The following is a 57,671-nucleotide window of genomic DNA, read 5'->3' as shown; positions in this document are numbered from 1 at the left end:
CTCCGCGCCGGTGTGCACGTCCAGGCCGCTGCCGTCCGCGAAGCAGGCCCGGTACGCCGGGTGCAGGGGGACCAGCTCGACCCGCTCGTACAGACTGTCCCCGACGGCGGCGAACGCCTCGTCGGCGAGGTCGGGCATGGTCAGCACGGTGGGCCCGGTGTCGACCCGGTAGCCCCCGAGGTCGAGGCGTCCGGCCCGCCCGCCGGGCAGCTCCTCGCGCTCCACGACGGTCACCCGGCGTCCGGCGCCCAGCAGGTGCAACGCCGCCGACAGTCCGGCGAGTCCGGCGCCGACGACCACCACGTGATCCGTGCGCCCGGGCAGCGTGCGGGTCACCGGCCGCTCCCCGCGCCGCGGGGATGGGGGGCGTACGGGCCCTGCCAGGACCGCGGCCGTACGGCGGCTTCCCCGCCCGGCCGTGCCCCGGCCGTGGCGAGCAGCAGGGCGCGCAACGGCGCCGCGCCCTCCGGATCGAGCAGGGCGCGGTCGAAGTGCCGCAGCCCCTGCGCGGCCAGCCGGTCGACCTTGATCTCCACGGTGGCGCGCGCACCCGTCGCGACGAGCACCTCCCGAACCTCGTCCAGGCCGGCCCCGGTGAGGGCCCCGTCACCGAGCCGCCGGTCCAGGACGGCGAGCGCGGCGCCGTCACCGGCGGCCTCCGCCCGCGCGCGGGCGACCGCGACCAGATAGGTGGGCTTGCCCTCCCGGATGTCACCGCCGCACGCCTTGCCGGTCTCCAGCGGGTCGCCGAAGACGTCGTCCAGGTCGTCGCGCAGCTGGAACGCCATGCCGGCACAGCGCCCGGCGTCGCACAGCCGGCGCAGCGTCCCGTCGTCCGCACCCGCCACGGCGGCTCCCAGGGCGAGGGGCCGCTCGACCGAGTACAAGGCACTCTTCAGCAGGGCGGCGCGCAGCACGCGGGCCAGAGACCGTGACGCGGTGATCTGGCCGTGCAGGTCCAGGTACTGGCCGGCCACCATCTCCGTGCGCATGTCGCTCCACAGCCGCCGCACCACCACCCCCGTCCACGCCGCCAGCGGGATCTCCGCCACCAGGTCGTCGGCCCAGGCCAGCGCCAGGTCCCCGGCGAGAACCGCCGCCGACTGCCCGAACCGCCGGGCCCGCTCGGGCCCCACCCGGTCCTCGTGCCCGGCCATGAGGTCCGTGTGCAGCGTGGGCCGGCCCCGTCGCAGCGCGGCCCGGTCCATCACGTCGTCGTGGACGAGCGCGCACGTCTGGAGCAGCTCCAGGGCGCCGCCGATCCGCAGGGCCCTGCCCGCCGTGGCGGCGTCCCGGCCGGCGCAGGCCCGCGCGGCCCACCACACCAGCTGAGCGCGTGTGCGTTTACCACCCTCCAGAGTGAAGCGCGTCACCCGTTCGGCCACGTCCTGCGCGAACAGCGGATCCGCCAGCCGTGCGCGGCGCAGGCGCTCCGCCAGTGCCTGGTCGAGCACCCGGTCGACGGCGCCGGGCACGTCGGCGTCGGTCCGGCGCACCTCGTCGGGCCCGGCCGGAAGCGGTCCGGCCGCCGCCGAGCACGCCTCGGTTCCGTCCCGCCCCGCGCCGTCGCCGGCCACCGGCCCGTGGGCGGGCGCCGCCACGGCCGTCGTCGCGACCGGCCGCGGCGGCGAGGCCGCACGGTGCTCCTTCGCGTGGGTAGGACGCATCCCGGTTCCCTCCGTCGTGTCTGTGTCCGTCGTCTCCGTAGGGACTGCTTCCGCGTGGGCGGTGGGAACGGATGCGCGAATCCCCCAGGTGGTCGCGCGGCCGTCGGTGCTCCGCCCACTCCACCGTGCTGTGTCCGGCGTCCGTCCGCTCGCCGCCGGAGGTGCCTTGCGTCCGCCCGGGTACACCATCCGGAACACCGGACGGGGACATCCCCGTCAGCCGGGCACCTCGCCCCCGGCGGTCCGTCACCGGCGCGGGACCCGCTGCCGCGAGGGATGTCCGGACGGATCGGACCGGAAGAACACCGCACCGGGCAGACGCCGTGCCGGAAGCGCACCTGGCCGTGGTGAGCCCGGATGCGACCGGGCTGTCGCCGCCCACCGGCTCACCGGACCGTTCCCGGCTCGGCTGCGGCCGGCACGGCGGACCCGGGGCCACGGGGCCCGGCGTGCGAGGCCGGAGGGGGAGCGGGTGCCCGCGGTGTGTCAGTAGAGTGGTGGCAGCAAGCGAGGGAGGGGTAGTGAGAGCGCCGCGCACTCTGACGACCCTGGACGAGGTCGACACGGGTGATCACGTCTGTCAGGTACTGGACCCCGCTGACGACGTCGTCGACCGCAGCCGGGCCTTCGTCGCGGACGGAGAGCTGTACGGCGACAAGGTGGTGATCGTCGGTCCCATGCTCCAGGCCGACAGCGAGTTCGCGCGGCTCGTGCTCGATCCCGCCCGGCTGGGCGGTTCCCTCCTGGCCGCGGTCCGCCGCGAGGCGGCCACCGCCGACCGGCAGGGGTTCCGTTCGCTCCGGGTGCTGCGTCACGTCGCTCCCGGGTGCCGCGCGGCGCGGACCGACGAACTGCTGCGCAGCGAACTCGCCCTGGAGGAGTTCGCCGCCGACACCGGAGCCCTGGTGGTCTGCGCCTACCACGCCGCCGACTGGGACCTTCCCGCTCTCCAGCGACTCGGGTGCGTGCATCCCCACCGGCTGGGCAGTCCTCCGGTATCTCCGGCGTTCCAGGTGTTCCGGGCGGGGAAGGAAGGCTGGGCGGTGACCGGGATCGTCGACGGCGACGGCGCGGACGCCTTCCGTGCCGTCCTGTGCGCCCTCCTGGCCCAGAGGGACACGGTGCGCCTGTTCTGCCACGCCCTGGAGTTCTTCGACGCCTCCGGGATGACTGCCCTGGCCGACGCCGCCAGGCACCTTCCGGACCGCAAGATCATCCTGGAAGGCGCCAACGACACCGTGCGGCTGACCTGGGAGCTGTCCGGCTTCGCCTTCCCCGACATCCCGGTGGTGATGGCGCCGTGACGACCTTCTCCGCGCCCGCCACCGCCGCGGCCGGTTCCGGTTACCGGCACGAGCTGTACCCGTACTCCGGCAGGGACGAGTTCGTCGAGGGCACGGCACGTTTCATCCGGGACGCGCTCGACGGGGGCGAGGCCGTCGTCGTGGCCGTCCCGCAGGACAAGGCTTCCCTGCTGCGCGCCGAGATCGAGGACGACGCCGTGCGCTACGTCGACACCAGCCGGGTGGCGCACCATCCGGGCAGGCTGATCGCCGCCTGGCAGGAGTGGCTCCAGGAACACGTCTCGGAAGGGCGGCCCGTCCGGGGGATCGGCGAATCGCCCTGGGACGCGGTCCGGGGCCAGGCCGAGGCCCAGGAGCTGCGCTACCACGAGTGGCTTCTCAACAAGGCGTTCGCCCAGGGCCCGGCCTGGTGGCTGCTGTGCCCCTACGACATCGCGCAGGACGACGGCGGGCTGGCGCAGATGGCCCGCTGCCATCCCGAGCTGCGCGAGAACGGCCGGACCGTTCAGTCCGAGACGTACGACCCGCAGGCGCCGTACCGCTTCACCCCGCTCACCGGCGCCTGTGATCCGTACGACGAGTTCTCCTACACCCAGGGCGAGCTGTCTTCCGTGCGCGAGAAGATCACCGCCTGCGCCGAAGAGCACGGCCTGACGGGCCGGCGCCTGCGCGAACTGCACCTCGCCGCCACGGAGGTCGCGACCAACAGCATCCGCCACGGCGGCGGACACGGCGTACTGCGCACATGGAGCGAGGACCGTCGGCTCGTGTGCGAGTTCCGCGACGCCGGCTACATCGACGACCCCCTGGCCGGACGGAGGAGGCCGGACCCCCGGCAGGCGGGCGGACGCGGCCTGTGGCTGGTCCAGCAGCTCTGCGACCTCGTGGAGATCAGGTCCACACCGCACGAGGGCACCACGATACGTCTCGACACCGCGCTGCCCGAGTGATCCGGGGATCCCGCCCGACTCCCGAAGGCGTCCCTGTACTCTGCACGGACAGTCGAGTCGTCGCCGCCAGCAGGCACGCCGGCCCGAACGACGGGTAGGCGTACGACAGTGCCCACACAGGGCGGTACCAGGCGAATGGCCAAGTTGGGAGCACGTCACCCATGCTCACCGTGCGGATGCGGGGCGAGGACACGACAGTCGCACAGTTGCCGGAGGAGATCGACTACGACACCGCGTCACTCATCGGTGCCCAGTGCGAGGACCTGGTCCGGCAGGGCTGCACCACCCTGGTCCTGGACGGGTCCCGCGTCGAATACCTCGACTCGTCGGGCGTCAGCATGTTCCTGGCGCTGTGGCGCATGCTCGACGCCCGCACCGGCACCCTGCGCCTCGCGGCCTTCAACGCCCACCACCAGCAGGTGTGGAAGTTCCTCGGCCTGGACACGTTGCTCCCGCTCTTCCCCACCGCGGACGCCGCCCTCGCGGCCCCCGCCCGGCAGGACCACATGGACCGGAGCCAGGACGTGGGCTGACGACGGCAGCGCCAGCCCTTCAAGGGAGCCCAACTGCTTCTTCGTTGCCATAGGCGGCGGTGTTCAGGGTGACGCTCTGCATGAAGAAGATGTGGCGCGGCCGGGGCTGGCGCCGCCGGTCAGGGTGATGTTGCGCATGAACTCCGCCGGGCCGATCGGACCCGGCTCGTACTGGAAGACGCCCAGGCGGCTGACGCTGCCGCCGCCCAGGACCGCGCCTAGCGCGGTGTCGACGGCCTGGCGGGTGCCCACGGCCTCGGTGACCTTCTCCACGCCGCCGGTCAGCTCGCGGATGCGGACGGTACTCTCCTCGCCGCGCTCGGCGACCACGTCCGTGGCGCCGGACTCGCGGCCCAGTCCGGTGCGCGCTTCGTGGCGGCCGGCGAGCACGATCCGCCCGGCGCCCAGCCGCTTGGCGGCGATCACCGCGCACAGGCCGACCGCCGACGCCGGCGGTGACGGCACCGTGGTGGCCGGTGGTCATCACATCAGACAGCGCCGGCAGCGACGGCAGCAGCGCAGAGCCGGCGGCCACCGGCAGCTTCATCAAGGCGCCGTCCGCGTAGGGACGCGAACGGCTTCGCGCTGGCCGCGGTCGACACCGTCGAAGCCGTACCGGCCGCTTTTGCAGAGCGCTACAACCGCGGTCTGGCCTTCAGCAAGAAGCCCGGCGGCGTCGCCGACAGCCCGACGACCCGTGCCGGCCCGGAGGGTCAGGCCGTGGCCTCCACGAGCCGCTTCATGCCAGGCTGGTCGGTCACACAGCCCACCAGACCGAGCGCCCGGGCCAGCGCCAAGTCCCGCTCGTCGTTGACCGTCCAGGCCATCACGTCGATGCCGGCCGCACCGCACTTGTCCACGATGGCCTGGTTCAGCTGGCGCAGGTCCACGCTCACCAGACTGGAACCGACCTCCTGAGCGCGGCCGACGAAGGTGTCACGGTGCGCGCTGGCGCCCGCCACCAACACGGTACGGGCCTGCGGCAGCAGGTTGTGGATCTCGATCAGCGCGGCGTCGTGGAAGGACAGCACCGAGACACGGTCCAGCAGGTCACGGTCGGCGAGCACCTTGGCCAGCGACCGGGCAGCGGCCACGTCCTTGATCTCCGCCTGGATCGGCAGCGTCGGCCCGACGGCGTCCAGCACCTCCCCGAACGTCGGGATCCGCTCGCCGAGACCGGCATCGAGCTCCTTGAGCCTGCTCAGCTCCTGGTCGGCGATCCGACCCGAGCCGTCCGTCGTACGGTCCAGGGTTTCGTCGTGCATGACGACCAACTCGCCGTCCCTGCTCAGATGCAGGTCCAGTTCGATGCCGTCCAGTCCCTCGCGCTCGGCCCGCAGAAAGGAACGCAAGGTGTTCTCCGGCTCGGCGGCCATGACACCGCGGTGGCCGATGGTGAAGAAAGACACTCTGTTGCCGTCCTTCGATGGGGAGACCCGGGCAGCCGCGCGAGCGCCGTACCCGACTGCCCGCCAGCACGCCCAAGCCTAACGGCCCCCACCCGGCCGGACGTTCCCACCCACCCGGAAGCCGGTGTCTCCGGTGGTCTGCCGGAACTCCGCAAAGCGGAACGATCCTGGACAGGACAGTCGGGAACGTCCGGCATGGGGTCCTGAGTGGCTGCTGCCGGACGCCGGGTCTAGCGTGGGCACCGTGCCCCAGGCTCCCTGCGGACCGTAGAAGTGGGATCCCCGGGAAGGGAGGTCGGCATGCCTCCCTCCGTACCACCGGACCACGACGATCGCCGGCCAACAGGTGTTCTCCGCAGGCGCGAGGCCGGTCTGCCCGGACACCCGGCTGCACGACCAGACCTTCCTGGAGCGCTTCCGCACCAGCAAGCCGGACCCCGAACGAGGAGGGTGAGCGGTGGCGACCTTGGTCGCGGTCAACGTGGGGATGCCCGCGGACGTGCCCTGGCACGGCAGGACCGTGTACACCGGCGTGTACAAGCAGACCGTGTCCGGACCGCGGATGGTGCGGCGGCTGAACATCGACGGAGACGGCCAGGGCGACCTCGGCGGACACGGTGGGGAGATGCGGGCCGTGCTGGTCTACCAGCTCGAGTCCTACCGCTTCTGGTCGCGGGAACTCGGCCGCGACGACCTGACGCCCGGAAGCTTCGGCGAGAACTTCACCGTGGACGGGCTCCCCGACAACGAGGTGTGCATCGGCGACCGGTACCGCATCGGCGGGGCCCTGTTCGAGGTCTCACAGCCCAGGGTGACGTGTTACCGGGTCGGCCTGCGCCTGGGAGAGCCGCAGATGGCGGCGCTGCTGGTGGCCCGTCACCGGCCCGGTTTCTACCTGCGTGTCATAGAGGAGGGGGAGGTGGAGGCCGGGCAGGAGATCGTCAGGGTCTCCACCGGCCCGGAAGCGATGACCGTCGAGGAGATCGACTCGGTCCTCTACCTCCCCGGACACACGCGCGAGCAGGTGGAGCGGGCCCTGCGGATCCCCGCCCTCAGCCCGGGCTGGCAGGGGTCGATGCGCACGCTTCTTGAGCAGGCGGAACGGGGGCGCGGCTCGTCGTCGGGCAGCGCCGGCCTCACGGCGGCATCCAGCGCCCCGCCCCCTGCGTGGGCCGGCTTCCGCCCCCTCACGATCACGGACGTCCGGCCCGAGAGCGAGAGCGTCATCAGCCTGACCCTGGCCGCAGCCGAGGGCACCGCCCTGCCGGCCGCCCTGCCAGGACAGTTCCTGACCGTGCGGATACGGCCCGAGGAGGACGGGCCACCGCTGATTCGCAGCTACTCGCTGTCCGGCCGTCCCGGCACCGGCACGTACCGGATCAGCGTGAAGGTGGAGCCACACGGCGTGGCGAGCAACTACCTGCGCGCACACGCCCGCGCTGGTGGCAGCCTGGACGTCGCCGCGCCCCGCGGCACGTTCTGCCTGTCCGACGGCGACCGTCCGGTGGTTCTCGTGTCCGCCGGGGTAGGGGTGACGCCCGTGCTGGCCATGCTGCATTCGCTGGTGAGCGCCCGCTCCCGGCGGCAGGTGTGGTGGCTGCACGGCGCCCGCAACGGCACGGAGCACCCCTTCGCCCAGGAGGCCCGCGGCTTGCTGGAGAGCCTGGACCACGCGCGGTCGGTCGTCTACTACAGCAGGCCGAACGCCGAGGACCGGCAGGGCGAGGACTACGCGCAGGCGGGACGCCTGACCAGCGAGCGGGTTCTCGGCCTCGGTCTGCCCACCGATGCCGACGCCTACATCTGCGGGCCGGTGACCTTCATGGACGATGTCACCGCCGCCCTGGTCGAGGCCGGCCTGCAAGCGTCGCGCGTGCACACCGAGAACTTCGGCTCCGGGCCCTCGATCACTCCGGGCATCAAGGGCGCGCCGCCGGCCGGGGCGCCGCACCAGCCCGCGGGGCCGGCCGGCACCGGCCCCTCCGTCTCGTTCACACGCAGTGGGCTGACCGTCGCGTGGGACGACACCCGCGATTCCCTGCTCGAACTCGCCGAAGCCTGCGACGTCCCGGTCCAGTGGTCGTGCCGCACCGGTGTGTGCCACACATGCGAACTCGCCCTGATGTCGGGGAGCGTCGACTACTCACCCGATCCCGTCGAACCGCCGGGCGACGGGAACATCCTCATCTGCTGCTCCAAACCCGCTCAGGACGTCGTCCTGGACCTTTAATCAGCCCTGCCCGTCGCCGTCCGCCGCGGCCGCGGCGCGGTCGGCCCGTCCACCGGCGCCCAGGCTGCCCGTGGCACGCAGCGGCCGTCCGGCGTCCCAGCGGGGCAGATGGTGCCGGGCCAGCCGCAGTACCACGGGCGGCAGGGCACAGCGCACGGGCTGGACGAGGCGCAGCCACGCCGGGACGTAGACGGCGGTGCTGCGGCGCTCGACGGCGCGCGCCAGCCGGGCGGCGACCGCGTCCGCCGGTCGGATGTCCCGGACGCCGGGGGGCATGTGCACGCGCAGTTCGCGCAGGGCCGCGAAGCCCTCGGCTTCGCGGATCATGTCGGTGTCCGCCCAGGCGGGATAGGCGACACCCACCGCGATCCCCTCATGGGCCACCTCCGCCTGGAGGGAGTGGGCGAAGGCCTCCACACCCGCTTTGGAGGCGCAGTAGGCGCTCATCATCGGGGTGGCCCCGAGTGACGCGAGCGACGCGACCTGGAGGAAGTAGCCCGCCGTCGCCGTCAGGTCGGGCAGGAAAGCCCGCGCCGTCTGGGCACTGCCCGTCACGTTCACGTCGATGACACGGCGCCATGAGGCGGGGTCCGACGTCGCGAAGGGGCCTCCCTCGGCGATTCCCGCGTTCGCCACGACCGCCGACGGCCGGCCGAGGTGTGCGCGGACCTCGCCCGCCGCATCGTCCAGAGCCGCGCTGTCGGTGACGTCGACCTCGACCGCCAGCGCCGGTACGGGCAGGGAGGCCGCCAACGCATCCAGTTCGGGCCCCTCATGGCCGAGAAGTGCCAGGCGCGCCCCGCGCCGGGCCACTTCGCGCGCCAGGGCCGCTCCCAGTCCGCGTGCGGCTCCGGTGATCACGACGGTCCGGCCCTGGAGCGGGCTTGCCCTCATGTGCTGTCCCTCCGCCGGCGGTCCCGGCTCGCGCCCGGCCGGCCGGACCGGTCCGCCGGCGGCGCCTCCTGGGCCGGCGCGCCGCCCGAAGGGTTCGCCCCCGCCCGGGAGACCGGGCGCACCGGGGCTCCTTCCGGCGACTTGAGCCAACGGGTGGAGATGTGCACACCGTCGGCCGGCCGGCCTCCCGACATCGCGGCGGCGGCCAGGCAGAAGCGGACCCACATGTTGAGCTGGATCTCCTTCGCCAGGCGCAGGTGCGAGTACAGAAGGTGCACCAGGCGGCTGCCGGGGCACGCCCAGAGCTCGATCTCGAACACCAGCAGACCGTCCTCCTCTCGCGCGCGGAAATGCACCTGACCTGCCTCCATGTGACCGCGCAGGGTCACCAGGTGCAGGCTTTCGCCGTCACGGTGGACGACCTTGACCGGTCCGTTCCAGGGCCCCGGCATCTCCACCAGCAGCTCGTCCCCGACGTCCAGACCGTGGTCACGGAGGTCACCGGTGTGGATGTCGACCACCTCGGAAGGCACGAATCCCTTGAAATCGCGGCAGACCCATTCGATGAGCCGGCCCGGGCCGACGTCGGTATCGGCGATGCGCACGCGGAAGAGGCGGTGGAACAGGGGGCCGTAACCGTCCTCGGCCCGTTGCACCCGGCTGTCGACCGCCGCGGGCGGCAGCTCCGGCGGGAGGTCCGTCTCGTCACCGCGGCACTCGCCGCCCCGGTGCAAAGGCGTCGTCTCCCACAGGTAGCGCCACGAGACCAGCCCTGTGCCCAGAAGCCACCGCGCGAGCACGGTCAGCGTCCGAGAACGGCGTGGAGGCGTCATCCCGGCCCCTTCGACTCCGTATGAAACATCGGCAAAAGGTCTATACCCTGATAAAAGCGTACTTTCGCGAAAAATGCTGATACAAGGAAGCGACCCGGAGGTTCCCATGGTGGTCCGGCTCCTGCGCCGCGCAGGTGTGCGGAGTAGTCATCTGCACCTGGTCTCGCTCGCCTCCGTAGGCCTCTGCGTGACGTTGTGGGTGCGCGCGAAGGCCGTCGACCAGGAGCAACGGGGCAACGCCGAGCGGCGCGCGCTCTTCGTGGGTCTGTGGCCGCCGACGCTGTGGCTGATCGGCGACTCGCTCGAAGGTTCCGAATGAGTTCCTTGGGCAACCGGGTCTTCGGACGGCCCGACGCCGTGCAGGTGTGGCGGAACCTCGCGGACGCGCGCGTCAACTACGCGGTCGACGAGGTACGCCGGCCGTCGTGGAACATCGACGTCCACCGCACCGCGCTGCCGGCGGAGCGACCGGGCCCGCCGGAACCGGGAGGCTCCTGGGAACGGGCCTGCCGTCTGGTCCGCGACTACGAGTTCTCGCCGCCGGAGATCGTGCGCGCGCTCTACGACCCCGCCGCCCCCTTGCTCGGCCGCGACATGCTGCTGGAGGCACGGTTCCACGGCATGCACTTCTACTGCGGTGTGCGCGTCACCGCAGTGGTGGACGAGGTGCGCGACGGGACCGGCCGCGTCTGGGGATGGGCCTACGAGACCTTGGAGGGCCACCTGGAACGCGGCCGGGCCACCTATGAGGTGGTGAAACGGCAGGACACCGGCGAGGTGCTGTTCGTCGTCTCATGCCATTCGCAGGGCGCCCCCACCCTGGACCGGATCACCCACCTCGGGTGGCGCCTGTTCGGCCGCCGCACCCAGCTGCGGTTCTACCGCAGGTGTGCCGCACGGCTGCGCCTGTTCGTCGAGGCCGAACTGGACGGGCGTCAGCCGCTGCCCGGCCGGTCCCCGGCAGTCGGGCGTCTGGTGTGGGCGCCCTCCGACACGAGGACGCACCACAGGGACGCGCTGGCGATCCACCGGGTCGCCCCCGGCTGAGGCACATCGCCGGATCGGCCGAGTCCGGCCGGGGTACCCGGACCGCGTGTCAAAAACCTTGCGGAGAGCGGGCGTTGCCCTGGCGATGTATGTGCTGTTGGCCGTGATGATCCGGTTCAGCGGGGGTGGTGCCGGCTGGGGTCCGGCGTTGCTCGGTGCCCTCGTGGCGACGCCGCTCGGGCTGTGGACGATCTGGCTGCGTCGCCGCATCAGGGAACGGGCGCAGGAGTGGGGGAGGCGCAGGTTCCGGCCTTGGCCCGAGGAACGGCACCGCTGAGTCGCCCAGCGCCGCAGAGGCTGAGCACGCCGGTGCGACGTGCGTCCGTCCGCGTCAGGAGAGGCAGTCACCCGAGCCGATGAACTCGGGGGTACCCATGTTCCCGCTGTAGACGGCGACGGACCAGCGGATGTACTGCCAGGACCGGTTCCTGCTGTACTCGTCCCTCAGTTTCCCGCAGGTGGTCCTCCGGGCGACATCCTGGAAGTTGTCTCTCTGGGCGCGGCCGATCAGCGCTCCGTAGGTGTCCTGGATCCATACGTACGCCGCCTTCTCGGCCGGGTCGAACCCGAGGCTGATGTCGTCGTCCGCGGCGGAGGGGTCCACGCCGTTGCCCTCGGCGACCCGGGCCTTCCACGCGGCGGTGATGGCCTTGTCCGTGGCGTCGGCGACCCGGATCTCGTCGTTGTCGGCACTGGGTATCTGCGCGGTCGCCATGCCGGACTCGTCCCCCCGCCACTGCCCCGCGACCTCGCTGTAGCACCCGTCGGTGGCCCGGCCGAAACCGAGGACGTCCGCCTCGGTGTCACCGTCGGAGTCCTTCCAGAAGACGGAGTAACGGCCGTAGGGCCACGTGGCGGGGCTGCTCTGGAGGCGGCGGGCGAGAGTGGTGCAGGATGCCGTCTCACCTGCCCTGCGGAACACCTCCTGGTCGTCCTCCGGCAGTTGGGAGACCGGCCCGCCGGTCACCATCACGGTCTGCGCACGCCGGTTGAACGTGACCGTGGCGGTGAGGTGGTTCAGGCCCTTGGTGGCGAGCATCGACCTCACGTCGTCCTCGATCGCCCGGGCGGTGTCCTTCTCCTCCTGGGTGCTCGCGGTGGTGCTCGCCCTCCACTCGTCGTCCGACGGCTGCTCCTCGTCACCGGCCCGCGTGAACGCCGGGTCGGCGACGCCGGCCAGCGGATCGGTCGGTACGCGGATCCCGCGCGCATCGTCGGCGGTGTGCGTCGCCGCAGCCGGACCTGGGGTTCCGGCGGGCCCGGTGGCGTCGTCGGTGTGCCGGGCCGGGGACGCGGTCGGCCGTTGCGCGACGGCGTCCCGCGCCCCGCCCCGGTCACCGTCGTCAGGGAAGGCGGCCGGGAAGGCCAGGGCGCCCCCGGCGAGAGCGCCGATCACGGCGGCGGCCACGAGCACGGTCGTGACGGTCCGTCTGCGCGAAGGAGGGGAGGGGGCGTGCCAGGCGGGGTCGTCGACGGTGGGTATCTCCCACACGGCCGTGACCAGTTCACCGGCCCGGGTGGGTGCCGGTCCGTCGTCGCCCGCGAGGACCTGGGTGGCCTGGGAGGCGAGCAACCGCGAGCACTCCTGGGCGGCCGAGGCGGCGGATATCCGGTCGGCTGGTTCCTTCGAGAGGGCGCTCTCCACGACTTCGCGCAGTTCCTCGGGCACACCGTCCAGGTCGGGGTCCCCGGACATCACACGGAACGCGACCACGTCCGGCGCGCCGGTACCGAACGGGAGCCGGCCGGTCGCGGCGTAGGCGACGAGCGCACCCCAGGCGAACATGTCGCCCTCCGGCCCGGCGGCGCCGGTGCGGTAGTACTCGGGGCTGATCCAGCCGGGCGTGCCGGTCATGACGCCCGTCCGGGTCACGCTCGTGCCGTCGGCGGCGCGGGCGATGCCGAAGTCCAGGACGCGGGGGCCGGCCGGAGTGAGGATGATGTTCTGCGGCTTCACATCGCGGTGGACCACGCCGGCTTCGTGGACGGCCGCCAGTGCTTGGGCCGTGCCCGTCGCGAAGGCGTACAAGGTGCCGCCGGTCAGGGGACCGTGGCCGGCCAGGTACTGGTTGAGGGTGGGGCCCGGAGCGTAGGCGGTCGCCAGCCAGGGCGCGTCGGCCTCGGGGTCGGCGGCGAGCAACGGCACGAGACACGGCCCCTGCACCCGCGCGGACATCTGCACCTCGCGGCGGAACCGGGCCCGGAACTCGGGGTCTTCGGCCTGCGCAGGGTGGATCACCTTGACGGCGACCCTGAGCCCGTCGGCGGTGAGACCGGCGTGGACGGTCCCCATGCCGCCGGAGCCGAGGCGGCCGATGATCCGGTAAGGACCGACACGGGAAGGATCACCCGGGCGGGCGGGCTGCACCCGCCCCCCGGAACCAGCAGCGCTCACGACGGGTCCTAGCCTGGGAAACGGATAGTGAAGAAGATGTGAAGGAGGTGTATATCATGATCACGCGGTTACGTGAAACGGCCCCCGGGCCGTGCCGACGAGACAGCTCGGCCACGACGCCGCCGAACTCGCCGCGCCCGCCGATCAGTTCACGGCCCACCGCCTGGTTCTGGGATGCTCGCCGGAGCCGTGCTGGACCTGGCCCGGTACGGACTGTTCCATCACGCCCGCAGAGACGGGCTGTTGGCAGCGGCCGCCCAGCTCGGAATACCGCCTGTCCGAGGCGCCGGCCGGCTACGACCGTACGGCCCCGGCCCGGCCGGTGCGCTACCTCCCACCCGTGTTCCCGGTAGGCACGGGCCGGGGCGGTCATCGCCCTGCCGTCGAGCCCGCGGCGCTCTCCGCCGAGCGCGGGCGGTAGTCGCTGTCGGGGCGGAGGCGGCCCACTCGGGCGAGCTGACGTCAGGCGGGCGCTATGCGCTCCAGTACCTTCGCGGCGGCGGCGATGTCGCAGCCGTCCAGGCGCGAGAACACATGGCGGCGCACGCTCGCGAGGTTGGTGGGCCACGCCTGCCTCAGCTGTGCCCAGCCCGCGCTGGTGAGGACGGCGAGCCAGGCCCGCCCGTCGTCCGGCGACTTCTCCCGGATGACCAGCGACTGCGACTCCAGCCGGTTGACCACTCGGGTCATGCCGCTCAGCGACAGCCCGCACCTGCCGGCGAGCTCGCTCATCCGCATCTGGTGGTCCGGCACCTCGGAGAGGTGCACCAGGACCATGTACTCGGTACCCGAGATCGGCTGCTCTTCCAGCATGTCCGCGTCGACCACCCGGGGCAGGAACGTGATCACTCTGCCCAGAGCCCGTAGGAAGGCCTCCTCGTCCGGGTCCAAGGGCTTGAGGGGCGTCGCGTCTGCCATGGCCACAGTGTAGATCGCCCGCGATCGCCGTCTCCGCGGTCGGTGACCCCTGAACATCCCCCCGGCGGCAACGTGTACCTCTTGCCAGACTCCCGCCACCCACCCCCTTGTGGCGGGACGGGGCGGCCGCCCCACGTGGTGCGCACTACGGGCGGCCGCCCTTCAGCGCGTCAGGATGCCGTGCAGGAGCAGGTCGATCAGGGCCGGGGCCAGGCCGGGCTGTTGTTCGGTGTCGGCCATGACGCTGATGCCGCCGAGGGCCATGAGGACGTCCTGCGCTTCGACCTGTGACCGGGTGACGTTCCGGCTCGCCCCGGCGGCGAGGAGGTGACGGACCGCCTCGGTGAGGTGGGCGCGGGTGGTCAGCCGCTCGCCCTCGTCGGTCAGCACCACGCGGAGCACGTCGGCCATGCCGTGCTTGGCGGCCATGAAGTCGATGAAGCGTTCCATCCAGGCCCGGAGTGCCTCCGCCGGGGGCAGCGAAGCGGTGAGTTCGGGTGCCGCTGCGCACAACGCCTGTACTTCGTGCCGGTACGTCGCCTCGATCAGCAGTTCCTTGGACGGGAACCGGCGGTAGAGCGTGCCGACACCGGCGCCGGCCGCGCGGGCGATGTCCTTGACCGAGGCGCCCGTGCCTTCCCGGGCGAACGCCTCTGCCGCGGCGCTGAGCAGCCGGTCCTCGTTCCGTCGCGCATCGGCGCGCAGCGGCCTGTCCTGCCGTCCGGTGCCGTCCGTGCCCTTGCCGGTCAACCTGTTTCCTTCCCCTCGCGCTTGCAAGCGGAACCAGTTCCGCTTACTGTGCATCCGGAACCGGTTCCGGTTACGAGGCTACCGTGCCTTGGCACGAGGGGCGAGGGGCGCCGCCGGACCACGGCGGACCACGACGGACGCCCGGCTCGCTGCCCGTTTCCCCGTATCGCCGGCATCCGAGGGCGACCTGCCCGACCACCCCTATGAGGAGGAAGACACATGACCGCGCGACTGCAGAACACGGTGGCCCTGGTGACCGGTGCGAGCAGCGGCATCGGCGAGGCGACCGCACGCGGGCTCGCCGCGGAAGGCGCGGCGGTCGCCGTGCTGGGACGGCGGCGGGCACGCCTTGAGGCGCTCGCGGACACACTGCGGGCGGAGGGCGGCACGGCCTTCGTGGTGGAGGCCGACATCACCGACAAGCAGCAGGCCGCGAGCGCGCTGGAGAGCGTGGTGGCGGAGCTCGGCCGTCTGGACACGGTCGTCAACAACGCCGGCTTCATGGGCGTCGGGCAGGCCGTGGACTCTCCGCTGGAGGAGTGGGAGCACATGCTGGAGGTGAACGTGCAGGGTCTGCTGTACGTCACCCATGCCGCGCTGCCGCATCTCCTGCGCGCGGCGGAGGACTCGCCGCGGGGAGTGGCGGATCTGGTCAACATCAGCTCCACCGCGGGACGGGTCGCCCGCCCCGGAACGGCTGTCTACAACCTGACCAAGTTCGGGGTCAACGGCTTCACCGAGGCGCTGCGGCAGGAGTTGATCTCGAAGCGCGTGCGGGTGAGCGTGGTCGAGCCCGGCACCGTGGCCACCGAACTGAGCACGCACCTGCGCGACGGCGTACGACAGGCCGTCGAGCGCCAGATCGCGGGCATGGAGGCGCTCCGGCCCGAGGACATAGCCGACGCCGTGTCCTACATCGTCACCCGGGACCGCCGGGTCGCCGTCAACGAGATCCTCGTCCGCGCCGGCGAACAGACCTGGTAGCCGGCAGTCCGCGGGCGCGCCGCGCGACGCTCACCCGGGCCGGCGGTTCCCGTCCGGCGGGCCCGTGCCCGGTCCGGCGGGCTCAGTTCCGCAGTGACGACAGCGCGGCGGCGACCCGCTCGGAAACCTCGGGCGGCGTCGAGGCGTGCGGGGAGAAACGCAGTGAGTCGGCGCGCACCGTCGGAGTGACACCCTCGGCGTGCAGGGCCTTCGCCACGAGGGACGGGTCGTGCCCCGGCATGGTGAAGGAGAGGATGCCCGCTCGCCGCGCAGGGTCGGCGGGGGAGAGGACGCGGCCCCCGCACCGCTGGACGGTGTCGGAGAGCTCGGCGATCCGCGTGGCGATCGCGCCCTCGATCGCCGCTACGGTGTGCCGCTCCACGATGGCCAGCGCGGACGCGAACGCGGCGGCCGTCACCGGGCTCAGATGGGTGATCGACCACCGGCGCGCGTCCGGGGCCGGCGGGTGTGCCGTTCCGTCGAAGAGGCCGGCGTCCTCGACGCCCGTCCAGCCGGTGAGGACGGGGTCGAGGCGTTCCAGTGCCCGGTCGGACAGCGTGGCGAAGCCGGTGCCCCACCCCGCGCGCAGCCACTTCTGGCCGCCCGTCACCAGTACGTCGGCCGTGTCCCAGGGCAGCGCGGCCACGCCGAACGCCTGGATGCCGTCCACGATCAGCAACCGGTCCGGGCCGATCGCCTCGCGCAGCGCCGCCAGGTCGGCGCGGAAGCCGGTACGGAAGTCCACGGCGCTCACGGACAGGGCGACCACGTCATCGGTCAGCGCGGTGCGGACCAGGTCGGGGGTGACACCGGCGCCCGGCGCCGGGTCGAGCCAGCGCGGGGTGGCCCGTCCCAGCTGCGCGGCGCGGTGCCAGGGATAGTGGTTGGCGGGGAAGTCGGTCCGCGGCGCGAGGACCACGCCTTCCCGGATGCCGAGAGCCGCGTGGAACAGGCCGGTGGAGGTGTTCGGGAGCAGCACGGTGTGCCGGACGTCGGTGCCCGCCAGGCGGGCGGCCGTCTCCCGAGCGGCCTCTTCCGCACGCATCAGGGCGTCCACGGTGGTGTGGTCGGCGGTGGCGGATTCGGCCACCGCTCGCGCCCCGGCGGCCACGGCGTCCCGCGACGGCGGTCCGAAACGCGCGAAGTCCAGGTACCCGGCGGGCGTGTCGAAGTGGGCGGCGTACGACGTGAGCACGGGGCTCGTCCTTCCGGGCCGATGCGGTGCGGTGTGGGTGGCGCGGCGGGTGAGGACCGTACGCGTGCCGTGGACCGCCTCCTCGCCGCCCACCACCCCGCGTGTCGCCACCCGCCCCGCACCGTACGCGGTTCGCGGCGCGCGGTTCTCCCCGGGGTGCCGGTCCGCGGGGATCTCCGTCATCTCGCTCTGCTAGCCGCCCCGCGCATCAGCCACGCGAGGGACGACCATCCGCACAGCGGCTCACGGGCCGAGCGGTGCCCCCGGCTGCCCGCGTTCGTGCTGGGAACGCGCCGCGCGAGCCCCGGCCGAGGCTCGCGCGACGGTCGTCCGCCGCCGCTCGGGCACATGCCCCGGCAGCGCGCGGCTGTTCACCGCCTGCCGGAGTGCCCTCGCGGGGCCACAGGGGGAGACTGGAGAGACCGTGGCACAGGTCCGCCGCGTCGGGACACACGTGTGCCGTGGCCTGGTGTGCGCTGTGCCCCTGGTCGGCCGGGGGCGGGCCGGGCCGTTGCGGCGGGACGCGCGGCAGTCGCCCGGCGAGCACGCGGACCGGGGGATGCCTCGCCTCTCTGGCTTCCCGCACCCGCGGGCGCCCGCGGAAGTCCGGCCGCCTTGGATCGGTGGCCTGATCGGCGCAGGAGGAGCGCTATGTCGAGACAGACGAACATCGCCACCCAGACCGCCTTCGCGGAGGCCGTCATCTCAGGGGACCTCGACGCCCTCGACAAGGTCGTGGCGCCCGGTTCGATCGACCACGACCCCGCCCCCGGCCAGGGGCCCGGGCCCGCCGGGTACAAGGCGATGTTCGGCGAACTCCGCGCCGCCTTCCCGGACCTGAACGTGGCGGTGGAACACCTCGTGGCCACCGATGACGAGCTGGCCTTCGCCTACACCATCAGCGGAACACACCTCGGACCACTGAGGGGGCACCCGCCCACCGGCAGGAAGGTGAGCTACCGGGGCATGCAGATCAGCCGCTTCGACAGTGACGGCAGGCTCGTCGAACGCTGGGGCAGCAGTGACGAGCTCGGCATGCTGCGGCAACTGGGCCTCACCGGGGACGCGTGACGCCGCGGACGAACAGACGGCCGCCGGAAGCCGTCCTTAGATCCGCACGGCCCGCCCGTCCGCTGTCCCGTTGACGTGGTACCGGGTGGCTGTCGTCAGCGCCGTGTCCTCACCGAAGTGGGGTGTCGTACCGGCCCGGTCCGGTGACAGCGAGCGGCACCGTGGAGGTCGGCGTGCTGGTCCCCGTTCACGGCAGTGACCAGCAGGTCGAGCGCGGAGTAGCGGCCGGGTGTCAGACAGGCCGTCGGGGTGCGGGACGGTCGCCTGGCGTGCGAGCGAACCGAAGGCGCCGCGGCCGTCGAAGTTGCGCACGCCAGGGAGTGGAAATCCGCCAGGACCGGGGCCGAGGGGTCGCCGGTCATCGCCTGGGTGGGACCGTTCACGCGCACCCAGCGGTAGCGGTCCCACACCCGCACACCGCCGTTCTACCGGGCCAGGTTGTACAGGGACTGGGCAATCCACACCGAATCCAGAAGGCCCTCACCTGTTCAAGCACCCGGCACGCGTGTCGCCAACCCCGGGGCAGCCCACCTGGTCGGCCGCGCCGGCGAGGTGAGCGAGGTGTTCCACGAGGCAAGGGCCTGCCGAGGAGGCGCCGCCTCGCCCGCCAAGGAGGTTCATGTATGGGCTATTCAATAGGTAATGTGTGACCCTAATTGGCGGGACGCCCGTGCGGGTGTCCGTCCGCAGCCCACCGCAGAGGGAAGGCAAGACCACATGCCGATGCACGCCTCCGACCTCGGTCACGCGCTCTTCAAGGTCCTGGAGACCGGTGACCCGGCGCTGGCCGCCGAAGTCGTCCACGACGAGTTCCACAACCGCGAAGCGGCGGTGTCTCCTCCGGCCTGCCGGATCCCGGGTCCGGCGGGCGTGCTCGCCTCCAGCGCGTGGATGCGGTACGCGTTCGGCGACCTCCGGCTGCCCGTGGCCGACATCGTCACCAGCGACTCCCAGGCGTGGGTACGGCTGCGCATGCGGGGCCGGCACACCGGTGCCTTCGTCCTCTTCAAGGACCAGGGGGTCGACCAGGTCGTCCCGCCCACCGGCCGGGAGATCGACTTCGAGCAGATCCACGTGCTGGACCTGCGGGACGGCAAGGTCGTCCGGCACGAAGCCGTGCGGGACGACCTCACCATGCTCGGTCAGCTCGGCGTCTTTCCCCCCGGCCCGGCCGCCGGACTGCGCATGCTGTCCTGGCGGGTGACCGGCCGAGCCGCAAAGGCCGCCTCCGAGGTCACGGCGCAAGCAGCCCAGGCCGCCGCGGCGCTGCCGCGCGACACCACGGTGTGAAAGATGCGCCCCCGCGCAGGCGAGGGGCCGAGGAACGCCGGTCCGGTCACCGCTCTACTCGGACGGCTGGTCTTCCGGTGTGGGGGTGCGGCCCAACAGGGTCGCGACGGACGTGTGCAGCAGAAAGGCCTCGGCACGTTCCCAGGGCCAGCCGTTCTCCCGCACCAGGGTGCGCCAGCCGGTCGGGCCGAACCAGAACCAGAGGAGATCCGCCGTCTCCTCCTCGGGGCGGTCGGGCGCCGGGGTCAGGGTGTGCAGGTGGCGGGCGGCTGTCCGCAGGGCCTCACGGTAGGCGGAGGTCGCCCGTTCCCACAGGGCCTCGCCGTTCTCGTGGACGGGCAGGGCCGCCCGGATCGCTTCGTGGATCTGGAACTGGCCTTCGTTGCCGGTCCGCGTGCCCCGCGCCAGCGCCTCAAGGACGGCTTCCGGCGAACGCAGCGCGAGCACGTGCTGCATGGTCTTCTCGTAGTCCGACGCGACCACGCCCTGGTCCACGATCTCGTTCAGGATGTCGCCCTTGCTGCCCACGCTGGCGAAGATGGTCTTGGCTGACACTCCGCTCGCGGAGGCGATGTCCGCCACGGTGACCCTGCCGTAACCGCGTGCGGCGAACAGCTCGGTGGCGCACCGCAGGATCTCCGCGCGCGTGCGTGCGGCCGCCTGCTGGCGCAGGGGAGAGACATACGGGCGTTTGGCAGGCATGCGGTCATGGTAACTGCCGTGATCACGCCCGGTTCTATTCATTAGGTGCCGTAACACCCTAAAATGCGCGACAGGCCGCCGATCACGCTCGTGATCTGCGGCCTGCCGATGGGCCGGAGGGGTCCGGCGATGGGTGACCGCCGGACCCGGCGTCAGTGGCCGGCGCTCTGACCGCCGTCGACGTGCAGGACCTCGCCGGTGACGAACGGCGCGCCCTCCAGGTAGAGGACCGCGTCGACGATGTCGCTGATCTCACCCATCCGCCCGACCGGGTGCAGGGCGGCGAACGTCTCGAAGTACTCCTCGGAGTGCATCGGGGTCTTGATGACGCCCAGGGAGACGGCGTTGCTGCGGATGCCACGGGTCGCGTACTCGATGGCCAGAGCCTTGGTGGCGGACTGGAGGCCGCCCTTGGTCAGGGAGGCCAGCACCGAGGGCACCGCGGAGAGGGCGTGGTCCACCAGGCTCGTGGTGATCTGGACGACGTGGCCGCCGCCCTGACGGAGCATCTGCTCGACGGCGAGCTGGGTGATCCGGAAGAACCCGCTCAAGTTGACGCCCGTGACCGCGTCGTAGTCCTCCTGGGTGTACTCGGTGAACGGCTTGGCGACGAAGATGCCGGCGTTGTTGACCAGGGTGTCGATGCGGCCGAACCGCTCGATCGCGGCGGCGGCGACGCGCTCGGCCGTGGCGGGGTCGGCGATGTCGCCCTGGAGGGTGACGACGTCCGGGTCGTCCGAAGGGGCGATCGTCCGCGAGGTGGCGACGACGGCGTAACCGAGCTTGCGGTACGCCTCGACCAGGCCCGCGCCGATGCCCTGGGAAGCACCGGTGATGACGGCGACCTTCTTGCCGGAGTTGCTCATGACTGCCTTCTTCGTTCGGTCTGTGACGGTGGTGGTGCCGACCGGTCCTCCTCGGACGGTCACGTGGAAGAACCAGACGACCAGTCGCCTAATTCCGGTCCGCCTCACCCAAGCATCCTCGCTACACCCTCTCTGACCTGCGGTGGGAGCCTGTGACTACCAACTGCGAGCCAACAGGTCACGGAGGACCCCGGGGCTGCCGTCACCGCTCCGTAGCATGGGCCTCATGGAGTTGCGTCAGTTGCGGTACTTCGTAGCGGTGGCCGAGGACCTCAACTTCGGGCGTGCCGCGGACCGGCTGCTGATAGCCGGTCCGTCGCTGTCCCAGCAGATCAAGGCGTTGGAGCGCGACCTCGGCGTGCGGCTCTTCGACCGCGACCGCCGCTCGGTCGCCCTCACGGCCGCCGGTGCGGCACTCCTCCCGCAGGCACGCGACCTGCTGGAGCGCGCGGACGACCTCCGGAACCGCGCCGCCAGGATCGCCGGCTCGGAATCCGTCCGGATCGGCTACGTCAACTGGCTGCCACCCGACCTGACGGCCCGGACCTCGGCCGTGGCGCGGGTGCACGTCGACGCATGGGTCGCGCCCTCGCACACCCAGGCGGCACGGGTCGCGGACGGCAGTCTCGACCTCGCGGTGTGCTGGGTCCGCCGGCAGGACCTGGACGAACGCGGCCTCAACGCCCGGCTCATCGGCGCGGACCGCCTGTACGCGGTCTCCGCAGGCCGTCAGCCGGACGACATCCGCGCCCAGGACCTCCTCGTCCTCACGGACACCGACGTCACGACATGGTCGTCCTGGAACGTCTACGCCGAGCGGCTGGCCCGCGACACCGGCGCCCGTGCGGTGCGCGTCTCCGACGGAGGCATCACCGGTCCGGGCTTCTTCGACCACGTACGCCGTGCGCGTCGCCCGGTCCTCAACTGCCCGAAGGCTCAGGGGACACCGCTGCCCCCCGATCTCGTCGCGCACCCCGTGTCCGGGCCGAAGATCTACTGGACGTGGTCCCTGGTGTGGCGCCGCGACGAGCAACGCGCGGCCGTGCTCAGCACCGTGGACGCCCTCACGGAGGGGGTCGGCGACTGCGGTCTGGACGACCCGGACGCATGGCTCCCCGACGACGACCCGCACCGCCGCTGACCGGCTCCGCCACGCCCCGCCCGGCGCCACCATGCCCAGGGTCACCACCTAAGCCCCCCGGCCCCGGCCCCGGCCCGGCGGCCGGCAGAGCGTCCCGGAGCCGTCGGCGCGAGCTGAGCGGCACCCTGGGGCACAGCAGTGCACGACCGGCTTGCGCGGCCTGAAGCACGGTAGGGAGCCCGGGACTCCCCGGACATCGGCTCGTTCAGTTCTTCCCGAGCGCTGTTTGACGGAAGTAGACCGGTCGTCTAGCTTAGGTGACCGGTCGACTCAACAGGTCGACGCAGTCCCTCGAAATGGAGAAGTCCTGTGTCCGCTCCGATCAAGCTCGCCATCGTCTTCTACTCGTCCACCGGCACGATCACCGAGATCGCCAAGGAGCTGCACGACGCCGGTGTGAAGGCGGGCGCCGAGGTGCGCCTGCTGAAGGTGGCCGAGCTGGCCCCGCGGGCCGCCATCGACTCCAACCCGGCCTGGGCCGCCAACCACGCCGCCATCGCGAACATCCCCGAGGCCACCCCGGAGGACATCGAGTGGGCCGACGCCGTCGTCTTCGGCACGCCGACCCGCTTCGGCAACGTCTCCTCGCAGCTGAAGCAGTTCATCGACACACTCGGCGGCCTGTGGGCCCAGGGCAAGCTCGCGGACAAGGTCTACAGCGGCTTCGTCTCCACCGCCACGGACCACGCCGGCCACGAGTCCACCCTGCTCGCGCTGTACAACTCCGTCCACCACTTCGGCGGCATCATCGTCGCGCCGGGCTTCACCGACCCGCAGAAGTTCGTCGACGGCAACCCCTACGGCACCTCCCACGCCGACGGCCAGGGCACCAAGCCCGTGGGTGAGGTCACCCGCCTCGCCGCCGCCATCCAGGCCGAACGCGTCGTGAAGATCGCCGCCGCCCTCCGGACCGCCGCCTGACCGGAACGCCCGGCGCGTGCCGAGCCGGCCGGCTGTAACCGGCCCACCCTGTTCTTCGATATGCATCGCAACCCGCAGTACCGAGAGAGGACGAACGACGATGAAGGAATTCCTGGTCGTGCTCACCACGACCGTGCCGGAGGGCACCGACCCCGCCGAGGTCGACCGGCGACGCGCGGCCGAATCCGTCCGGGCCCGGGAACTGGCCGCCACCGGACACCTCTTCCGGCTGTGGCGCCCGGTCGGGGAACTGCGCAGCATCGGCGTGTGGCGCGCGGACGACGAGGCCGACCTGCGTGAGAACGTGCTCGGCACCCTGCCCCTGTGGCCGTGGATGACCGCCGAGATCACCCCCCTGCAGTCACACCCCAACGACCCGGGCCCCACCGGTCCCACCGCCTGACACCACATGGCGCGCTCCCCCGCGCGCCCTGCCGGCAAGAGGAGGAAACCGATGAGCGGCACAGCAGCGCAGGAAGCGATCCTGCGTGGCGTCATGGACCAGTGGAAGACCGCGGTCGACGCGCACGAGCCGGAGAAGGCCGCGGCGCTCTTCACCGAGGACGCCGTCTTCCAGGGGCTCCACCCCTACAGCGTCGGCCGTCCGGGGGTCGCCGCGTACTACGAATCCCAGCCGATCGGGCTGACCGCCGAGTACCGGGTGCTGGAGACGCGGAGCCTGGCGGACGACGTCCTGCTCGGGTATCTCGACGTCGACTTCGGTTTCACCGACCGGCCGGCCCTCCACGTCACTCTCGGCGTCGTGCTCAAGCGGGTGGCCGACCGCTGGTACGTCTCCCACTACCAGGTGACGAAGCTCGACTGACGCGGTTCCCGCCTCGCGATGCCCGATCCTGCCGAGCGTCACCTATTTGACAGGTGACGAGTTATGCGTCATAGTGGTGCAGTAACTCCTCCGGTCGCTGGGGGAGGGGAAGGGTGAGAACTGATGACCGACATCGAGGAAAGGGCGCTGCTGGCCGGCGGCTGCTTCTGGGGCGTGCAGGAACTGATCCGCAAACTCCCCGGTGTGACCCGCACCCGGGTCGGTTACAGCGGCGACGACGGCCTGGCCCATCCCACGTACCGCAACCACGGGAACCACGCCGAGTCGATCGAGATCACCTTCGACCCGACCGTCACCGACTACCGCGCGATCCTGGAGTACTTCTTCCAGATCCACGACCCGACCACGAAGAACCGGCAGGGCAACGACATCGGGGCCAGTTACCGTTCCGCCATCTTCTACCTCGACGAGGAGCAGCGGCGCGTCGCGCTCGACACCATCGCCGACGTCGAGGCGTCGGGGCTGTGGCCGGGATCGGTGGTGACCGAGGTCGTCCCGGCCGGCCCGTTCTGGGAGGCCGAGCCGGAGCACCAGGACTACCTCCAGCGCTACCCGGACGGCTACACCTGCCACTTCCCGCGCCCGAACTGGCGGCTGCCGAAGCGCGCGGAAGTCTGAGCACCACGGGGCGGTGAGGCCGCCCTCCACGCGGTACGGCCGCGGGACGAGCCGGTGAGGCTCGTCCCGCGGCCGTTTTCGCGAGGTCACCTCGGAGCGCGCCGCAGCCCGGGACCGCGTCCCTCCGGCTCCGTCGGCGGCGCCCGCGCCGTGGAACACCGGACTTCGGCGACGTCCCGGTCGCCGTCGTCCATGAGGCGGCGGGAAGGCGTTCAACAGGGTTCCGCGGTGCCCCGGTGGCGGTGGGTTTCCAGCAGCCTGAGCCAGACCTCGCTGATCGTCGGGAAGGCCGGCACCGCGTGCCAGAGCCTGTCGACGGTCACCTCGGCCGTCACCGCGACGGTCGCCGAGTACAGGAGTTCCCCTACGCCGGGGCCGACGAAGGTGACTCCCAGGACGACGCCCGTCTCCTCGTCGAGCAGCATGCGGGCCGTGCCCCGGTAGCCCTCGGCGTACTGACGCGCACCCGCGACCAGTCCGATGTCGTAGTCCACGACCTCGACCCGGCGTCCGGTGCGTGCGGCCTCGCGTGTGGTGAGGCCCACGGACGCGACCTCGGGGTCCGTGAAGACGACTTGGGGAACGGCCACGAGGTCGGCGGTGGTCGTGTGAGCGCCCCACTTGGTCTCGTCGAGGGTCTCGCCCCGCGCGCGTGCGCCGATGACGGCGCCCGCGATCCGCGCCTGGTACTTGCCCTGGTGCGTCATCAGCGCCCGGTGGTTGACGTCACCCACGGCGTAGAGCCAGCCGTCGGGGACGGCGGTCACCCGGCAGGTGTCGTCCACCCGCAGCCAGTCGCCGGGCGTCAGTCCGATGGTCTCCAGCCCCAGCTTCCCCGTCTGCGGGGTGCGGCCGATGGCGAACAGGATCTCGTCCGCGGTCGTCTCGGTGCCGTCCTTGAGTTCGGCCCTGACCTCGCCGGCGGGCTCCTGGCGCGTCACGGAGATCACCGAGGTGCCGAGGCGGACGTCCACCCCTGCCTCGCGCAGGCCCTCCGCGACGAGTTCACCGGCGAACGGTTCCATCCGGGGAAGCAGTCCGGCCTCGCTGCGGACCAGCACGGTCACCTGGGAGCCGAGGGCCTGCCAGGCGGTGGCCATCTCCACGGCCACCACACCTCCGCCCACCACCAGGAGCCGCCCGGGTACCTCGGAGGAACTGGTCGCCTCACGGCTGGTCCACGGACGTACCGAGTCGAGTCCGGGCAGGTCGGGGAGGGCCGCGCCGGTGCCCGTGGCGACGACGACGGCGTGCCGGGCGGTGAGGCGGACCGTGTCGCCCTCGGGCGTCTCCACCACCACCTGCTTCTCGCCGGTGAGCCGGCCGTGGCCGCGGATCAGGTCCACGCTGACCGAGTCCAGCCAGTCGACCTGGTCGTCGTCCTTCCAGTGCTCGGCCATCGTGTCACGGTGCGCGAGCACCGCGGGAACGTCCAGGGGCCCGTCCGCCGCGTGACGGAAGCCGGGGACCCGGCGGGCGTCGGCCCGCGCCATCACCGGCCGCAGCAGCGCCTTGCTGGGTTCGCAGGCCCAGAAGGAGCACTCACCTCCGAGGAGTTCGTGTTCGATGATGACCGTGCTCAGCCCGGCGGCCCGGGTGCGGTCGGCCACGTTCTCGCCGGCCGGGCCGGCTCCGATGACGATGACGTCGTAAGCGCGGGAGACATCGTTCATCACTGCTCCTGGGGCTTGGCCGTGCCTCGTCGGCCGGAGCCGCTCGCTGTCGTTCGGAGCGAGAGGCGCTTTCCGCCGGTATGCGCCTGCGCGCGGAGGAGGTGGCCGTCCCGGCCATGCGGTGTGTCTTCACCGGGGTCGGACGAGACACGGGAGAACGGATGAGGCACACCCTATGCCTTGGTCCGTGCGGGCGCACCGTCTCACCGTGACGGCGCGAGGGCTTTCGGAGGTACGACGGCGGCCCCTGGTCCTGGTGACCAGGGGCCGCCGTCGTACTCGGACGTTCGGTCCCGTCGTGCCGTCAGGCCGCGGCCACGGCCGGCCGGGCGTTCAGCAGCGCCAGGCAGTTGGCCCAGAGCCCGTTCAGCGTCGAGGTGCTGTTGTAGAGCTTGGCGAACATCACCTGGCCCTCCAGCTGTGCCACGATCGACCGGGCGGCCTCTCGTGCGTCGTCGGCCGAGACCTCCCCACGCTCCTGGGCTTCGGTGACGACCTTCTCGACCATCTCCACCTGGGCGTCGAAGATGTGCTGCAGGCGTTCGCGGATGGGCTCCGTCTGGTTGCTCAGCTCCAGCGTGAGATTGCCGAACATGCACCCGGAGACGGTCCCGCAGCTCTGCTGACCGGCGTGCAGGCCGGCCTCGGTCTCCTCGAACAGCCGGCGCAGCCGCGACAGCGGTGCGCCGTCGCCCTGCAGGACCCGGGTCCACTGACCGCGCTGGGTCTCCCAGTGTTCGTCGAGGACGGCCAGGGCGAGGGCCTCCTTCGACTCGAAGAAGTAGTAGAAGCTGCCCTTCGGCACCCCGGCGGCCTTGCAGATCTCGGCCACGCCCAGCGCCGAGTAGCCACGCAGCTCGATGAGTGACTGCGCAGCGTCGAGGATCTTCTTCCTGGCGTCACTTGTCCGTCCCATGACGCCATTATACGACCGATCGACTACAACGCTCGGGCGTCCAGTTCCCCCGCTCGTCAGCGGCTGCGTCCCAGGCTGTCCAGCGGTGTGCCGGCCGCCCAGCGGCGCAACCGCCGGCCGTCGACGAGGCGGACGTCGGTCTGCCGGGACGCCCAGCGCGCCTCGGCCCGGCTGAAGGCACCGCGGTGGACGATGAGCCGTCCGGGCCGCTCCGCGCCGGGCCGGACCGTCTCCCGCACGGTCTCCGGCCAGCCGGCGTCCTCGTCGGCCGGCGCGGCGGGACGGAACCTGACGTCGAGCGCGCGACCGTGCCGGTCCCGGGCGTACAGGTGCATGTCCCCCTTGCGCAGGCTCAGATCGGCCACACGCCAGCCGTCGCGCTCCAGCATGCGCGTGGTGGCCTCCACCAGCCCGCGGTCGTCCAGCCGTGCGAGTTCCTGGGCGGTGTAACGGCCGCGACGCCGGCGGAGGACCCTCCGGCGCAGGCGCAGGCCCGCCGGGGCGGCCGTCACGGACAGGAGGGCGCACGTCAGCAGGCCGGTGACCCCGAGCGCGCGGCTGAGAGGGCCGGCCAGCAGCAGGAGCGTCAGCAGCACCAGGCCGAGGCCCACGAAGGAGGGGAGGACCTCGCGCAGCTCGGGACCGTACCGGCCCTGGGCCCGCAGTTCGGCCACCCGCTGCCGACGCAGGGACCGGCGCGACGTCGGTACGGACGAGTCCGGGTACCGCACCTTCGTCATCCCGCCCGCCCCCGCCCTCTCGGTTCCTTCGGCCCCTCGCCGCGCCCCTCCGCCGGTCCGACCGTACATCGGTGACCGTCTGGCTCAGGACCTCGCCCCACCCCCGCGCCGCCGCCGCACACCCCGCCCGGGGACGGGCGGCACCAGGGGGCGCCGATTCTTCCACGCGTCGGCCGGCGCCCGCACGGGGTTCGCCGCCCGCGTCGACACGTGTCTTCCGGGGCCGGCGCCCGGCTGCTCTCCGGTTGCCGGACCGGTTCACCCGTTCGAGCATGGTGGTGGGCGCGGACTCGCCGTGCGCTCACCCCCGTCCTTCGTCTCCGCGACTGACGCAGGACGAAGGAGGAACCTTGCCCAGCGCCTTCGTCCAGGTGTTCAGGACTCCTGATCTGCGGAAGAAGACCGTCTTCACGCTCGGTGTCATCGTGCTGTACCGCCTGGGGTCACACGTCCCCCTTCCGGGGGTGGACTACGGGAACGTGCAGAGGTGTGTGGACCAGGCGTCGGGCAGCGGCGGCCTGCTGGGACTGGCGAACGTGTTCAGCGGTGGGGCACTTCTCCAGATCACGCTGTTCGCCCTGGGCATCCTGCCCTACATCACGGCGAGCATCATCCTGCAGTTGCTGACCGTGGTCGTGCCGAGACTGGAGACCCTGAAGAAGGAGGGGTCGGCCGGGCAGGGGAAGATCACCCAGTACACGCGTTATCTGACGGTGGGGCTCGCCCTCGTGCAGGGCACGGGCCTCGTCGCCACGGCCCGCAGCGGCGCCCTGTTCCCCGCCTGCCGGACGGCGTCGGGCATCGTTCCGGACACCTCCGTCCTCGCTGCTGTCGTGATGGTGCTCACGGTCACCGCGGGGACGGCCTGCGTGATGTGGCTCGCGGAGCTGATCACCGACCGGGGGATCGGCAACGGCATGTCGTTGCTCATCTTCGTCTCCATCGCCTCCACGCTCCCGAGGGCGCTGTGGGCCGTGAAGGAGCAGGGTGAGATCGCCGGCGGATGGCTCAGCTTCGGCAGCGTGGTCCTCGTCGGCCTGGTCATGGTCGCCCTGGTCGTGTTCGTGGAGCAGGGCCAGCGGCGGATCCCGGTGCAGTACGCGAAGCGGATGGTGGGACGCAGGTCGTACGGGGGGACGGCGACGTACATCCCGCTCAAGGTGAACCAGGCCGGTGTGGTCCCCGTCATCTTCGCCTCGTCCCTGCTCTACATCCCGGCGCTGATCGCACAGTTCTCGCACTCGGACTCGGGCTGGGCGGCGTGGATCACGCGGAACTTCGTCCGGGGCGACCATCCCTTCTACGTCGTCGCCTACTTCCTGCTGATCGTGTTCTTCGCCTTCTTCTACGTGGCGATCACGTTCAACGCGGAGGAAGTGGCGGGGAACATCAGACAGGCCGGGGGGTTCGTCCCCGGCATCCGGGCCGGCCGGCCCACGGCCGAGTACCTCGGCTACGTCCTCAACAGGCTGACCTGGCCGGGCTCGCTGTACCTGGGCCTGATCGCGCTGGTGCCCACCGTGGCGTTCGCCGGCCTGGGCGGTGCCAACCAGCTGACCGGCACCAGCATCCTGATCATCGTGAGCGTCGGCCTGGAGACGGTCAAGCAGATCAACAGCCAGATCGAACAGCACAGTTACGAGGGCTTCCTCCGCTGACGAAGCCCTGGCGGGCGCTGCCGACGGCGCGGCCCGGCTCCGATGCGGGGAAGCGGTCGAGCATGGCGCGCAGCTCCGCGGCGCTCACGTCGGCGCCGAAGGGTTCGGTGCCCGGTTGCAGCCGTACGCCGTCGGCGAGCGGGCCGGCGATGACGGGGTCGAAGCCGAGGGCGTGGACGAGGTGCGCGACCGTGGCCCTGTCGTCGGGGTCGTCACCGGCGAGGGCGATCGCCTTGCGGTCGGCCGCCCCGGCGGGCCGGGCCTCGTCCTCCAGGTCGTGGTAGCCCATGTGGTTGAACGCCTTGACCACGCGGGAGCCGGGCAGGAACGCCTGGACCAGTTCGCTGGTGGACGTGCGCGGGTCGGTGAAGTCGTCGCGAACGCCGTCGACCTCCGGCCAGTAGTTCATGGCGTCCACGACGAGTCTGCCGCGCAGTGCCTCCACCGGGACGCTGCGGTACTTGCCCAGGGGGAGGGCCAGGATCGTCACGTCGGCCCGGGCCGCGGCCTCCTGCGCGGTGACCGCGACCGCACCGGGGGCGAGGACCTCCACGGTGAGCGCGATGGCGTCGGCCCCGCCCGAGCCCGCGATCAGCACCCGGTAGCCGGCTGCCACCGCGAGCCGCGCCAGTACGGTTCCCACCTTCCCGGCGCCCAGGATGCCGATCGTGCGGACGTCGGTGACCGGATCAGGCACGGGCGGCCTCCGCACTGAGCAGTTCCCGCACGCGGGGGGCGACTTCGCGGCCCAGCAGCTCGATCGTGCGGGCGCGGGCCTGCCGGGGCAGGCGCATGATGTCGTACTTGAGGTCGAAGCGGCTGAGGTGCAGATCACGGGCCGTGCGGGCGATCTTGCGGGCGACGGTTTCCGGGGACCCGACGTAGAGCGCGCCGTCGGCGAGTTCCGCCTCGAAGCGTGCGCGGGTCGGGGCGTAGAACCCGCGTTCCTCGGCCAGTGCCGTCACGACCGGCTCCCAGTACCGCCACCAGGTCTCGACCGCCTCCTCGTCGGTGTCGGCGACGAGGCCCAGGGAGTGCTGGCCGACCGGTCGCGGGCCGTGCCCGGACTGCTGGAGTGCCCGGTGGTAGAGATCGACGTGACCGGCGAAGCGCTGCGGGCGCCCGCCGATGACGGCCAGCATCAGGGGCAGGCCGTAGCGGGCGGCGCGCAGCACGGAGTGGGGGCTGCCGCCCACGCCGATCCAGGTCGGGATCCCGCCGGGCCGCATCCGGGGCATCAGCCGCTGCTCGGTGAGCGGCGACCGGAACGTCCCCGACCACGTCACCGCCTCCTCGCGCTGCAGCCGCATGAACAGCTCCAGCTTCTCCTCGAAGAGCTGCTCGTAGTCGGCCATGTCGTAGCCGAACAGCGAGAAGGACTCCGTGGCGGACGCGCGCCCCAGGACCAGCTGCGCCCGGCCGCCGGACACCGCGTCCAGCGTCGAGAACTCCTGGTAGAGCCGCACCGGGTCGTTGGTGCTGAGCACGGTCACCGACGTGCCGAGCCGGATGCGTTCCGTGGCTGTCGCCATGGCGGCGAGCAGGACCGGTGTGGCGCTGTCGACGTGGCCCGCGCGGTAGTGCTCGCCGACGCTGAAGACGTCGATGCCCGCGGCCTCGGCGAGCGCGGCCTCCTGGACCAGGAGCCGTACCGTCTCGGCGTCGCCGAGGACACGGCCGTCGTCCGTCGCGACCTCTCCGAAGGAGTTGAGCCCGATGTCGAAGGACGTGGCCATCATGATCCTCCTCAGCCCGGGCTCCGGCTGTCGGGCGCCCGACATTGCTTGACGGGTCAAGTATTCGGCTGCATGTTTGACGTGTCAAGTAAGCGAGGGGTCCGCTAGTCGGCCGGCAGTGCGGAAGCGCGGCGGGCAAGGCGCCGGCCGCGCCGGCACTCGCGCGCCGCGGCCCCGTCCCGCTCGGCCGTCACGGCCCCGGCCGGGTGGCCGCAGGCGCGGTCAGTGCCGGGAAGCGGGCACGTGCGCCGCGCCGACGGCGCCGTAGCCGATGACCAGGACGCGCTTGCCGACCAGCGAGGTGCGGTACTCGGGCTGCCATGTCCCCTCGGCCTGGCGGGCACCGAACACGTCAAGTCCCCGGGACAGGGCCGGCAGCAGGGTGACCGCCAGTTCGGCGGTGGCCTCGCGGTGCACGCCGCGCCCGGTGCTCAGCCGGGTTCCGGGTGGTATCGCGTCCAGCAGCGGCAGCATGTGGTCGTAGCCGGAACTGAGCAGCTGGAGCACCTCCAGGTTGCGCATCCGCGGCAGGACGGGGCGCAGCACCCGTTCGGCGCCCGGGACCGGCGGGCCCACGAGGAAGCGGACCTCGGCGGGGTCACCCGGCAACGGGCCGGACCCGTCCCAGTACGCGTAGGTGAGCCCGTCCGGCAGACCGGGTGTCCGGTCAGCCGGCGAGCGGCGCCGCTTCCAGCAGGACCGCGGCCGCACCGCGGGCGGTCGTCGCGGCGGAGGGGTCACGATCCATCCGCGCGGCCTGACCCGCACCGTCGTAGAGCAGCAGGAGCTGTCGGGCCAGCTCCTCGGGCTGGGCGTACCCGCACGTGGTGGCCAGATCGGTGAACAGCTCGCGCAGCCAGGACCGATAGTGCTCGGCGGTGCGGCGGACGGCGCTGTCCTCGGCCGTCTCGGCGCTGGCCCGGACGAACGCGCACCCGTTGTACCCCGGGTCGGTGAAGGCCTCGCCCAGTGCGTCGAAGACACCGAGGATCTGCTCACGAGGAGTGCGGAAGCGCGTCAGGGTCCGGGTGATCCGATTCCGTGAGCGCTCGAAGCGCTGCTCCAGGTAGGCGCAGACGAGCCCTTCCTTGCTGCCGAAGGTGTTGTAGAGGGACGCCTTCGCCACACCGGCGTGCTCGATGACACGGTCGATGCCGACCGTTTGCACACCCTGCTGGTAGAAGAGTTCGTCAGCCGCCTCCAGCAGCCGCTCACGCGCGGACACCTTGATCGCGGTCCTGCCCGTCATGACCATCACCCTCTCAGACAGACCTGTCTATCCTAGCGCGGACCCCGTCTCACCCCTGGGAGCCGGTCTGTGCCAGGGGTGCCGCCTCCGGGACGGAGACGGAAGCGGCTTCGGGGCGTACGACCGCGACGTGCTCCACCCGGCGGCCGCTGAGCACCAGACCGGTCAGCGCCGCGAGGGCCAGCACGATGACGGCGATGCCGTACTCCCAGGACGTCCGCACCAGGCCGCCGCCGTGCACGACCAGGACCCCGCCGATCACCGCCGGCACGCCGAGCCCCATGTAGCACACGACATACAGAAGGGACAGGACCCCGGCTCGTTCGTGCGGCTCCACCTGCGGCACGACCAGCCTGATGCCCCCCTGGAACCCGCTGCCGAAGCCGAAACCGGATATCGCGCCGCCGATGAAGAACCCGACCACGGACGGGGTGCCGCCGGTTCCGGAGCCGATGGACACCAGGGTGATCACCACGCCGACGACCAGGGAACCGATGCCGATCAGCATGACGCTCCGCGTCGCCGCCTTGCGCAGCAGGACGACGGCCAGACCGGCGGAGCCGGCGAGCACGAACAGGGGCAGCCCGCCCCACACCACGGAGGTGGAGCGCACCAGGGTGCGGATGAGAGCCGGTCCGAGCGCGCCGTACAGGCCGGTCAGCGCCCACACGGCGAACATCACCGGTGCGGCGATCGCCACCGACGCGCGAGCGGACCTGGGCAGCTTGAACTCGGGGGCCATGCTGGCCAGCGCGCCCGGCTTGCGGCCGACGGTCTCGTTCAGGCCGGTCACGGCCAGCGCCTGCACGACGAACACACCGAGGAGCACGTAGTAGACGAGGTGCGTCGGGGCCGGCAGGTACTGCACGATCAGCCCGGAGACCAGGGCACCGCTCGCGGTCCCGATCGTGGGCGCGAAGGAGTTGAGGAAGCCGCCCCTGCGCGCGTCGAGGTCGAGCATTCCGGCGCCGAGCGCGCCGACCGCAGCCCCGGTGCTCAGCCCCTGGACGACGCGGGCGGCCAGCAGCGCGTCCACGCCGCCGGCGGTGATGAAGACCGCCATGGCCGCCGTCTGGCCGACCAGGGCCGCGAACAGCACCGGCCGTCGGCCCACGTGGTCGGAGATCTTGCCGAAGATCAGGAGCGCGACCAGCACGGCCACCGCGTAGACGCCGAAGACGACGGTGACGGTGATGGGCGAGAACCCCCAGCGCGCCTGGTAGAGCGCGTAGAGGGGGGTCGGCGCGCTGGACGAGGCCAGTAGCGACACGAGGATCGAGGCCAGGAGTCCGAGGGAGGCGATGGGCCCGAGGCCCCTGCGTCGCGGGGCTCCGTGAGCGGGGGACCGCCTGACCGGGATGGCCTCGGAGGCGGGTCGCTGCGTCGTGCTTCTCATGACTCTCACTCTCGGTCTGGTAAGTGAACCTGCTTCATACTAGACAGATCTGTCTGATGAGCGCGAGTCCTGGACCGTGAGAGATGTCGCAGAGAAGGGGGCAGCCCGTTCGGGAGTAGGGCGGAGCTGGGGCGCGTTACGTCTTTGATCTCCGCCGGAAGGTTCGGGCAACGACCCGGGGACGCACGGGTGTGTGTGCGTGTATGTGCGCGGAGTGGGCAATCTGCTGTCCGTGACCGGGCGGTCGCTCTCGGCACTGGGGAGTGTGCGAACGGCAGCGTGCAGGGCCAGGGGACCAGGCGATCAGTCCTGGCACCCCGGCTTCACGCCCAGAGTTCCCGGCTTTCGCACACCCGCGCACCCATGTTGCGCTCCATCATCCGCAGTGCGGCCTGGGCGAGGTCTTCGTGGATGTGCGCGACGGCGTCGTGCGGAACGATGACGTCGAAGTGCCGGATGTGTGCGTCCAGGGCCGAGTACAGCACGCACTGTTCGGTCACCTGGCCGGCGAGCACCAGCCGGTCGATGCCCTGCTGCTGCAACAGGTAGTGCAGCGGTGTCTCGAAGAAGATGGAGTGGCGGGCCTTCAGGACGAAGAGCGAGTCCTCGTCGGGCTTCACGGGCTCGACGAGATGGGCATGAGGAGTGGCCAGGGCCCGGTCGAGCAACTCGCCGTGATGAGAACGCCACTCGCCGAAGTTGTCATTGACGTAGATGACCGGCACCCCGCGACCGCGTGCGCGCCGCAGCAGATCGGTCAAGACCGGCACGACCGGTTCCGCCGAGCGGATCAGCTGGTCGGCGTCCTTGTGGTCGTAGGTGTTGATCATGTCGATGACGATCAGCGCTGTCTTGCTCATACGACCAGGGTTCCACCGATGGACAGTGAGCCAACTTCTGCACACCGGGCAAGAGACGCTGTTTCACGGACCCGGGACGGTGAGCCGTCCGCGTGCCGCGCCCCTTCCCGGACATCCTGCCGGCCGGTCCGCCTGAACACGCCGATGGCTCCCCCGGCCTATCGGGGGAGCCATCCGGAGCGGTTCGACCGCGCGCGGCCTCAGTTGGATCAAGCGTGTCGGTGCGAGTGGCGGTTGCCGGTGAAGACGCGGTACAGGGCGAGCAGGATGAGGGAGCCTACGATCGCGGCGATCCAGGTGGAGAGTTCGAAGAACCCGTCGACGGAGTCAACGCCGAAGATGACCTTGCCGAGCCAGCCGCCGAGCAGGCCGCCGGCGACACCGATGAGCATGGTGACGATGATGCCGCCGGGGTCCTTGCCCGGCATGATGGCCTTGGCGATGGCGCCGGCGAGCAGGCCGATGATGATCCACGCGAGGATGCTCATGATGTGTCTCCGTCTCGCTGTATAAAGACTGTGTTAGCTCCTCGTCTGTACCGTCCGCGCTCATACAAACGTGGGATTTTCGGTTTGCGGCTCCCGGAGCGAGAAGACCTGGTGTCTTCGGCGCCGTCACCGGCGCCGAACCGTCACCGGCGCCGAACCGTAGGCCCGGCGAGGCCAGGGGTGCATGAGCTCCCCTGGCGGGGAGCGTGCCGGCCGTGGCGGAGCGTCGGGGGAGCGGCCTTGTGGTGATCACGTGGCGACGGGTCCGGGAGCAGGACTTCCCGCTGCTGCGGACGTGGCTGGAGCAGCCCCACGTGAAGCGCTGGTGTGGAACCACGGGACCACGGTGGAAGAGGTGGCGCGCGACTTCGGCCCCGCCGCCAGGGGGCAGGAGCCCTCGGAGGACCTGCTCGCACTCCTCGAAGGCCGTCCGGTCGGTCTCGTACAACGGGCACGCCTGCTCGACTACCCGGAGTACCTGGCCGAGCTGGCGGCCCTCGTCCCCGTACCTGACGGCGCGATGACCATCGACTACCTGGTCGGCGATCCCCGTCAGACCGGCCGGGGCCTGGGGACGGCGATGATCCGTGCCGTCATCGTGCGGACCTGGGAGGAGCACCCCGCCGCCCCGTGTGTTCTCGTCCCGGTGGTGGCCGCCAACCGCGCTTCGTGGCGGGCGCTGGAACGCGCGGGGTTCCGCCGGATCGCGGTCGGCGACCTGGAGCCGGACAACCCGGTCGACGACCGGACCCATTACCTCTACCGCGTCGACCGCTCCGGGAGCGGCGACTGACGAGCTCCGCGTGGAGCGTATGCGGAGGGGAGCGGGCCGGCTTGGCGGTCCGCCTCAGGCGGACAGGGTTCCGTGCCGACGCCGCCAACAAGCCACGCACCGACGGATATCAGCCATAGCCGCTGTGCAGAGAAATCTGTGCACAGAACTCTTTGCAAAGAAGTCTGTGCGAAGCTAGCTTGGAGCCATGGAACACCTCGAACAGCCCTCCCAGGTCCAGCTGAACGCCCGCAACCTGCGGGGCGTCGCGCATCCGCTACGCGTGCGGATCCTGACGGTTCTGCGGACGGAGGGCCCGGCCACGGCGACCACGCTCGCCCGGAGGCTGGACCAGAACACCGGCGCGACCAGCTATCACCTGCGCCAGCTCGCCGAGTACGGGTTCATCGTCGAGGCGCCGGCACAGGGCGGCGGCCGCCGTGAACGCTGGTGGCAGGCCGCGCACGTCAACACGGTCGTACCGGACGACTCGGTGCTGGCGGGCGGTGAGGGTCTCGGCATCGCGTACCTGCAAGCCCTCAGCCGGGTCTGGTCCGACGCGATGACGGCCGCCGTCGAAGCGACCGCCTCGCTGCCGCCGGAGTGGCGCGAAGCCCAGGACTTCGGCGACTACGTGCTCACACTCACCCCCGCCGAGGCCAAAGAGCTGTCGGCGGACATCCACCGGCTGCTCCGCCGGCGCAACTCCGCGCCGCGGACGGCGGGTTCGCCGCTGCCCGAGGGCGCGGCACGGGTCGCCTTCCAGTTCCAGTTGTTCCCCACCAGTGCGGACCGGCACGTCTCCCACCCCCCGGACTCGGAGTGAGAAAGATGACCTCTCGGCACGCGGCCGCCCAGCAGGCGGCCCACAGCGGCACACGCACGCCCTCCCCGGACGCCCCGGCCGACGGGCCCCGGGTCCTGCGCGGACTGGTCGGCATGCTCTCGGCCAACGCGGCGGCCCTGTCGGCCAACCGGGTGCTCTCCATCGCCCTGCCCTGGTTCGTCCTGACGACGACCGGCAGCGTCGGCAAGACCGGCCTGGTCGCCTTCTGCCAGATAGTGCCGTACGTGATAGCCCAGGCGCTGGCCGGGCCGGTCATCGACCGCCTCGGCCCCAAGCGCATCAGCGTCGCCGGCGACCTGGCCTCCACCGTCGCGACGGCCACCGCTCCGCTGCTGTACCTCACGGGACACCTGTCCTTCGGCCTGCTGCTGGGGTTGCTGGCCGTGGTCGGTGCGGCGGACGGCCCGGCCAACGGGGCCAAGGGGCTCTTCGTGCCGGCGGCGACCCGCGCGGCCCGGGTGCCGCTGGAACGGGGGACCGGCCTGTCAGCGGCGGTCGAGCGGACCGCGACCACCATCGGGCCGGCCATCGCCGGCGTGGTCGTCGCCTCCTTCGGCAGTCTCTACGCCCTGTGGATCACCGCCTGCCTGTTCGGCGTGTCGGCGCTGGTCGTCTCCACCACCCTCAGCGACCCGGCGCCCGAGCCGCACGAGACGCCGGTGGAGGAGGCCGAGGGCTACCTGTCGCGGCTGCGCCAGGGCGCCGTGTTCCTGCGCGACGCGAAACTGCTGCGGTCCATCGTGGGCATGCTGGCCGTCACCAACCTGCTCGACCAGGCGTTCATGTCCGTGCTGCTGCCGGTCTGGGCGAAGGAGACGGGCAACGGCGCGGAGGCCGTGGGGCTGGTGGTCAGCGTCTTCGCCGCGACATCGATCCTCGCCGCGCTGGTGGCCGCGGGAGTGGGCGAGCGGCTGCCCCGGCGTGCCGTCTACCTGATCGGCTTCACGCTGGGCGGAGTCCCGCGCTTCGCGGCCATGGCCACGGGCGCGCCGCTGTGGCTGGTACTGGCGGTCCTGGCGGTGGGCGGCCTGGGGTCGGGCTTCGTCAATCCGATCGTCGGGGCCGTGACGTACGAGCTGATCCCCACGCCGCTGCTGGGACGGGTCAAGACGCTGGCCCAGGCCGTCACATGGGCGGGCATCCCGTTCGGTGGGCTGCTGGGCGCGGGGCTCGTGACGGTGGCGGGCACCTCGGGTGCGCTGTGGATCGTGGGCGGGCTCTACCTCGTCGCCATCGGCGTGCCGGCCCTGAACCGGGAGTGGGCGGGCATGCGCAAGCGGACGGTGTCCGACACGAGCCCCGTCGGCACCACGCCCGAGAGCGGGAATGCGGCCGGTACGGCTTCCCTGCCCGGAGCGGAGGCGGCCGGGGCGGTGGCCTGAGCCGCGGTACGGAACCGGCGCCGGCCGGGGCGGTGGGACCGCCCCGGCCGGCCGCCCGCTTCCTGCGCCCGCCTCCCCGACACGCGCGACTCCGCCCGGCGGGCGCACCTCCCCGTGGCCATCCCCGAGGGGGCAGAAGTGTCCACGTCCGGCGGGCAGAAGTAACCAGTTATCTCTCCAAGATCGCTCTGCGAGCATCGGATTCGGCTGAGTTTCCGAGGGCTTTCGCGAATGGTCGACGACGAGGAACTGGTGGACACATGACGACGAATCCGATGGTGGCCGCGGCCTCCGGACAGGTGGCCGAGCAGGGCGGATTCTCCCCGGCCGAAGCCCGCGTCGCCGCGGTGTGGAATGCGGTGATCGGCACTGAGGTGGCGGCGGCGGAGGACGAATTCTTCCAGCTGGGCGGAACCCGCTCGCAGGCGAAGGAAATGGCCCGCCGGATCGCGGAGGAATTCGGTTCGGAATTCGGCGCGGAACCGCTGCCCGAGCCGTTGACGGTCCGGGCCGTGGCGTCCTTCCTCGCGGAGGAGGCCCTGCTGAGGGCCCGCCGGCTGTTCGAGTCCTCCGACTTCGACGCCGGGGAGGTGGCGGACGCTATGGGCGCCCTGGTGGCGGCCGGGGCTCCGGACGACGCTCCGGCCATACCCCGCACACCCCGCGACGGGCGCCCGCTGCCGCTGTCGTTCGCGCAGCGCCGGCTGTGGTTCCTGGACCAGCTGGAGCCCGGCCGGGCCGAATACCTGATCCCCATGGGACTGCGCATCCGTGGCCGGCTGGACGTCCCGGCGCTGCGTGCGTCGCTGTCGGAGCTGGTGGCCCGGCACGAGGTGCTGCGCACCCGCTTCGTCAGCGACGCGGACGGCAACCCCGGCCAGGTCGTCGACCCGCCCAGGCCGCTGCCCCTCGCCGTTCACGACCTGCGATCCGTCGCCGGGGAGCAGGCGCGCGAGGAGGCCGCCACCGCGCTGGTGGACACCGAGGGCTTCCGCCCGATGGACCTCGGCACCGGACCGGTGGTACGCGCGCTGCTGATCCGGCTGGCCGACGACGAGCACCTCCTCGCGCTGACGGTGCATCACATCGCCTTCGACGGCTGGTCGGCGGGGGTGCTGTCACGGGAGCTGACCGAGCTGTACGGCGCACGGGTCGCGGGCAGGACCGCCGACCTGTGCGAACCTCCCCTGCAGTACGCCGACTTCGCGGTCTGGCAGCGCCAGTGGTTCACCGGCGACGTACTGGCGGAGCAACTGGACTACTGGCGCGGCCGGCTGGCCGGCACCGAACCGCTGGAGCTGCCCACCGACCGACGGCGCCCGGCGCGGCACAGCGGCAAGGGCGCCATGCTCACCTTCCGCGTGCCCGCGCGGACCGCCGACGGCGCCCGGAGGATCTCCAAGGAGACCGGCGCGAGCCTGTTCATGACCCTGCTGGCGGTCTTCCAGCTGGTGCTGTCGCGCTACAGCGGCCAGGAGGACATCGCGGTCGGCACCCCGATCGCGGGCCGCAACCGGGCCGAGATCGAGAACATGATCGGCTTCTTCGTGAACACGCTGGTCATGCGCACCGACCTGTCCGGTGACCCGACGTTCACCGAGCTGCTCGACCGGGTCAAGGAGACCGCGCTCGGCGCCTACGACCACCAGGACCTGCCCTTCGAACGCCTGGTGGAGGAGCTGGCACCGCAGCGGGACCTGTCGCGCAACCCGCTGTTCCAGACGATGTTCGTCCTCCAGAACACCCCTGACAGCCGGTCGTGGGAGCTGCCCGGCCTGACCGTGCGGCAGCTCGACGTGTCCGCCCAGGACTCCAAGTTCGACTTCACCTTCTACGCCACCGAGGCCGCCGACGGTGCTCTGGACGGCACCGTCGTGTACTCCACCGACCTGTTCGACGAGGCCACGATGGTGCGGCTCGCCGGACACTTCGAGACGCTGCTGGCCGCCGCCTGCGCCACCCCGGACGCCCGGCTGTCCCAACTGGAGATGCTCACCGCCGCGGAGCGCCGGACGATCCTCGGCGAGTGGAACGGCGCCGACACCGACGCCCCGGACACGCTGACCGTCACCGCGCTGATCGGGGAGCGGGCCGTCCGCCACCCCGACGCGCCGGCCGTGACGTGCGGCGCCGACCGCCTGACCTACCGGCAGCTCGACGAGCGGGCCGAGTGGATCGCCGGCCGGCTGCGCGAGCGCGGTGCGGGGCCGGGCACCCTGGTCGCGGTCTGCCTGAACCGCGGTACCGACATGGTGTGCGCCCTGCTCGGCATCCACAAGGCGGGGGCGGCGTACGTGCCGCTGGACCCCGCGTACCCCACGGACCGGCTCGCCTACATGGTCGAGGACAGCGGCGCCCCGCTGGTCGTCACCCAGGCCGCGCACACCGGCCGCCTGCCCGCCCACACGCAGGCGCTGCTGCTGGACGGGTCCTGGCCCGAGGAGCCGTACACCGCCGCCGCCGGTCCGGTGGCGCAGGCCGGTCCGGACGACGTGGCCTACGTGATCTACACCAGCGGTTCCACCGGCCGTCCCAAGGGCGTGCAGATCACCCACGGCGCACTGCGCGCACGGATGCGGGAGACGAGCCGTGAACTGGGGCTCACCCCACAGGACCGGGTCCTGCAGTTCGCCTCGATCGCGTTCGACTCGTCGGTGGGCCAGCTGTTCGCCCCGCTGATCTCGGGAGCCTGCCTGGTGCTGCGCGACGACGCCTGGGACCCGGGCCGGCTCGCGGAAGCGCTGCGCGAGCACCGGGTCACGGTGGCGTGGCTCACGCCCTCGGCGTTCGGGGCGCTCGCCGCCGACCTGGACGGACCCGACGCGCTGGGCCCGGAGCTGCGGCTGGTCCGGCTCGGCGGCGAGGCGCTTCAGCGGGAACAGGTCCGGGAGTGGTTCCGGCACTGCAGGGTTCCCCTGGTCAACGGCTACGGACCCACGGAGGCCGCGCAGGAGGCGACGACCGCCAGGATCACCGGGCCCGTCGACCGGGTGCCGATCGGCCGTCCGGTCGCCAACGCCAAGGTCTTCGTGGTCGACCGCCACGGCCGGCCGGTGCCGGTGGGAGTGCCGGGGGAGATGTGGATCGCCTGCCCCGGACTGGCCCGCGGCTACCTCAACCGGCCCGAGCTGACCGACGAGAAGTTCACCGTCGTCGACGTCGACGGCGCCCCCCGGCGCGTCTACCGCACCGGAGACCACGCCCGCTGGCTGCCCGACGGACGACTGGAGTTCGTGGGCCGCGCGGACAACCAGGTCAAGCTGCGCGGCTACCGCGTCGAACTGGGCGAGGTCGAGACGGCGTTGCTCGCCCACCCCGAGGTCACCGGCGCCACCGTCATGCTGCGCGAGGACGTCCCGGGAGCGCAGAGGCTGGTGGCGTACGTGGTGCCCGTGGGATCCCTCGACGTGAACGCGCTGCGCGCCCACCTCCGGCGCGACCTGCCGGACTACATGGTGCCCACGGCCTTCGTGCCGCTGGAGCGCATCCCGCTCACCCCGAACGGCAAGACGGACCGCCGGGCGCTCCCCGCCCCCGCCTCCGACCGGTCCGGACTCGACGCCGAGTACACCGCGCCGCGCACGGACACCGAACGCACGGTGGCCGAGGTGTGGTCCGAGGTGCTGGGCGTCGACCGGATCGGCGTGCACGACGACTTCTTCGCACTGGGCGGCCACTCCCTGCTCGCCACCCAGGTCGTGTCGCGGCTGCGCCGGCGGCTCGGCGCCGATGTCCCGGTGCGCACGCTGTTCGGCGCTCCGACCCCGGCACTGCTGGCCGAGGCCGTCACGGAACTGGACGGCACCGGTGCCGACCGCATCCCGTCGGCACCGCGAGACAGCGGCCCGCCGCCGCTCAGCTTCGCACAGCAACGACTGTGGTTTCTCGACCAGTTGGAGCCGGGCCGGGCCGAGTACCTGCTGCCCTTCGCCTTCCGCATCCGCGGCCCCCTGGACATCGACGCCATGAACGCCGCGTTCACCGCGGTGGTGGCACGCCACGAGATCCTGCGCACCCGGTTCGGCACGGACGCCGCGGGCTCGCCGGTGCAGCTGGTCGACCCGGCGCGGCCGGTGCGGATGCGGGTACGGGACCTGCGCGGGGTGGAGGACGCCACCACCCGCGAGGCCGCCCTGGCGGACGTACTGCGCGAGGACGGACTGCGGCCGGTCGACCTCGGCACCGGACCGATGCTGCGCGCGCTGCTGGTGCGGCTGGCCGACGAGGAGTGCGTCCTGGCGGTCACCGTGCACCACATCGCCTTCGACGGCTGGTCGGTGGGCGTGCTGGTGCGCGAGCTGTCCGCCCGGTACGCGGAAGCCGTCGCGGACCGGTCCGGCGCGTCCGGGCCCGGCCCGCTGCGGGTGCAGTACGCCGACTACGCGGTGTGGCAGCGCTCCTGGCTGTCCGGGGCGCCGCTGGAGCGCCAACTCGCCTACTGGAGGGAACGCCTGGACGGCCTGGAGCCGCTGGAGCTGCCGACCGACCACGCCCGGCCGGCGGAGCGCGGCGGACGGGGCGAGGTGGTCCGGTTCTCGGTGCCCGCCGAGGTCGCCGCCCGTGCCCGCGCGGTGTCCGCCGAGAGCGGCGCGAGCCTGTTCATGTCCCTGCTGGCGGTCTTCCAGCTGCTGCTGGCCCGCTACAGCGGACAGCGGGACATCGCGGTGGGCACCCCGATCGCCGGCCGCAACCGCGCCGAGACGGAGGACCTGATCGGCTTCTTCGTCAACACCCTCGTCCTGCGCACCGACCTGTCCGGCGACCCGACGTTCGCCGAACTCCTCGACCGGGTCAAGGACACCGCCCTCGGCGCCTACGACCACCAGGACCTGCCCTTCGAACGCCTCGTGGAGGAACTCGCCCCCGACCGAGACCTGTCCCGCAACCCGCTGTTCCAGACGATGTTCGCGTTGCAGAACGCACCGGGCGCGGACGCCTGGAACCTGCCGGGCCTGTCGGCGGAACCCGTCGAGATGCCGGTCCGCAACGCCAAGTTCGACCTGTCGATGTACCTCGCGGAGGCGGCGGACGGCACGCTGGACGGCGCCGTGGTCTACGCCGACGACCTGTTCACCGAGGACACCGCGCGCCGCATGGCCGGCCACTTCACCAACCTGCTGGCCGCGGCCACGGCTCGCCCGCACAGCACGCTGTCCGAGGCGGAGATGCTGGACGCGGACGAGCGGCACCGCATCCTCACCGAATGGAACGACACCGCCTCACCCGTCCCGACGGCGACCCTGCACGGGCTGTTCGAGGAGCGGGCGGCGCGGAACCCGGACGCGGTGGCCGTCGTCTGCGGCACCGAGAACCTGACCTACCGCCAGCTCGACGAGCGGGCCAACCGCCTCGCCCACCGCCTCCGCGCCGTACCGGGCATCGGCCCGGACGTACCCGTGGGCGTCTGCCTGGAACGCTCGCCCGCCATGGTGTGGACGCTGCTCGGCATCCTCAAGGCCGGCGCCGCCTACGTGCCACTCGACCCGGAGCACCCGGCGGAGCGGCTGGCGTACCTGGTGGCGGACTCCGGCGCGCCGATGGTCGTCACCGACACCGCGCACGCCCCCCTGCTGCCGGAGGGCCTGGACCTGCTCCACGTGGACCGGCCCACCGACCTGCCGGACACCCTGCCCACGCACACACCGGACCCCGTCGCGGACCCCGGCGACCTGTGCTACCTGATCTACACCAGCGGCTCCACAGGCCGCCCCAAGGGCGTCCGCATCGAACACCGCGGAGTGGTCAACTACCTGGCCGGCATGCAGCACGCGTTCCCGCTCGCCGAGGGCGAGGGATTCCTTCAGGCCACGCCGCTGTCCTTCGACGTCTCGGCGTACGAGATCTTCTGGCCCCTCTGGCAGGGCGCCACGGTCGTGCTGGTGCCCGGCTCCGACCGGCTCGACATGGCCGAGGTGTCCCGCCTGATGCGCGCCCACCGCGTCGTCGGCCTGCACTTCGTGCCCAGCCTGCTGGACCTGTTCGTCACCCGGGTACGACCGGGGGACTGCACCCACCTGCGGTACGCCTTCGCCAGCGGCGAACCGCTCCAGCCGACGCTGGTGAGCCGGTTCACCGAACGCTTCCCCGGCGACCTCGTCAACCTGTACGGCGCCACCGAGGTCTCGGTCGACACCACCTACTGGCGGGCCCCGCGCACGGGCCCCGCCGGACCGGTCCTCGCCGGCCGTCCCATGGTCAACCAGACGGTGTACGTCCTGGACCCGGACCGCCGCCCGGTACCCGCCGGCGTGCTCGGCGAGGTGTACCTCGGCGGCGACAGCGTCGGTCGCGGCTACCACCGGCGGCCCGACCTCACCGCCGAGCGCTTCGTCGCCGACCCGTTCCGCGGCGGCCGGATGTACCGCACCGGCGATCTCGGCCGGTTCACCGCGGACGGCGAACTGGACCTGCTGGGACGTATCGACCGTCAGGTGAAACTGCGCGGCGTCCGGGTCGAACTCGGCGAGATCGAGGCCACACTGCTCACCCACGGCGCGGTCGGGGCCTGCGCGGTGGTGGTCCGGCAGGACACCCCCGGCGACAAACGCCTGGCCGCCTACTGCGTGCCCGCGCCCGGCGCCACCGTGGACGCCGGAGCGCTGCGCGAGTGGGCCGCCGAACGCCTGCCGCGGGCCATGATGCCGTCCGCGTTCGCCGTCCTGCCCGAACTGCCGCTCAACCGGAACGGCAAGGTCGACCACGCGGCGCTGCCCGCTCCCGGCAACGACGGCGACAGCACGGCCCGGTACACCGCCCCGAGGGACGAGATCGAGGCGGAGATCGCCGGGGTCATGGCCACCGTGCTCGGCGTCGAACGCGTCGGAATCCACGACGGCTTCTTCGAGGCCGGCGGGCACTCCCTGCTCGCCATCCAGCTCGTCAACCAGGTGGAGTCGGTGACCGGAGTGCGCATCAGCCTCCGACGCCTCTTCCAGTCGCCGACCGTCATCGGCATCAAGCAACAGCTCGTCGACCTGTTCGACGCCCCGGAACAGGACTCCTGAACCAGCAGCCACTGCTCGCACGAGAAGACGAAAAGGACGGAACATCATGGGCGAGAACTCGGTCGAGGCACGGCTGCTGTCACGCATGCGGCGGCGTGCGGAAGCGGCCCGGATCGCACGCGGTGACCGGGAGGCCGGACCGCTGCCGTTGTCGTTCGCACAGCACCGGCTGTGGTTCCTGGACCGGTTGACACCCGGCAGCCCGGAGTACCTGGTGCCCACGGCGCTGCGGGTGCGGGGCGCGCTGGACGTCACCGCGCTGGGCACGGCCCTGTCGGGCCTGGTCGCCCGGCACGAGGTGCTGAGGACGTCGTTCCCGGCGGACGACAGCGGCACACCGCGGCAGGTGATCACCGCACCCTGGCCGGTGGAGGTCACGGTCCACGACCTGCGGGCCGAGGCGGACGCGGAGACCCGCGCCGGCGCAGTGCTGCGCGCCGAGGCGACGCGTCCGTTCGACCTGGACGCGGGCCGGCTCCTGCGGGCCGACGTGGTACGGCTGGCCGACGACGACCACTTCCTGCTGCTGATGGTGCACCACATTGTCTCGGACGGCTGGTCCTCCGGGATCATGGCCCGCGAACTGCGCGAGCTGTACGCGGCCGCCGTCGCCGGACGCGAGGCGTCACTGCCCGAACTGCCCATCCAGTACGCCGACTTCGCCGCCTGGCAGCGCGAGCGGCTCACCGGTCCGAAGATGGAGCGCCACCTCGCCTACTGGCGCGAGCGCCTGGCCCGGGTGACGCCGCTCGAACTCCCCACCGACCACCAGCGTCCGGCGCGGCCGAGCGGCGGCGGCGACGTGGTCACCTTCTCGGTGCCGCAGGAGGTGGCGGAGGCGCTGCGGTCCACGGCGAGCGGGCAGGGCGCGAGTCTGTTCATGGCGCTGCTGTCCCTGTTCCAGATCGTGCTGGCCCGTTACTGCCGGCAGGACGACATCGCGGTGGGCACCCCGATCGCGGGCCGCAACCGCGCCGAGACGGAGGACCTGATCGGCTTCTTCGTCAACACCCTCGTCCTGCGCACCGACCTGTCCGGCGACCCGACGTTCGCCGAACTCCTAGACCGGGTCAAGGACACCGCCCTCGGCGCCTACGACCACCAGGACCTGCCCTTCGAACGCCTCGTGGAGGAACTCGCCCCCGACCGCGACCCGTCCCGCAACCCCCTGTTCCAGACGATGTTCGTGCTCCAGGCGCCCGGTAGCGCGGAGGGCCGGGCGTGGGAGCTGGAAGGCACGCGGACCGAGCCGGTCGAGATCGAGCGGGGTGTCGCCAAGTTCGACCTGACGCTCACGGCGGTCGAGTCGGCAGACGGACTGCGCGCGGTGCTGGAGTACCGGACGGATCTGTTCGAGCGGGCGACGATCGAGCGCATGGCCGGCCACTTCGCCACCCTGGCCGCGTCGGTGGCGGCCGCACCGCGGGCCCGCCTGTCGGAGCTGAACATGCTGACGGAGCGGGAGCGGCGGGAGATCCTGGTCGACTGGAACGGTGTCACCGGCTGCTACCCGGACACGGCGACGATCCACCGGCTCATCGAGGACCGGGTCGCTGCCGATCCCGATGCGGTCGCCGTGACTCACGGCGAGCGGGGCTGGACCTACGCGGACATCAACGCGCGTGCGAACCGTCTGGCCCATCATCTGCGTGGCTCGGGTATCACTCCGGACACCCTCGTGGCGGTGTGCCTGGAGCGCTCGCCGGATCTGATCGCCACGCTGCTGGGGATCTTGAAGGCCGGTGCCGCGTTCGTCCCTGTGGACCCGGAGTATCCCGCGGACCGCATCACCTACATGGTCGAGGACGCGGACGCTCCGCTCGTCATCACCAGCACCGCTCTGGCTGATCGTCTGCCGGACACGGTCGACCGTCTGCTGGTCGACACCGGGTGGCCGGCCGGTCCCGACACCGATCCCGAGCCGTTGGCCTCGCCGGACGATCTGGCCTACGTCATCTACACCTCGGGTTCCACCGGCAAGCCCAAGGGTGTGGCTCTGGAACACCGGGGTGTGGTCAACTACCTGCACTGGTGCGACCAGAACTATCCGCCTGGTGCTCCCGGCGGTATCGGCAGCATCCTCTACTCGTCCGTCACCTTCGACCTGACGATCACCGCGCTGTTCCTGCCGCTGATCCAGGGCCAGCAGCTGGTCATTCCCGTGCCCGAGCCCGGTCAGACGGCCTTCGACGCGGCGATCGACCTGGTCTGCACGGACGTCCCGATCAGCTTCCTCAAGGCGACCCCTTCACACCTCGAAGTCCTCGCCGCCCACCTGGAGAGCCGCGGGGCCCGGCATCACATCACCACGATCGTCGCCGGTGGTGAGAACCTCTCGCCCCAGCTCGTCGCGCGGCTGCTGGAGGCCGGCAGTACGCCGACGGTGATCAGCAACGAGTACGGTGCGACCGAGGGCTCGGTGGCGAACGTCATGAGCCTGACGACCCAGCCCGATCCGCACGGCGGGACGACCACCCTGGGCCGGGCCATCACCAACACCACCGTCTACGTCGTCGACCACCACAACCAGCCCGCGCCCGTCGGTGTCCCCGGACACGCCCTGCTGGGCGGTATCTGCCTGGCGAGGCACTACCACAACCGGCCGGAGCTGACCGAGCAGCGCTTCACCGCCAACCCGCTCAGCCCGCCCCGTCCCGACCCGCGCACGTATCAGACCGGCGACCTCGTCAAGTGGCGTCAGGACGGGACGCTGGAGTTCATCGGCCGGATCGACAACCAGGTCAAGGTGCGCGGCTACCGCATCGAACTCGGCGAGATCGAGAACGCCTTGGCAGGTCACCCCTACGTCCACGCCACCGCGGTGACCGTGCGCGAGGACACACCCGGCAACAAGCAGCTCGTCGCCTACGTCGTCCCCACCCCGGGGCACGAGCCGGGCGCCGCCGAACTGCGCAGCCATCTCCAGCAGCAGCTGCCCGACTACATGGTCCCGGCCACCTACGTCACCCTCGACCGGCTCCCGCTCACCCCCAACGGGAAGGTCGACACCAAGGCCCTCCCCGCACCCGACCACCACCGGCCCGACCTCGGCACCACCTACACCGCACCCCGGAACCCCACGGAGGCGACCATCGCCGGCGTGTGGTCCGACGTCCTCGGCGTCGACACCGTCGGCATCCACGACAACTTCTTCGCACTGGGCGGGCACTCGCTGCTCGCCACGCAGGTGACCTCGCGGCTACGGCAACGGCTCGGGGTGGACGTCCCGGTGCGCGCCCTGTTCACCTCGCCCACACCGGCCACACTGGCTGAGGTCGTACACGAGCTGGAGACGGCCGACAAGGCGCCGCTGGTACCCGTCGACCGTGGCAGCGGTCCCCAGCCGTTGTCGTTCGCGCAGCAGCGGCTGTGGTTCCTGGACCAGTTGACACCGGGCAGCGCCGAGTACCTCGTACCGTTCGGTCTGCGGGTGCGGGGCCCTCTCGACGCCGGTGCGCTGGGCAGGGCGTTCACCGGTCTGGTGACCCGGCACGAGGTGCTGCGCACCCGGTTCGTCACGGACGACTCGGGCCGTCCCGCACAGATCGTGGACGCGCCGTGGTCGGTCACTCCGGTGCTGCACGACGTCCGGACCGGCTCGGCGGCCGAGCGGGAGCGGGCCGCGCTGGAGATCATGGCAGCCGAGGCACGGAGGCCGTTCGAGCTGGACGGCGGGCGGCTGCTGCGGGTGGACGTGGTCCGCGTCGCGGACGACGACCACTACGTGCTGATCACGCTGCACCACATCGTGTCGGACGGCTGGTCCTCCGGGATCATGGCCCGCGAACTGCGCGAGCTGTACGCGGCCGCCGTCGCCGGGCGCGAGGCGTCGCTGCCCGCACTGCCCGTCCAGTACGCGGACTTCGCCGCCTGGCAGCGGGAGCAGCTCAGCGGTGAGTTCCTGGAGGGGCAGTTGGCGTACTGGCGCGAGCGCCTCGCGGGGGTGCCGGCCCTGGAACTGCCGACCGACCATGGACGGCCGGCCGAGCGGGAGGGTGCCGAAGGCGACACCGTGTACTTCTCGGTGCCGCAGGAGGTGGCGGAGGCGCTGCGGTCCACGGCGAGCGGGCAGGGCGCGAGTCTGTTCATGGCCCTGCTGTCCCTGTTCCAGATCGTGCTGGCCCGTTACTGCCGGCAGGACGACATCGCGGTGGGCACCCCGATCGCCGGCCGCAACCGCGCCGAGACGGAGGACCTGATCGGCTTCTTCGTCAACACCCTCGTCCTGCGCACCGACCTGTCCGGCGACCCCGCCTTCACCGAACTCCTCGACCGGGTCAAGGACACCGCCCTCGGCGCCTACGACCACCAGGACCTCCCCTTCGAACGTCTCGTCGACGAGTTGGCTCCCGACCGCGACCTGTCCCGCAATCCGCTGTTCCAGACGATGTTCGTCTTCCAGAACACGCCGGACGACGACGCGTGGAGCCTGCCCGGCCTGACGGTCGAGCAGGTCGGTGTGGGCGGGCAGGACGCCAAGTTCGATCTCCAGCTGACCGCGGCCGAGTCGGATGGCGAGCTGCTGGCGGCCCTGGAGTACCGGACGGATCTGTTCGAGCGGGCGACGATCGAGCGCATGGCCGGCCACTTCGCCACCCTGGCCGCGTCGGTGGCGGCCGCACCGCGGGCCCGCCTGTCGGAACTGGACATGCTGACGGAGCGGGAGCGGAGGGAGGTCCTGGTCGACTGGAACGGCGTCACCGGCTGCTACCCGGACACGGCGACGATCCACCGGCTCATCGAGGACCGGGTCACCATCGACCCGGACGCGGTCGCCGTCACTCACGGCGAGCGGCGCTGGACCTATGCGGACATCAACGCGCGTGCGAACCGTCTGGCCCATCATCTGCGTGGCTCGGGTATCACTCCGGACACCCTCGTGGCGGTGTGCCTGGAGCGGTCGCCGGATCTGATCGCCACGCTGCTGGGGATCTTGAAGGCCGGTGCCGCGTTCGTCCCTGTGGACCCGGAGTATCCCGCGGACCGCATCACCTACATGGTCGAGGACGCGGACGCTCCGCTCGTCATCACCAGCACCGCTCTGGCTGATCGCCTGCCGGACACGGTCGACCGCCTGCTGGTCGACACCGGGTGGCCGGCCGGTCCCGACACCAACCCCGAGCCGCTGGCCTCGCCGGACGATCTGGCCTACGTCATCTACACCTCGGGTTCCACCGGCAAGCCCAAGGGCGTGGCCCTGGAACACCGGGGTGTGGTCAACTACCTGCACTGGTGCGACCAGAACTATCCGCCTGGTGCTCCCGGCGGTATCGGCAGCATCCTCTACTCGTCCGTCACCTTCGACCTGACGATCACCGCGCTGTTCCTGCCCCTGATCCAGGGCCAGCAGCTGGTCGTACCGGTGACCGGGCCCGACCAGACGGCGTTCGACGCGGCGATCGACGTGATCTGCGCCGGCACCCCGATCAGCTTCCTCAAGGCGACGCCTTCGCACCTGGAAGTCCTCGCCGCTCACCTGGAGAGCCGCGGGGCCCGGCATCGCATCACCACGATCGTGGCCGGTGGCGAGAACCTCACACCCCAGCTCGTTTCCCGCCTGCTCGACGCCGGCAGCACGCGCACCACCATCAGCAACGAGTACGGCGCGACCGAGGGCTCGGTGGCGAACGTCATGAGCCTGACGACCCGGCCCGATCCGCACGGCGGGACGACCACCCTGGGCCGGGCCATCACCAACACCACCGTCTACGTCGTGGACCACCACAACCAGCCCGCGCCCGTGGGCGTCCCCGGACACGCCCTGCTGGGCGGTATCTGCCTGGCCCGGCACTACCACAACCGGCCCGAGCTGACCGAGCAGCGCTTCACCCCGAACCCCCTCAGCCCGCCCCGCGCCGATCCCCGGGTCTACCACACCGGCGACCTGGTCAAGTGGCGCCCCGACGGCACCCTCGAATTCATCGGCCGGATCGACAACCAGGTCAAGGTGCGCGGCTACCGCATCGAACTCGGCGAGATCGAGAACGCCCTGACCACTCACCCCCAGGTCCACGCCACCGCCGTGACCGTGCGCGAGGACACACCCGGCACCAAGCAGCTCGTCGCCTACATCGTCCCCACCCCGGGACACGCCCCTGACACCCGCGAGCTGCGCGCACACCTCCAGCAGCAGCTGCCCGACTACATGGTCCCGGCCACCTACGTCACCCTCGACCGGCTCCCGCTCACCCCCAACGGGAAGGTCGACACCAAGGCCCTCCCCGCGCCCGACCACCACCGGCCCGACCTCGACACCACCTACACCGCACCCCGGACGGACGTCGAGCGCACCCTTGCCGCGATCTGGTCCGAGATCCTCGGTATCGACACCGTCGGCATCCACGACAACTTCTTCGAACTGGGCGGGGACTCGATCATCAGCATCCAGATGATCGCCCGGGCCAAGAAGTTCGGTGTGCACCTCACCCCGCGGCTGATCTTCAAGCACCAGACGATCGCCGAGATCGCGGCACAGGCCGGTACGGCCACGCCGGTCGACGCGGAACAGGGCCGCGTGGTGGGCGAGGTCCCGCTGACGCCGATACAGCACTGGTTCTTCGAGAAGGACCTGCCGGCGTTCGACCACTTCAACCAGGCCGAACTCCTGGTCACCGACGGACTCGACCCCGACGTGCTGCGTCTGGCGCTGGCCGACCTGATCGAGCACCACGACGCGCTGCGCCTGCGCTGCGCACACGAGGACGACGGCTGGCGGCAGTACCTGGACGACACCGTGGACACCGGCATCCTCGACGTACACGACCTGTCCGGTGTCGCGGAAGCGTCCCTGGCGGCGGTGTCGCTGGACGTCGCGGAGGAGACGCAGCAGAGCCTCGACCTGGCCAAGGGCCCGCTGCTGAGGGCCGCCCTGCTGGAGCTGGGGGCCACGCGCGGTCAGCGGCTCCTCATCGTGGTGCACCACCTGGCGGTCGACGGCGTGTCCTGGCGGATCCTGCTGGAGGACCTGGGCAGTTGCTACGAGCGGCGGGCCGCCGGGCTCGCACCCCTGCTGCCGGCGAAGACGACGTCGTTCCGGTCATGGGCCCAGCGACTGCACGGCTTCGCCCGTTCCGCGCAGGCGCGGGCAGAGTTCGCCTACTGGTCCGAGCCCAAGCCGGCCGGCCGGGTGCCGCGTGACCGGGACGGCCGCAACGACCTGCGATCCGCCTCCGGCGTCGTGGCGAGGCTCAGCCCCGAGGAGACCCGTGCTCTGCTGCGGGACGTTCCGAGGGTCTTCAACACCCGGATCAACGACGCGCTGCTCACCGCGCTGGCGCACGCCCTGCGGGACTGGACCGGCGACGACGAGACCCTGATCGGACTGGAGGGGCACGGCCGCGAGGATCTGTTCCCCGACGTGGACCTGTCACGGACGGTGGGGTGGTTCACGTCGGTCTTCCCCGTCGCCCTGCGGCTGGAACCAGCAGCCACCGATGCGGTGGCCTCGCTCGACTCCGTCCGCGAGCAGGTGGCGCGGATCCCCAACAAGGGCGTCGGCTACGGCATCCTGCGCCATCTCGGCGCCCCGGACATGGCCTCCGTACTGCGCCGGCAGCCCACTCCGGAAGTGAACTTCAACTACCTGGGGCAGTTCACCAGGGACCTGCCGGGCATCGGACGGTACGCCGGTCCCGAAGAGCCCAAGGGCCACTCGATCAGCCCGGAGGGCATGCGCTGGAACGTGCTGGACGTGACCGCCGCCGTCGAGGGGGACACGTTCGGCCTGTACATCAACTACTCGACCGCGCTGCACGACCGGCGCACCGTCGAGCACCTGGCCGACGGTGTCCTCGGCCACCTGCGCGAGCTGATCGCCGGCAGCGCCGACGGAGCCGCCGACGCCCGCAGGGAGTCCCCTGGTGTTCCCCTCACCGATGTCGGTGACGCCGACATGGCCGCGATCCTGAAGAGGTTCTCGATATGAGCGCGCACAACGTGGAAGACGTCTACGGACTCTCGCCCCTGCAGTTCGGCATGCTGTACCACTCGCTGGAGGACACCTCCGACACGCGCCCCTACATGGTGCAGATGACGGAGGAGGTCGAAGGACCCTTCGACGAGACGCTCTTCGGCGCCGCCTGGCAGCAACTCGTCGACCGGCACTCGATCCTCCGCAGCGCGTTCGTGTGGGAGGGGGTGTCGGAACCGGTGCAGGTGGTGCAGCGCCGGGCCCCCCTCCCCTTCGAGGTGCGGGATCTGCGCGGCCTGTCCGGCCAGGAGGAGCTGCTGCACGCCTTCCTGGCGGAGGACTGGGCCCGGGGGTTCGACCTGTCACGGGCCCCGCTGGTCCGGGTCACCGTGCTGCGCATGACGGAGGAACGCCGCATCGTCGTCTGGTCGTTCCACCACATCCTCCTCGACGGCTGGAGCGTGCAGATCCTGCAGAAGGAGCTGTTCGCCCTCTACCGCGCGCTGCTCGACGGCACTCCCGCCGAGCTGCCGCCGACGGTCCCGTACCGCCGGTACATCGAGTGGCTCAACTCCCGGCGGGACGACGACTCCGGGGCGTTCTGGTCCGAGTACCTGGCGGGCGTCACCGAGCCCACCGCCCTGCACGTCGACCGGGACACCGGTGACACGGGAGTCGGCGAGTTCGAGGTGTGCGCCTCCGCGGAGCTGTTCGCACGGGCCCGGGACTACGCCAGGTCCCAGCGGGTCACGATGAACACCCTCGTGCAGGGCCTGTGGTCGATCCTGCTCTCACGGTACAGCCGCCAGGACGAGGTGCTGTTCGGCTCGACCATCTCCGGCCGCTCGATCGACCTGCCCGGCGTCGAGTCGATGATGGGCCTGTTCATCAACACGCTGCCGGTGCGCGGCCGGCTCACGGGCGACCTGGCCGTCTCCGAGTGGCTGCGCGACCTCCAGGACGAGCAACTGGACATGCGGCAGTGGGAGTACTGCCACCTGGTCGACGTGCAGAAGCACAGCAGGATCCCGCGCGGCGAGCCGCTGTTCCGGTCCATCCTCGTCTTCGAGAACTACCCGGTGGTGCAGAAGCCGTCGGACTTCCCCGAGGGACTGACCCGGCGCCTGGTGAACTGCGTGGAGCGCACCGGATACCCGCTGACCCTCGTCGTCTCGGCGGGCCGGGCCCTGGAGTTCCGCTTCGTCTACGACCGGAGCAGGTTCGACGCGGAGACGGTCGAACGCATGGCAGGGCACCTGGAAAGTTTGCTGGCCTCCCTGGTGGACTCACCCGGGGCACGCATCGCCGACCTGAACATGCTGACGGAGCGGGAGCGGCGGCAGGTTCTGCACGACTGGAACGGTGTCACCGGTCCCTACCCGGACACGGCGACGATCCACCGGCTCATCGAGGACCGGGTCGCTGCCGATCCCGATGCGGTCGCCGTGACTCACGGAGAGCGGGGCTGGACCTACGCGGACATCAACGCGCGTGCGAACCGTCTGGCCCATCATCTGCGTGGCTCGGGTATCACTCCGGACACCCTCGTGGCCGTGTGCCTGGAGCGCTCGCCGGATCTGATCGCCACGCTGCTGGGGATCTTGAAGGCCGGTGCCGCGTTCGTCCCTGTGGACCCGGAGTATCCCGCGGACCGCATCACCTACATGGTCGAGGACGCGGACGCTCCGCTCGTCATCACCAGCACCGCTCTGGCTGATCGTCTGCCGGACACGGTCGACCGCCTGCTGGTCGACACCGGGTGGCCGGCCGGTCCCGACACCGATCCCGAGCCGTTGGCCTCGCCGGACGATCTGGCCTACGTCATCTACACCTCGGGTTCCACCGGCAAGCCCAAGGGTGTGGCCCTGGAGCACCGGGGTGTGGTCAACTACCTGCACTGGTGCGACCAGAATTATCCGCCTGGTGCTCCCGGCGGTATCGGCAGCATCCTCTACTCGTCCGTCACCTTCGACCTGACGATCACCGCGCTGTTCCTGCCCCTGATCCAGGGCCAGCAACTGGTCATTCCGGTGCCTGAGCCCGGTCAGACGGCGTTCGACGCCGCGATCGACCTGGTCTGCACGGACGTCCCGATCAGCTTCCTCAAGGCGACCCCTTCACACCTCGAAGTCCTCGCCGCCCACCTCGAAACACGAAACGCGCACCACCGCATCACCACGATCGTCGCCGGTGGCGAGAACCTCACACCCCAGCTCGTTTCCCGCCTGCTCGACGCCGGCAGCACACGCACCACCATCAGCAACGAGTACGGCGCGACCGAGGGCTCGGTGGCGAACGTGATGAGCCTGACCACCGAACCGGACCCGCACGGCGGGACCACCACCCTGGGCCGGGCCATCACCAACACCACCGTCTACGTCGTCGACCACCACAACCAGCCCGCGCCCGTGGGCGTCCCCGGCCACGCCCTGCTGGGCGGTATCTGCCTGGCGAGGCACTACCACAACCGGCCGGAGCTGACCGAGCAGCGCTTCACCGCCAACCCGCTCAGCCCGCCCCGTCCCGACCCGCGCACGTATCGGACCGGCGACCTCGTCAAGTGGCGTCAGGACGGGACGCTGGAGTTCATCGGCCGGATCGACAACCAGGTCAAGGTGCGTGGCTACCGCATCGAACTCGGCGAGATCGAGAACGCCCTAAACACCCACCCCGGCATCCACACCACCGCCGTCACCACCCGCGAGGACACACCCGGAGACAAGCGCCTCGTCGCCTACGTCGTCCCCACCCCCGGCCACACACCCACCACGCACCAGCTCCGCGCACACCTCCAGCGGCAGCTGCCCGACTACATGGTCCCGGCCACCTACGTCACCCTCGACCAGCTCCCGCTCACCCCGAACGGGAAGGTCGACACCAAGGCCCTCCCCGCACCCGACCACCACCGGCCCGACCTCGGCACCACCTACACCGCACCCCGGAACCCCACGGAGGCGACCATCGCCGGCGTGTGGTCCGACGTCCTCGGCGTCGACACCGTCGGCATCCACGACAACTTCTTCGCACTGGGCGGACAGTCGATCAGCGCGGTGCGGGTGGTCTCCCGGCTGCGGGAGGCCGGCCTGGGCGTCGCCCTCCAGCAGATCGTGCGGCACCCGACGGTGGCCCAGCTGGCGGCCGCGCTGGACGTCCCGCAACCGGCGTCGTCCGGGCTCGTGGTGCTCCTCTCGTCCGCGGCCGACCCCAGGCTGCCCGTCCTGTTCTGCGTGCACCCGGGCGGCGGCAGCACCCACCCCTACCGGGCGCTCGCACGGTGCCTGGCGGGCACGTTCACCGTGTACGGCATCCAGGCCCCGGGTCTGAACGCGGGTGAGGCGCCGCTCGTCGGGATGGAGGCGATCGCGGAACGGTACTGGCGGGAGATTCGCACGGTGCAGCCCACGGGCCCGTGCACGATCCTCGGATGGTCGACGGGCGCCGTGATCGCGCACGCGATGGGCGTGACGGCGCCGGAGGAGGTCACCGGCCTGTTCCTGCTGGAGCCGGCGGTGACGGGCGACGACCAGCGGGACCGTTTCCAGCGGCACGCCGAGGTGTACCGCCGGGTGAGCGCGTTGTGGCGGCGCGGCCAGGACGAGCACGGCGCCGAACGGGCCGCCACCGAGCGGGAGTTGCGGCGCCTGGCGCCGGAGATGAACATCGACGAGGACCTGGTCACGCTCGACGAGTGGCTGCCCTACGCGGTGCTGGAGGCCGAGGTGCGGTCGCTCGCCGCCTACCGGCCCGGACGCTCGGGGGCCAGGGCGACGCTGTTCGTCAGCGACACGGTGCGTGAGGGCAGCGGCGACGAGGTGCCGGAAGCCCGGTACGTCGCCCACTGGCACGGGCTGTACCCGCAGGGCCTGGCCCAGCGGGCGATGCCGGGCCGCCACATGGAGATGGTCAGGGGCGACGAACAACTGGAGCTCCTGGTCTCCACGCTCCGGGAGGCCGTGCCGGGGGCCACCGCCGACCGGGAACGGGAGCTGCTGACGGCCTGACCGGGACACTGGCCGCACCACCGGAGCCGACAGCCGCAGAGGGGCCCGCCACGAACGTGGCGGGCCCCTCGTCCTGTTCACCGGTCCGCCCGCCGTCCGTGAGGGGTGGCGCCGCGGTCCCGGCAGCGCACCGCTTGGCCCGGTCCGTTCCCGCCCGGCCCCGCCCCGCGCCGCGGCACCGGGGGTCTCGTCCGGACCGGCCGGCACGCGCCGGCACGCGGCGCACCACGTGCACCCGGAGCGGGAAGACCACCGAGGGGGCCGGGTCCGTGCTGCCGGGCCCCCGGGTCCTTCCTCTCCCTCCCCGCTCTCCCTGCCCCCCTTTCTCCCTCTCTGCCTTTCCCTCTCTCCTGTCCTTGCGGTGCACGCGGCGACGCCCCGGTCTCGTGCTCCCACCTGGTGCGGGGTGGGACGAAGTCGTCGAGCCGCAGCGCCTTGCCGTCCGCGACCAGGTCCAGCGTCTCCTTGGGGAAGC

The 57,671-nt window shown here is 71.6% G+C and carries 42 protein-coding genes and 2 pseudogenes (1 of these 44 running past the window's edge); 21 read left to right on the top strand and 23 right to left on the bottom strand.

Annotated features, from left to right (window positions below; genetic code table 11):
* A protein-coding gene (locus AB0947_RS27955; RefSeq protein ID WP_366753095.1) for a phytoene desaturase crosses the window boundary here: on the bottom strand, window positions 1–336 show its 5' end (the start). 1,440 nt of this gene lie to the left of the window's left edge; 336 of the gene's 1,776 nt are visible here — the first part of the coding sequence; the start codon lies at window positions 334–336; the stop codon falls past the left edge of the window.
* On the bottom strand, window positions 333–1,667 hold the full coding sequence (locus AB0947_RS27950; protein ID WP_366753094.1) for a polyprenyl synthetase family protein: 1,335 nt from the start codon (window positions 1,665–1,667) through the stop codon (window positions 333–335). Before AB0947_RS27950 ends, AB0947_RS27955 begins: the two co-directional genes overlap by 4 nt.
* Before the next feature lie 521 nt (window positions 1,668–2,188).
* Between AB0947_RS27950 and AB0947_RS27945 the strand changes: the two genes are divergently transcribed.
* The 3 genes from AB0947_RS27945 to AB0947_RS27935 all read left to right on the top strand — a co-directional run bounded on the left by AB0947_RS27945 (window position 2,189) and on the right by AB0947_RS27935 (window position 4,454).
* Complete coding sequence (locus AB0947_RS27945) at window positions 2,189–2,971, top strand: MEDS domain-containing protein (protein WP_366753093.1); 783 nt, start codon at window positions 2,189–2,191, stop codon at window positions 2,969–2,971.
* Window positions 2,968–3,921: a sensor histidine kinase gene (locus AB0947_RS27940; protein ID WP_366753092.1), complete on the top strand. Its 954-nt coding sequence runs from the start codon at window positions 2,968–2,970 to the stop codon at window positions 3,919–3,921. Before AB0947_RS27945 ends, AB0947_RS27940 begins: the two co-directional genes overlap by 4 nt.
* Before the next feature lie 161 nt (window positions 3,922–4,082).
* The gene (locus tag AB0947_RS27935; protein WP_366753091.1) at window positions 4,083–4,454 is read left to right on the top strand and encodes an STAS domain-containing protein; all 372 of its coding nucleotides are present in this window, start codon (window positions 4,083–4,085) and stop codon (window positions 4,452–4,454) included.
* A gap of 93 nt (window positions 4,455–4,547) precedes the next feature.
* Here AB0947_RS27935 and AB0947_RS27930 read toward each other — a convergent pair.
* Window positions 4,548–5,075: pseudogene (locus tag AB0947_RS27930) on the bottom strand (zinc-binding dehydrogenase); the annotation flags it as partial.
* A gap of 92 nt (window positions 5,076–5,167) precedes the next feature.
* The gene (locus AB0947_RS27925; RefSeq protein WP_366753090.1) at window positions 5,168–5,863 is read right to left on the bottom strand and encodes a glycerophosphodiester phosphodiesterase family protein; all 696 of its coding nucleotides are present in this window, start codon (window positions 5,861–5,863) and stop codon (window positions 5,168–5,170) included.
* 457 nt (window positions 5,864–6,320) lie between these two features.
* On the opposite strand from AB0947_RS27925, the gene AB0947_RS27920 reads away from it, so the two are divergent.
* On the top strand, window positions 6,321–8,093 hold the full coding sequence (locus tag AB0947_RS27920) for an MOSC and FAD-binding oxidoreductase domain-containing protein (RefSeq protein WP_366753089.1): 1,773 nt from the start codon (window positions 6,321–6,323) through the stop codon (window positions 8,091–8,093).
* Here AB0947_RS27920 and AB0947_RS27915 read toward each other — a convergent pair whose 3' ends face one another.
* On the bottom strand, window positions 8,094–8,987 hold the full coding sequence (locus AB0947_RS27915) for a short-chain dehydrogenase/reductase (protein ID WP_366753088.1): 894 nt from the start codon (window positions 8,985–8,987) through the stop codon (window positions 8,094–8,096).
* Complete coding sequence (locus AB0947_RS27910; protein WP_366753087.1) at window positions 8,984–9,928, bottom strand: hypothetical protein; 945 nt, start codon at window positions 9,926–9,928, stop codon at window positions 8,984–8,986. Before AB0947_RS27910 ends, AB0947_RS27915 begins: the two co-directional genes overlap by 4 nt.
* Between AB0947_RS27910 and AB0947_RS27905 the strand changes: the two genes are divergently transcribed.
* Together AB0947_RS27905 and AB0947_RS27900 are read left to right on the top strand one after the other, a co-directional pair.
* A complete protein-coding gene (locus tag AB0947_RS27905) occupies window positions 9,927–10,139 on the top strand; it encodes a hypothetical protein (RefSeq protein WP_366753086.1) in 213 nt (70 codons plus the stop codon). The genes AB0947_RS27910 and AB0947_RS27905 overlap by 2 nt on opposite strands.
* Window positions 10,136–10,867, top strand: coding sequence for a DUF1990 family protein (locus AB0947_RS27900; RefSeq protein ID WP_366753085.1), 732 nt, complete (start codon window positions 10,136–10,138; stop codon window positions 10,865–10,867). Before AB0947_RS27905 ends, AB0947_RS27900 begins: the two co-directional genes overlap by 4 nt.
* A 331-nt stretch (window positions 10,868–11,198) precedes the next feature.
* On the opposite strand, the gene AB0947_RS27895 is transcribed toward AB0947_RS27900, so the two are convergent.
* The 3 genes from AB0947_RS27895 to AB0947_RS27885 all read right to left on the bottom strand — a co-directional run bounded on the left by AB0947_RS27895 (window position 11,199) and on the right by AB0947_RS27885 (window position 14,930).
* Window positions 11,199–13,235 carry a protein kinase gene (locus AB0947_RS27895; RefSeq protein WP_366753244.1) on the bottom strand — a complete coding sequence of 679 codons (2,037 nt, stop codon included), beginning with the start codon at window positions 13,233–13,235 and terminating at the stop codon, window positions 11,199–11,201.
* A gap of 489 nt (window positions 13,236–13,724) precedes the next feature.
* Window positions 13,725–14,180 (bottom strand): MarR family winged helix-turn-helix transcriptional regulator, encoded by a 456-nt coding sequence (locus AB0947_RS27890; protein ID WP_366753084.1) that lies wholly within the window; start codon window positions 14,178–14,180, stop codon window positions 13,725–13,727.
* A gap of 162 nt (window positions 14,181–14,342) precedes the next feature.
* Entirely contained in the window at window positions 14,343–14,930 is a 588-nt protein-coding gene (locus tag AB0947_RS27885) for a TetR family transcriptional regulator (RefSeq protein ID WP_366753083.1), read from the bottom strand.
* Window positions 14,931–15,149: 219 nt separating this feature from the next.
* On the opposite strand from AB0947_RS27885, the gene AB0947_RS27880 reads away from it, so the two are divergent.
* Window positions 15,150–15,914 (top strand): SDR family NAD(P)-dependent oxidoreductase, encoded by a 765-nt coding sequence (locus AB0947_RS27880; protein WP_366753082.1) that lies wholly within the window; start codon window positions 15,150–15,152, stop codon window positions 15,912–15,914.
* 82 nt (window positions 15,915–15,996) lie between these two features.
* Here the strand turns inward: AB0947_RS27880 and AB0947_RS27875 are convergent, their stop codons facing one another.
* On the bottom strand, window positions 15,997–17,292 hold the full coding sequence (locus tag AB0947_RS27875) for an aminotransferase class V-fold PLP-dependent enzyme (protein WP_366753081.1): 1,296 nt from the start codon (window positions 17,290–17,292) through the stop codon (window positions 15,997–15,999).
* Between the two features lie 468 nt (window positions 17,293–17,760).
* Here AB0947_RS27875 and AB0947_RS27870 point away from each other — a divergent pair, with 468 nt between their 5' ends.
* Window positions 17,761–18,180, top strand: a complete 420-nt coding sequence (locus AB0947_RS27870) for an ester cyclase (protein WP_366753080.1) — start codon at window positions 17,761–17,763, stop codon at window positions 18,178–18,180.
* 231 nt (window positions 18,181–18,411) lie between these two features.
* Here AB0947_RS27870 and AB0947_RS27865 read toward each other — a convergent pair.
* Window positions 18,412–18,635, bottom strand: a pseudogene (locus AB0947_RS27865) (hypothetical protein); the annotation flags it as partial.
* Window positions 18,636–18,897: 262 nt separating this feature from the next.
* Here AB0947_RS27865 and AB0947_RS27860 point away from each other — a divergent pair.
* Window positions 18,898–19,470 carry an ester cyclase gene (locus tag AB0947_RS27860; protein ID WP_366753079.1) on the top strand — a complete coding sequence of 191 codons (573 nt, stop codon included), beginning with the start codon at window positions 18,898–18,900 and terminating at the stop codon, window positions 19,468–19,470.
* Window positions 19,471–19,524: 54 nt separating this feature from the next.
* Here the strand turns inward: AB0947_RS27860 and AB0947_RS27855 are convergent, their stop codons facing one another.
* Both AB0947_RS27855 and AB0947_RS27850 read right to left on the bottom strand, forming a co-directional pair.
* Window positions 19,525–20,172: a TetR family transcriptional regulator gene (locus tag AB0947_RS27855; RefSeq protein ID WP_366753078.1), complete on the bottom strand. Its 648-nt coding sequence runs from the start codon at window positions 20,170–20,172 to the stop codon at window positions 19,525–19,527.
* Window positions 20,173–20,324: 152 nt separating this feature from the next.
* Window positions 20,325–21,038 carry an SDR family oxidoreductase gene (locus AB0947_RS27850; protein ID WP_366753077.1) on the bottom strand — a complete coding sequence of 238 codons (714 nt, stop codon included), beginning with the start codon at window positions 21,036–21,038 and terminating at the stop codon, window positions 20,325–20,327.
* A 217-nt stretch (window positions 21,039–21,255) separates the two neighbouring features.
* Between AB0947_RS27850 and AB0947_RS27845 the strand changes: the two genes are divergently transcribed.
* The 5 genes from AB0947_RS27845 to msrA all read left to right on the top strand — a co-directional run bounded on the left by AB0947_RS27845 (window position 21,256) and on the right by msrA (window position 24,565).
* On the top strand, window positions 21,256–22,179 hold the full coding sequence (locus tag AB0947_RS27845) for a LysR family transcriptional regulator (RefSeq protein ID WP_366753076.1): 924 nt from the start codon (window positions 21,256–21,258) through the stop codon (window positions 22,177–22,179).
* A 309-nt stretch (window positions 22,180–22,488) separates the two neighbouring features.
* Window positions 22,489–23,100: an NAD(P)H:quinone oxidoreductase gene (wrbA, locus tag AB0947_RS27840; protein ID WP_366753075.1), complete on the top strand. Its 612-nt coding sequence runs from the start codon at window positions 22,489–22,491 to the stop codon at window positions 23,098–23,100.
* A gap of 100 nt (window positions 23,101–23,200) precedes the next feature.
* Window positions 23,201–23,503 carry a muconolactone Delta-isomerase family protein gene (locus AB0947_RS27835; RefSeq protein ID WP_366753074.1) on the top strand — a complete coding sequence of 101 codons (303 nt, stop codon included), beginning with the start codon at window positions 23,201–23,203 and terminating at the stop codon, window positions 23,501–23,503.
* Window positions 23,504–23,554: 51 nt separating this feature from the next.
* Window positions 23,555–23,926 carry an SgcJ/EcaC family oxidoreductase gene (locus AB0947_RS27830; protein WP_366753073.1) on the top strand — a complete coding sequence of 124 codons (372 nt, stop codon included), beginning with the start codon at window positions 23,555–23,557 and terminating at the stop codon, window positions 23,924–23,926.
* 123 nt (window positions 23,927–24,049) lie between these two features.
* Window positions 24,050–24,565: a peptide-methionine (S)-S-oxide reductase MsrA gene (gene msrA / locus AB0947_RS27825; protein ID WP_366753072.1), complete on the top strand. Its 516-nt coding sequence runs from the start codon at window positions 24,050–24,052 to the stop codon at window positions 24,563–24,565.
* A gap of 212 nt (window positions 24,566–24,777) precedes the next feature.
* On the opposite strand, the gene AB0947_RS27820 is transcribed toward msrA, so the two are convergent.
* The 3 genes from AB0947_RS27820 to AB0947_RS27810 all read right to left on the bottom strand — a co-directional run bounded on the left by AB0947_RS27820 (window position 24,778) and on the right by AB0947_RS27810 (window position 27,894).
* On the bottom strand, window positions 24,778–26,238 hold the full coding sequence (locus tag AB0947_RS27820; RefSeq protein ID WP_366753071.1) for an NAD(P)/FAD-dependent oxidoreductase: 1,461 nt from the start codon (window positions 26,236–26,238) through the stop codon (window positions 24,778–24,780).
* A 304-nt stretch (window positions 26,239–26,542) separates the two neighbouring features.
* Window positions 26,543–27,154 carry a TetR/AcrR family transcriptional regulator gene (locus AB0947_RS27815; protein ID WP_366753070.1) on the bottom strand — a complete coding sequence of 204 codons (612 nt, stop codon included), beginning with the start codon at window positions 27,152–27,154 and terminating at the stop codon, window positions 26,543–26,545.
* Window positions 27,155–27,210: 56 nt separating this feature from the next.
* Complete coding sequence (locus AB0947_RS27810) at window positions 27,211–27,894, bottom strand: hypothetical protein (protein ID WP_366753069.1); 684 nt, start codon at window positions 27,892–27,894, stop codon at window positions 27,211–27,213.
* Window positions 27,895–28,244: 350 nt separating this feature from the next.
* Here AB0947_RS27810 and secY point away from each other — a divergent pair, with 350 nt between their 5' ends.
* A complete protein-coding gene (secY, locus tag AB0947_RS27805; protein ID WP_366753068.1) occupies window positions 28,245–29,552 on the top strand; it encodes a preprotein translocase subunit SecY in 1,308 nt (435 codons plus the stop codon).
* Here the strand turns inward: secY and AB0947_RS27800 are convergent.
* The 7 genes from AB0947_RS27800 to AB0947_RS27770 form a co-directional block, all read right to left on the bottom strand.
* Window positions 29,506–30,249, bottom strand: coding sequence for an NADPH-dependent F420 reductase (locus AB0947_RS27800; protein WP_366753067.1), 744 nt, complete (start codon window positions 30,247–30,249; stop codon window positions 29,506–29,508). The two genes, secY and AB0947_RS27800, sit on opposite strands and share 47 nt — an antisense overlap.
* The gene (locus AB0947_RS27795) at window positions 30,242–31,291 is read right to left on the bottom strand and encodes an LLM class flavin-dependent oxidoreductase (protein ID WP_366753066.1); all 1,050 of its coding nucleotides are present in this window, start codon (window positions 31,289–31,291) and stop codon (window positions 30,242–30,244) included. Before AB0947_RS27795 ends, AB0947_RS27800 begins: the two co-directional genes overlap by 8 nt.
* Before the next feature lie 219 nt (window positions 31,292–31,510).
* Window positions 31,511–31,897, bottom strand: coding sequence for a hypothetical protein (locus tag AB0947_RS27790; RefSeq protein WP_366753065.1), 387 nt, complete (start codon window positions 31,895–31,897; stop codon window positions 31,511–31,513).
* 58 nt (window positions 31,898–31,955) lie between these two features.
* Window positions 31,956–32,537: a TetR/AcrR family transcriptional regulator gene (locus AB0947_RS27785; protein ID WP_366753064.1), complete on the bottom strand. Its 582-nt coding sequence runs from the start codon at window positions 32,535–32,537 to the stop codon at window positions 31,956–31,958.
* Between the two features lie 49 nt (window positions 32,538–32,586).
* The gene (locus AB0947_RS27780; RefSeq protein ID WP_366753063.1) at window positions 32,587–33,933 is read right to left on the bottom strand and encodes an MFS transporter; all 1,347 of its coding nucleotides are present in this window, start codon (window positions 33,931–33,933) and stop codon (window positions 32,587–32,589) included.
* A gap of 323 nt (window positions 33,934–34,256) precedes the next feature.
* The gene (locus AB0947_RS27775; RefSeq protein ID WP_366753062.1) at window positions 34,257–34,793 is read right to left on the bottom strand and encodes an isochorismatase family cysteine hydrolase; all 537 of its coding nucleotides are present in this window, start codon (window positions 34,791–34,793) and stop codon (window positions 34,257–34,259) included.
* A gap of 209 nt (window positions 34,794–35,002) precedes the next feature.
* Window positions 35,003–35,281: a GlsB/YeaQ/YmgE family stress response membrane protein gene (locus tag AB0947_RS27770; RefSeq protein ID WP_366753061.1), complete on the bottom strand. Its 279-nt coding sequence runs from the start codon at window positions 35,279–35,281 to the stop codon at window positions 35,003–35,005.
* A gap of 325 nt (window positions 35,282–35,606) precedes the next feature.
* On the opposite strand from AB0947_RS27770, the gene AB0947_RS27765 reads away from it, so the two are divergent.
* The 6 genes from AB0947_RS27765 (at window position 35,607) to AB0947_RS27740 (ending at window position 57,196) form a co-directional block, all read left to right on the top strand.
* Window positions 35,607–36,074, top strand: coding sequence for a GNAT family N-acetyltransferase (locus tag AB0947_RS27765; RefSeq protein WP_366753060.1), 468 nt, complete (start codon window positions 35,607–35,609; stop codon window positions 36,072–36,074).
* A 187-nt stretch (window positions 36,075–36,261) separates the two neighbouring features.
* Entirely contained in the window at window positions 36,262–36,879 is a 618-nt protein-coding gene (locus AB0947_RS27760) for a helix-turn-helix domain-containing protein (protein ID WP_366753059.1), read from the top strand.
* A gap of 5 nt (window positions 36,880–36,884) precedes the next feature.
* A complete protein-coding gene (locus AB0947_RS27755) occupies window positions 36,885–38,282 on the top strand; it encodes an MFS transporter (protein ID WP_366753058.1) in 1,398 nt (465 codons plus the stop codon).
* A 260-nt stretch (window positions 38,283–38,542) separates the two neighbouring features.
* The gene (locus AB0947_RS27750) at window positions 38,543–45,286 is read left to right on the top strand and encodes an amino acid adenylation domain-containing protein (RefSeq protein WP_366753057.1); all 6,744 of its coding nucleotides are present in this window, start codon (window positions 38,543–38,545) and stop codon (window positions 45,284–45,286) included.
* Window positions 45,287–45,332: 46 nt separating this feature from the next.
* Window positions 45,333–53,210 carry an amino acid adenylation domain-containing protein gene (locus tag AB0947_RS27745; RefSeq protein WP_366753056.1) on the top strand — a complete coding sequence of 2,626 codons (7,878 nt, stop codon included), beginning with the start codon at window positions 45,333–45,335 and terminating at the stop codon, window positions 53,208–53,210.
* The gene (locus tag AB0947_RS27740) at window positions 53,207–57,196 is read left to right on the top strand and encodes an amino acid adenylation domain-containing protein (RefSeq protein ID WP_366753055.1); all 3,990 of its coding nucleotides are present in this window, start codon (window positions 53,207–53,209) and stop codon (window positions 57,194–57,196) included. Before AB0947_RS27745 ends, AB0947_RS27740 begins: the two co-directional genes overlap by 4 nt.
* The last annotated feature ends 475 nt before the right edge of the window (window positions 57,197–57,671 follow it).

Origin of the sequence: Streptomyces sp. NPDC047841 (assembly GCF_040704085.1) — a bacterium.
GTDB lineage: Bacteria > Actinomycetota > Actinomycetes > Streptomycetales > Streptomycetaceae > Streptomyces > Streptomyces argyrophylli.
Note: the sequence above shows the minus strand (reverse complement) of the source record. Positions and strands in the feature narration are given on the sequence as shown.

Bases quoted from the DNA above. Each gene is read 5' to 3' on its own strand.
- AB0947_RS27950 (WP_366753094.1), bottom strand. From the start codon at position 1,667: ATGCGTCCTACCCACGCGAAGGAGCACCGTGCGGCCTCGCCGCCGCGG.
- AB0947_RS27935 (WP_366753091.1), top strand. From the start codon at position 4,083: ATGCTCACCGTGCGGATGCGGGGCGAGGACACGACAGTCGCACAGTTG.
- AB0947_RS27915 (WP_366753088.1), bottom strand. From the start codon at position 8,987: ATGAGGGCAAGCCCGCTCCAGGGCCGGACCGTCGTGATCACCGGAGCC.
- AB0947_RS27905 (WP_366753086.1), top strand. From the start codon at position 9,927: ATGGTGGTCCGGCTCCTGCGCCGCGCAGGTGTGCGGAGTAGTCATCTG.
- AB0947_RS27910 (WP_366753087.1), bottom strand. From the start codon at position 9,928: ATGGGAACCTCCGGGTCGCTTCCTTGTATCAGCATTTTTCGCGAAAGT.
- AB0947_RS27900 (WP_366753085.1), top strand. From the start codon at position 10,136: ATGAGTTCCTTGGGCAACCGGGTCTTCGGACGGCCCGACGCCGTGCAG.
- AB0947_RS27890 (WP_366753084.1), bottom strand. From the start codon at position 14,180: ATGGCAGACGCGACGCCCCTCAAGCCCTTGGACCCGGACGAGGAGGCC.
- AB0947_RS27880 (WP_366753082.1), top strand. From the start codon at position 15,150: ATGACCGCGCGACTGCAGAACACGGTGGCCCTGGTGACCGGTGCGAGC.
- AB0947_RS27875 (WP_366753081.1), bottom strand. From the start codon at position 17,292: ATGACGGAGATCCCCGCGGACCGGCACCCCGGGGAGAACCGCGCGCCG.
- AB0947_RS27870 (WP_366753080.1), top strand. From the start codon at position 17,761: ATGTCGAGACAGACGAACATCGCCACCCAGACCGCCTTCGCGGAGGCC.
- AB0947_RS27860 (WP_366753079.1), top strand. From the start codon at position 18,898: ATGCCGATGCACGCCTCCGACCTCGGTCACGCGCTCTTCAAGGTCCTG.
- AB0947_RS27855 (WP_366753078.1), bottom strand. From the start codon at position 20,172: ATGCCTGCCAAACGCCCGTATGTCTCTCCCCTGCGCCAGCAGGCGGCC.
- AB0947_RS27850 (WP_366753077.1), bottom strand. From the start codon at position 21,038: ATGAGCAACTCCGGCAAGAAGGTCGCCGTCATCACCGGTGCTTCCCAG.
- AB0947_RS27845 (WP_366753076.1), top strand. From the start codon at position 21,256: ATGGGCCTCATGGAGTTGCGTCAGTTGCGGTACTTCGTAGCGGTGGCC.
- AB0947_RS27835 (WP_366753074.1), top strand. From the start codon at position 23,201: ATGAAGGAATTCCTGGTCGTGCTCACCACGACCGTGCCGGAGGGCACC.
- AB0947_RS27830 (WP_366753073.1), top strand. From the start codon at position 23,555: ATGAGCGGCACAGCAGCGCAGGAAGCGATCCTGCGTGGCGTCATGGAC.
- msrA (WP_366753072.1), top strand. From the start codon at position 24,050: ATGACCGACATCGAGGAAAGGGCGCTGCTGGCCGGCGGCTGCTTCTGG.
- AB0947_RS27820 (WP_366753071.1), bottom strand. From the start codon at position 26,238: ATGAACGATGTCTCCCGCGCTTACGACGTCATCGTCATCGGAGCCGGC.
- AB0947_RS27815 (WP_366753070.1), bottom strand. From the start codon at position 27,154: ATGGGACGGACAAGTGACGCCAGGAAGAAGATCCTCGACGCTGCGCAG.
- AB0947_RS27810 (WP_366753069.1), bottom strand. From the start codon at position 27,894: ATGACGAAGGTGCGGTACCCGGACTCGTCCGTACCGACGTCGCGCCGG.
- AB0947_RS27795 (WP_366753066.1), bottom strand. From the start codon at position 31,291: ATGATGGCCACGTCCTTCGACATCGGGCTCAACTCCTTCGGAGAGGTC.
- AB0947_RS27785 (WP_366753064.1), bottom strand. From the start codon at position 32,537: ATGACGGGCAGGACCGCGATCAAGGTGTCCGCGCGTGAGCGGCTGCTG.
- AB0947_RS27780 (WP_366753063.1), bottom strand. From the start codon at position 33,933: ATGAGAAGCACGACGCAGCGACCCGCCTCCGAGGCCATCCCGGTCAGG.
- AB0947_RS27775 (WP_366753062.1), bottom strand. From the start codon at position 34,793: ATGAGCAAGACAGCGCTGATCGTCATCGACATGATCAACACCTACGAC.
- AB0947_RS27770 (WP_366753061.1), bottom strand. From the start codon at position 35,281: ATGAGCATCCTCGCGTGGATCATCATCGGCCTGCTCGCCGGCGCCATC.
- AB0947_RS27760 (WP_366753059.1), top strand. From the start codon at position 36,262: ATGGAACACCTCGAACAGCCCTCCCAGGTCCAGCTGAACGCCCGCAAC.
- AB0947_RS27755 (WP_366753058.1), top strand. From the start codon at position 36,885: ATGACCTCTCGGCACGCGGCCGCCCAGCAGGCGGCCCACAGCGGCACA.
- AB0947_RS27750 (WP_366753057.1), top strand. From the start codon at position 38,543: ATGACGACGAATCCGATGGTGGCCGCGGCCTCCGGACAGGTGGCCGAG.
- AB0947_RS27745 (WP_366753056.1), top strand. From the start codon at position 45,333: ATGGGCGAGAACTCGGTCGAGGCACGGCTGCTGTCACGCATGCGGCGG.
- AB0947_RS27740 (WP_366753055.1), top strand. From the start codon at position 53,207: ATGAGCGCGCACAACGTGGAAGACGTCTACGGACTCTCGCCCCTGCAG.